This window comes from Mesorhizobium sp. M0778 (assembly GCF_040320105.1).
Taxonomy (GTDB): Bacteria; Pseudomonadota; Alphaproteobacteria; order Rhizobiales; family Rhizobiaceae; genus Mesorhizobium.
In genome coordinates this window covers 55,908-112,995 of the sequence record NZ_JAMYPA010000002.1, presented here as the reverse complement: position 1 = coordinate 112,995, position 57,088 = coordinate 55,908, and the positions used below count along the sequence as shown (strand labels likewise).

Annotated in this window: 50 protein-coding genes (2 of these 50 only partly in view); 32 read left to right on the top strand and 18 right to left on the bottom strand. The window is 62.8% G+C overall.

Annotated elements, in window-relative coordinates:
• The 5 genes from NKI22_RS04315 to NKI22_RS04295 form a co-directional block, all read left to right on the top strand.
• Window positions 1-1,462, top strand: the 3' portion of a protein-coding gene (locus NKI22_RS04315) for a trimethylamine methyltransferase family protein (protein WP_023719951.1). The gene continues 116 nt to the left of window position 1, outside the view; only the last 1,462 of its 1,578 coding nucleotides appear in the window; the start codon falls outside the window, past its left edge; the stop codon is at window positions 1,460-1,462.
• A 154-nt stretch (window positions 1,463-1,616) separates the two neighbouring features.
• Window positions 1,617-2,078, top strand: a complete 462-nt coding sequence (locus NKI22_RS04310) for an endonuclease domain-containing protein (RefSeq protein ID WP_051409687.1) — start codon at window positions 1,617-1,619, stop codon at window positions 2,076-2,078.
• Window positions 2,075-4,660 (top strand): GcvT family protein, encoded by a 2,586-nt coding sequence (locus tag NKI22_RS04305; RefSeq protein ID WP_352547270.1) that lies wholly within the window; start codon window positions 2,075-2,077, stop codon window positions 4,658-4,660. Before NKI22_RS04310 ends, NKI22_RS04305 begins: the two co-directional genes overlap by 4 nt.
• Window positions 4,661-4,746: 86 nt before the next feature.
• Window positions 4,747-6,318, top strand: coding sequence for a glycosyltransferase family 39 protein (locus tag NKI22_RS04300; RefSeq protein ID WP_352495951.1), 1,572 nt, complete (start codon window positions 4,747-4,749; stop codon window positions 6,316-6,318).
• A 25-nt stretch (window positions 6,319-6,343) separates the two neighbouring features.
• Complete coding sequence (locus tag NKI22_RS04295; protein WP_352937460.1) at window positions 6,344-7,657, top strand: M24 family metallopeptidase; 1,314 nt, start codon at window positions 6,344-6,346, stop codon at window positions 7,655-7,657.
• A 109-nt stretch (window positions 7,658-7,766) separates the two neighbouring features.
• Here NKI22_RS04295 and NKI22_RS04290 read toward each other — a convergent pair whose 3' ends face one another.
• Window positions 7,767-8,567: a phosphate/phosphite/phosphonate ABC transporter substrate-binding protein gene (locus NKI22_RS04290; RefSeq protein WP_352590163.1), complete on the bottom strand. Its 801-nt coding sequence runs from the start codon at window positions 8,565-8,567 to the stop codon at window positions 7,767-7,769.
• Between the two features lie 83 nt (window positions 8,568-8,650).
• Window positions 8,651-9,661, bottom strand: a complete 1,011-nt coding sequence (locus NKI22_RS04285; protein ID WP_352484528.1) for a fatty acid desaturase — start codon at window positions 9,659-9,661, stop codon at window positions 8,651-8,653.
• Between the two features lie 228 nt (window positions 9,662-9,889).
• On the opposite strand from NKI22_RS04285, the gene NKI22_RS04280 reads away from it, so the two are divergent.
• Window positions 9,890-10,732 carry a helix-turn-helix domain-containing protein gene (locus NKI22_RS04280; RefSeq protein ID WP_023719945.1) on the top strand — a complete coding sequence of 281 codons (843 nt, stop codon included), beginning with the start codon at window positions 9,890-9,892 and terminating at the stop codon, window positions 10,730-10,732.
• 88 nt (window positions 10,733-10,820) lie between these two features.
• Window positions 10,821-11,837 carry a betaine--homocysteine S-methyltransferase gene (gene bmt / locus NKI22_RS04275; RefSeq protein ID WP_023719944.1) on the top strand — a complete coding sequence of 339 codons (1,017 nt, stop codon included), beginning with the start codon at window positions 10,821-10,823 and terminating at the stop codon, window positions 11,835-11,837.
• A gap of 147 nt (window positions 11,838-11,984) precedes the next feature.
• Here the strand turns inward: bmt and NKI22_RS04270 are convergent, their stop codons facing one another.
• Window positions 11,985-14,105: a vWA domain-containing protein gene (locus NKI22_RS04270; RefSeq protein WP_352495950.1), complete on the bottom strand. Its 2,121-nt coding sequence runs from the start codon at window positions 14,103-14,105 to the stop codon at window positions 11,985-11,987.
• A gap of 2 nt (window positions 14,106-14,107) precedes the next feature.
• Window positions 14,108-14,668, bottom strand: a complete 561-nt coding sequence (locus tag NKI22_RS04265; RefSeq protein WP_023719942.1) for an RNA polymerase sigma factor — start codon at window positions 14,666-14,668, stop codon at window positions 14,108-14,110.
• 304 nt (window positions 14,669-14,972) lie between these two features.
• Between NKI22_RS04265 and NKI22_RS04260 the strand changes: the two genes are divergently transcribed.
• Entirely contained in the window at window positions 14,973-15,254 is a 282-nt protein-coding gene (locus NKI22_RS04260) for a hypothetical protein (RefSeq protein WP_031194271.1), read from the top strand.
• Between the two features lie 45 nt (window positions 15,255-15,299).
• On the opposite strand, the gene NKI22_RS04255 is transcribed toward NKI22_RS04260, so the two are convergent.
• On the bottom strand, window positions 15,300-15,986 hold the full coding sequence (locus NKI22_RS04255; RefSeq protein WP_031194270.1) for a hypothetical protein: 687 nt from the start codon (window positions 15,984-15,986) through the stop codon (window positions 15,300-15,302).
• A gap of 89 nt (window positions 15,987-16,075) precedes the next feature.
• Window positions 16,076-17,650, bottom strand: coding sequence for a trimethylamine methyltransferase family protein (locus tag NKI22_RS04250; protein ID WP_023719938.1), 1,575 nt, complete (start codon window positions 17,648-17,650; stop codon window positions 16,076-16,078).
• Window positions 17,651-17,958: 308 nt separating this feature from the next.
• Here NKI22_RS04250 and NKI22_RS04245 point away from each other — a divergent pair, with 308 nt between their 5' ends.
• The gene (locus NKI22_RS04245) at window positions 17,959-18,657 is read left to right on the top strand and encodes a cobalamin B12-binding domain-containing protein (RefSeq protein ID WP_023676506.1); all 699 of its coding nucleotides are present in this window, start codon (window positions 17,959-17,961) and stop codon (window positions 18,655-18,657) included.
• An 81-nt stretch (window positions 18,658-18,738) separates the two neighbouring features.
• Here NKI22_RS04245 and NKI22_RS04240 read toward each other — a convergent pair whose 3' ends face one another.
• Window positions 18,739-18,879: an entericidin A/B family lipoprotein gene (locus NKI22_RS04240; protein ID WP_023676507.1), complete on the bottom strand. Its 141-nt coding sequence runs from the start codon at window positions 18,877-18,879 to the stop codon at window positions 18,739-18,741.
• A 64-nt stretch (window positions 18,880-18,943) separates the two neighbouring features.
• Here NKI22_RS04240 and NKI22_RS04235 point away from each other — a divergent pair, with 64 nt between their 5' ends.
• Window positions 18,944-19,573: a DUF1638 domain-containing protein gene (locus NKI22_RS04235; RefSeq protein WP_023719937.1), complete on the top strand. Its 630-nt coding sequence runs from the start codon at window positions 18,944-18,946 to the stop codon at window positions 19,571-19,573.
• 4 nt (window positions 19,574-19,577) lie between these two features.
• Here NKI22_RS04235 and NKI22_RS04230 read toward each other — a convergent pair whose 3' ends face one another.
• Window positions 19,578-20,492 (bottom strand): NAD-dependent epimerase/dehydratase family protein, encoded by a 915-nt coding sequence (locus NKI22_RS04230; protein ID WP_352814621.1) that lies wholly within the window; start codon window positions 20,490-20,492, stop codon window positions 19,578-19,580.
• A gap of 122 nt (window positions 20,493-20,614) precedes the next feature.
• Between NKI22_RS04230 and NKI22_RS04225 the strand changes: the two genes are divergently transcribed.
• From NKI22_RS04225 to NKI22_RS04180, 10 genes are all read left to right on the top strand, one after another.
• On the top strand, window positions 20,615-21,190 hold the full coding sequence (locus NKI22_RS04225) for a DUF4893 domain-containing protein (protein ID WP_352484526.1): 576 nt from the start codon (window positions 20,615-20,617) through the stop codon (window positions 21,188-21,190).
• 82 nt (window positions 21,191-21,272) lie between these two features.
• Window positions 21,273-22,055 (top strand): formyl transferase, encoded by a 783-nt coding sequence (locus NKI22_RS04220; RefSeq protein WP_352814623.1) that lies wholly within the window; start codon window positions 21,273-21,275, stop codon window positions 22,053-22,055.
• Window positions 22,056-22,102: 47 nt separating this feature from the next.
• Window positions 22,103-23,014 (top strand): fatty acid desaturase family protein, encoded by a 912-nt coding sequence (locus NKI22_RS04215; RefSeq protein WP_352814624.1) that lies wholly within the window; start codon window positions 22,103-22,105, stop codon window positions 23,012-23,014.
• A gap of 236 nt (window positions 23,015-23,250) precedes the next feature.
• Window positions 23,251-23,553, top strand: a complete 303-nt coding sequence (locus NKI22_RS04210; protein ID WP_023719932.1) for a virulence factor — start codon at window positions 23,251-23,253, stop codon at window positions 23,551-23,553.
• Window positions 23,546-24,169: a methylenetetrahydrofolate reductase C-terminal domain-containing protein gene (locus tag NKI22_RS04205; protein ID WP_352484523.1), complete on the top strand. Its 624-nt coding sequence runs from the start codon at window positions 23,546-23,548 to the stop codon at window positions 24,167-24,169. The genes NKI22_RS04210 and NKI22_RS04205 overlap by 8 nt, the downstream gene beginning before the upstream one ends.
• Window positions 24,166-25,257 carry a methylenetetrahydrofolate reductase gene (locus NKI22_RS04200; protein WP_023719930.1) on the top strand — a complete coding sequence of 364 codons (1,092 nt, stop codon included), beginning with the start codon at window positions 24,166-24,168 and terminating at the stop codon, window positions 25,255-25,257. Before NKI22_RS04205 ends, NKI22_RS04200 begins: the two co-directional genes overlap by 4 nt.
• Window positions 25,258-25,337: 80 nt before the next feature.
• Complete coding sequence (locus tag NKI22_RS04195; protein WP_023719929.1) at window positions 25,338-26,312, top strand: methyltetrahydrofolate cobalamin methyltransferase; 975 nt, start codon at window positions 25,338-25,340, stop codon at window positions 26,310-26,312.
• Between the two features lie 113 nt (window positions 26,313-26,425).
• Window positions 26,426-28,495 carry an ASKHA domain-containing protein gene (locus NKI22_RS04190; RefSeq protein WP_023719928.1) on the top strand — a complete coding sequence of 690 codons (2,070 nt, stop codon included), beginning with the start codon at window positions 26,426-26,428 and terminating at the stop codon, window positions 28,493-28,495.
• Window positions 28,496-28,683: 188 nt separating this feature from the next.
• Window positions 28,684-28,866 carry a hypothetical protein gene (locus tag NKI22_RS04185; RefSeq protein WP_023719927.1) on the top strand — a complete coding sequence of 61 codons (183 nt, stop codon included), beginning with the start codon at window positions 28,684-28,686 and terminating at the stop codon, window positions 28,864-28,866.
• Between the two features lie 269 nt (window positions 28,867-29,135).
• Complete coding sequence (locus NKI22_RS04180) at window positions 29,136-30,119, top strand: alpha/beta hydrolase (protein ID WP_352958242.1); 984 nt, start codon at window positions 29,136-29,138, stop codon at window positions 30,117-30,119.
• A gap of 6 nt (window positions 30,120-30,125) precedes the next feature.
• On the opposite strand, the gene NKI22_RS04175 is transcribed toward NKI22_RS04180, so the two are convergent.
• A complete protein-coding gene (locus NKI22_RS04175) occupies window positions 30,126-31,025 on the bottom strand; it encodes a LysR substrate-binding domain-containing protein (RefSeq protein WP_023676521.1) in 900 nt (299 codons plus the stop codon).
• A 230-nt stretch (window positions 31,026-31,255) separates the two neighbouring features.
• Here NKI22_RS04175 and NKI22_RS04170 point away from each other — a divergent pair, with 230 nt between their 5' ends.
• The 3 genes from NKI22_RS04170 (at window position 31,256) to NKI22_RS04160 (ending at window position 33,197) form a co-directional block, all read left to right on the top strand.
• Complete coding sequence (locus NKI22_RS04170) at window positions 31,256-31,441, top strand: hypothetical protein (protein WP_023719925.1); 186 nt, start codon at window positions 31,256-31,258, stop codon at window positions 31,439-31,441.
• A gap of 322 nt (window positions 31,442-31,763) precedes the next feature.
• The gene (locus NKI22_RS04165; RefSeq protein WP_198030510.1) at window positions 31,764-31,910 is read left to right on the top strand and encodes a hypothetical protein; all 147 of its coding nucleotides are present in this window, start codon (window positions 31,764-31,766) and stop codon (window positions 31,908-31,910) included.
• A 348-nt stretch (window positions 31,911-32,258) separates the two neighbouring features.
• Window positions 32,259-33,197 carry a GlxA family transcriptional regulator gene (locus NKI22_RS04160; protein ID WP_302895626.1) on the top strand — a complete coding sequence of 313 codons (939 nt, stop codon included), beginning with the start codon at window positions 32,259-32,261 and terminating at the stop codon, window positions 33,195-33,197.
• 32 nt (window positions 33,198-33,229) lie between these two features.
• Here the strand turns inward: NKI22_RS04160 and NKI22_RS04155 are convergent, their stop codons facing one another.
• From NKI22_RS04155 to NKI22_RS04125, 7 genes are all read right to left on the bottom strand, one after another.
• The gene (locus NKI22_RS04155) at window positions 33,230-34,015 is read right to left on the bottom strand and encodes an ABC transporter ATP-binding protein (protein WP_352791112.1); all 786 of its coding nucleotides are present in this window, start codon (window positions 34,013-34,015) and stop codon (window positions 33,230-33,232) included.
• The gene (locus NKI22_RS04150; protein ID WP_352484520.1) at window positions 34,012-34,788 is read right to left on the bottom strand and encodes an ABC transporter permease; all 777 of its coding nucleotides are present in this window, start codon (window positions 34,786-34,788) and stop codon (window positions 34,012-34,014) included. Before NKI22_RS04150 ends, NKI22_RS04155 begins: the two co-directional genes overlap by 4 nt.
• A gap of 72 nt (window positions 34,789-34,860) precedes the next feature.
• The gene (locus NKI22_RS04145; RefSeq protein WP_352495944.1) at window positions 34,861-35,811 is read right to left on the bottom strand and encodes an ABC transporter substrate-binding protein; all 951 of its coding nucleotides are present in this window, start codon (window positions 35,809-35,811) and stop codon (window positions 34,861-34,863) included.
• Window positions 35,812-35,922: 111 nt separating this feature from the next.
• Entirely contained in the window at window positions 35,923-36,774 is an 852-nt protein-coding gene (locus NKI22_RS04140) for a DUF1194 domain-containing protein (RefSeq protein ID WP_352495943.1), read from the bottom strand.
• A gap of 96 nt (window positions 36,775-36,870) precedes the next feature.
• Window positions 36,871-39,432, bottom strand: a complete 2,562-nt coding sequence (locus NKI22_RS04135) for a GcvT family protein (protein WP_352958240.1) — start codon at window positions 39,430-39,432, stop codon at window positions 36,871-36,873.
• Between the two features lie 268 nt (window positions 39,433-39,700).
• Entirely contained in the window at window positions 39,701-39,964 is a 264-nt protein-coding gene (locus NKI22_RS04130; RefSeq protein WP_023676533.1) for a hypothetical protein, read from the bottom strand.
• A gap of 156 nt (window positions 39,965-40,120) precedes the next feature.
• Window positions 40,121-42,610, bottom strand: coding sequence for a mechanosensitive ion channel family protein (locus NKI22_RS04125; protein WP_352484517.1), 2,490 nt, complete (start codon window positions 42,608-42,610; stop codon window positions 40,121-40,123).
• Between the two features lie 216 nt (window positions 42,611-42,826).
• On the opposite strand from NKI22_RS04125, the gene NKI22_RS04120 reads away from it, so the two are divergent.
• The 4 genes from NKI22_RS04120 (at window position 42,827) to NKI22_RS04105 (ending at window position 48,047) form a co-directional block, all read left to right on the top strand.
• Window positions 42,827-44,086 (top strand): sarcosine oxidase subunit beta, encoded by a 1,260-nt coding sequence (locus NKI22_RS04120; protein WP_023719918.1) that lies wholly within the window; start codon window positions 42,827-42,829, stop codon window positions 44,084-44,086.
• 91 nt (window positions 44,087-44,177) lie between these two features.
• Complete coding sequence (locus NKI22_RS04115) at window positions 44,178-44,474, top strand: sarcosine oxidase subunit delta (protein ID WP_023719917.1); 297 nt, start codon at window positions 44,178-44,180, stop codon at window positions 44,472-44,474.
• A complete protein-coding gene (locus NKI22_RS04110; protein ID WP_352814626.1) occupies window positions 44,471-47,467 on the top strand; it encodes a sarcosine oxidase subunit alpha in 2,997 nt (998 codons plus the stop codon). The genes NKI22_RS04115 and NKI22_RS04110 overlap by 4 nt, the downstream gene beginning before the upstream one ends.
• Window positions 47,460-48,047: a sarcosine oxidase subunit gamma gene (locus NKI22_RS04105; protein WP_352484514.1), complete on the top strand. Its 588-nt coding sequence runs from the start codon at window positions 47,460-47,462 to the stop codon at window positions 48,045-48,047. The genes NKI22_RS04110 and NKI22_RS04105 overlap by 8 nt, the downstream gene beginning before the upstream one ends.
• Window positions 48,048-48,067: 20 nt before the next feature.
• Here NKI22_RS04105 and NKI22_RS04100 read toward each other — a convergent pair whose 3' ends face one another.
• Complete coding sequence (locus NKI22_RS04100; RefSeq protein ID WP_352484513.1) at window positions 48,068-48,766, bottom strand: nitroreductase; 699 nt, start codon at window positions 48,764-48,766, stop codon at window positions 48,068-48,070.
• Between the two features lie 273 nt (window positions 48,767-49,039).
• Here NKI22_RS04100 and NKI22_RS04095 point away from each other — a divergent pair, with 273 nt between their 5' ends.
• Genes NKI22_RS04095 through NKI22_RS04075 form a run of 5 tightly spaced genes read left to right on the top strand, consistent with a single transcriptional unit; the run spans window position 49,040 to window position 56,648 of the window.
• A complete protein-coding gene (locus tag NKI22_RS04095) occupies window positions 49,040-49,633 on the top strand; it encodes a helix-turn-helix domain-containing protein (protein WP_352484512.1) in 594 nt (197 codons plus the stop codon).
• A 13-nt stretch (window positions 49,634-49,646) separates the two neighbouring features.
• On the top strand, window positions 49,647-52,100 hold the full coding sequence (locus NKI22_RS04090) for a GcvT family protein (RefSeq protein WP_352814627.1): 2,454 nt from the start codon (window positions 49,647-49,649) through the stop codon (window positions 52,098-52,100).
• Window positions 52,097-52,996, top strand: a complete 900-nt coding sequence (locus NKI22_RS04085) for a homocysteine S-methyltransferase family protein (RefSeq protein WP_352814628.1) — start codon at window positions 52,097-52,099, stop codon at window positions 52,994-52,996. Before NKI22_RS04090 ends, NKI22_RS04085 begins: the two co-directional genes overlap by 4 nt.
• Window positions 52,996-54,177 carry a pyridoxal phosphate-dependent aminotransferase gene (locus NKI22_RS04080; RefSeq protein ID WP_352814629.1) on the top strand — a complete coding sequence of 394 codons (1,182 nt, stop codon included), beginning with the start codon at window positions 52,996-52,998 and terminating at the stop codon, window positions 54,175-54,177. Before NKI22_RS04085 ends, NKI22_RS04080 begins: the two co-directional genes overlap by 1 nt.
• On the top strand, window positions 54,174-56,648 hold the full coding sequence (locus NKI22_RS04075) for a GcvT family protein (protein ID WP_352814630.1): 2,475 nt from the start codon (window positions 54,174-54,176) through the stop codon (window positions 56,646-56,648). The genes NKI22_RS04080 and NKI22_RS04075 overlap by 4 nt, the downstream gene beginning before the upstream one ends.
• 1 nt (window position 56,649) lies before the next feature.
• Here NKI22_RS04075 and NKI22_RS04070 read toward each other — a convergent pair whose 3' ends face one another.
• On the bottom strand, window positions 56,650-57,088 hold the 3' portion of the coding sequence (locus NKI22_RS04070) for an NAD(P)H-dependent oxidoreductase (RefSeq protein ID WP_023719909.1). The gene runs 143 nt beyond the window's last position; only the last 439 of its 582 coding nucleotides appear in the window; the start codon falls outside the window, past its right edge; the stop codon is at window positions 56,650-56,652.

The window sequence follows — 57,088 nt, the reverse complement described above, 5'->3', positions numbered from 1 at the left end:
CCAGTTGAAGAACCCGCTGACGCCGACCCGGCTGGTTTCCGACGACGAGCTGGAATCCATCCACCTCGCCTCTCTGCGGGTGCTGCGGGAAATCGGCGTCGACGTGCTGCATGACGAAGCCCGGCGCATCATGAAGGCGCATGGCGCCGATGTCCGCGAAGGCAGCGAGCGGGTGCGCTTCGACAGCGACATGATCCTGGAACTGGTTGCGCACTGCCCGCCGGAATTCACCATCCACGCCCGCAACCCGGCGCATAATGTGCGCTTCGGTGGCGATAATCTGATCATCTCGATGATGGCGTCGGCACCCAATTGCTCCGACGTCGACCGCGGCCGCCGGCCGGGCAACCAGCAGGACTACCGCAACTTTCTCAAGCTTGCGCAGATGCACAACATATTGAATTGCACGGGCGGTTATCCGGTCGAGCCGATCGACATCCATCCGTCCGTGCGACACCTCGAATGCATCCGTGACCTCGCCACGCTGACCGACAAAATGTTCCACATCTATTCGCTCGGCAAGGAGCGCAACGTCGACGGCATCGAGATCACCAGGATCGCACGTGGCATTAGCCACGAGCAACTGCTCGCAGAGCCGTCGGTATTCACCATCATCAACACCAATTCGCCGCTCAAGCTCGACGTGCCGATGATGGAAGGCATCATCCAGATGTCGAGCAAGGGTCAGGTGGTCGTCGTGACGCCGTTCACCCTGTCCGGCGCCATGGCACCGGTGACGATTGCCGGCGCGCTGGTGCAACAGAATGCCGAGGCGCTGTCCGGCATCGCCTTCGCGCAGATGGTGCGCAAGGGCGCTCCTGTCGGCTACGGCGGCTTCACCTCGAATGTCGACATGAAGTCCGGCGCGCCGGCCTTCGGGACGCCGGAATATATGAAGGCGCAGCTGGTCGGCGGGCAGCTCGCCCGCCGCTACAACATCCCCTACCGCACCTCCAACACCTGCGCCGCCAACACGATCGACGCGCAAGCTGCCTATGAAAGCGTGTTCTCGCTGTGGGGTGCCATCCAGGGCGGCGGCAATCTGATGATGCATGCCGCCGGCTGGCTCGAAGGCGGCCTGCGCTGCTCCTACGAAAAGACCATCCTCGATATAGACCTGTTGCAGATGGTCGCCGAGTTCCTGACGCCGCTCGATCTTTCCGACGAGGCGCTCGGTTTCGACGCCATCCAGTCGGTCGGCCCCGGCGGCCATTTCTTCGGCACCCAGCACACGCAGGACCGCTACAAGACCGCCTTCTATGCGCCTATCATTTCGGACTGGCGCAATTTCGAGAGTTGGGCGGAGGCCGGGTCGCCGACGGCGCTCGAAAAAGCCAATCGCGTCTGGAAGGAGCGGCTGGCCTCCTATGAAGAGCCTTATATGGACCCGGCGATCCGCGAGGAGCTCAATGCTTTCGTCGACAAGCGCCGGGCCGAAGGCGGCGCCCCGACCGATTTCTGATCATCTGATGAGTAGTCGACCCCCACTCCGTCCAGCTTGGCTCGACACCTCTCCCCCGATCGACGGGGTAGAGGAAGGGCGCGAAACGATTCCAGTTGGCGCCCTTCCTTTCCCCCCGGAGGGGGGAGAGGTGGCGCCCCGAAGCGGCGACGGAGTGGGGGAAGCCGTTCATGAAACGCGCAGCCGCCGCAAAACAGGCACAACCCAGCGAGCGCGTAGCCTGCGGCAAGCAGGCAATCAGGCCGAAGCACTGCTTTGGCCTGAACTAAAGGCGCGCAAGCTTGGCGGCTATCGCTTTACGCGTCAGTTCTCCATCGGCGCCTTTTTTGCAGACTTTGTCTGCCGCGAAAAATGGCTTGTTGTTGAAGTCGACGGACAACAGCACGCCGGCAGTTCATATGACCGCCGCCGCGATGATTTCATGCGCGCCCAAGACTACTCGATCCTGCGTCTTTGGAGCCATGACGTCCTGAAACATCGTACTTCCGTCTGTGAAACCATTCTTGCCGCGCTTGATGGCAGGCTGGCCGAAAACATCGCTGTATTCGATCTCCGCTTTGTTTTCGCGCCCCGCTCACTCGATTCAATCTCTTCAAAAACGGAACTATCTTCATGAAATCTCATGCAAAAGCGGTTGTTATCGGCGGCGGCGTCGTTGGCTGCTCGGTGCTCTATCATCTGGCCAAGGCCGGCTGGACCGACATCATGCTGATCGAGCGTTCGGAGCTCACCTCCGGCTCGTCCTGGCATGCGGCGGGCGGCTTTCATACGCTGAACGGCGATCCCAATGTCGCCAAGCTGCAGGCCTATACGGTGCAGCTTTACAAGGAGATCGAGGAGATTTCCGGCCAATCCTGCTCGCTGCACCTGACCGGCGGCGTCATGATGGCCGACACGCCCGAGCGCATGGACTTCCTTCGCCTCGCCCATGCCAAGGGCCGCTATCTCGGCATGGACACCGAACTGATCACGCCGTCCGAAGCCAAGGCGATGTTCCCGCTGATGGACGAGACGAATTTCGTCGGCGCTATGTGGGACCCAGTCGAGGGCCACCTCGACCCTTCCGGCACCACCCACGCCTATGCCAAAGCCGCCCGGAAGCTCGGCGCCGAGATCGTGCTGCGCAACCGCGTCGTCGAACTGACGCAGGAGGTCGACGGCACCTGGAACGTCGTCACCGAGCAAGGCACGATCAAAGCCGAGCATGTCGTCAACTGCGGCGGCCTGTGGGCGCGCGAGATCGGTCGCATGGTCGGCGTCGAGCTGCCGGTGCTGGCGATGGAGCACATGTATCTCCTGACCGAGCCGATGCCGGAAGTCGAGGAATTCAACAAGTCGACTGGGCGCGAGATGATCGGCGTGCTGGATTTCAAGGGCGAGATCTACACCCGCCAGGAACGCAACGGCATCCTGCTCGGCACCTATGAAAAAGCCTGCAAGCCGTGGTCGCCGGTCAACACGCCATGGGATTTCGGCCACGAGCTGCTGCAGCCCGACATCGACCGCATCGCGCCGTCGCTCGAGATCGGCTTCAAGCATTTTCCCGGCATCGAGAAAGCCGGCATCAAGCAGATCATCAACGGCCCCTTCACCTTCGCGCTCGACGGCAACCCGCTCGTTGGCCCTGTGCAGGGCCTGACCAATTTCTGGTGCGCCTGCGCCGTCATGGCCGGCTTCAGCCAAGGCGGCGGCGTCGGCTTGGCGCTGTCGAACTGGATGGTCCATGGCGACCCCGGCTTCGACGTCTGGGGCATGGACGTTGCGCGCTTCGGCGAATGGGCAACGCTGCGCTATACCAACGCAAAGGTGCGCGAAAATTATTCGCGCCGTTTCTCCATCCGCTTTCCCAACGAGGAATTGCCGGCGGCAAGACCGGCGCAGACGACCCCGCTTTACGACACCATGCTCGCCAACAACGCCGTCATGGGCGACAGCTGGGGTCTCGAAACCCCGCTCTGGTTCGCGCCGAAAGGCTCGGAGCCGAAGGACATCGTGTCCTTCCACCGCTCGAATGATTTCGGCGCGATCGGCGAGGAAGTGTGCGCCACCCGCGAGAGGGTCGGCGTCACCGAGATCGCCAACTTCGCCAAATACGAAGTCTCCGGACCTGGGGCCGAGGATTTCCTCAACCGGCTGATGACCAACCGCATGCCGAAGACCGGCCGCATCGTGCTGACGCCGATGCTGAACGAGTTCGGCAGACTGATCGGCGACTTCACCATCGCCAAGGCGGGCGAAGAACGCTTCATGATCTGGGGTTCTTCGGCCGCGCAAAAATATCACATGCGCTGGTTCGAGAAGCATCTGCCGAAGGACGGTCCAAGGGCGTCGGAGGTGCGCATCCACCGCTTCGACCAGACGCTGGTTGGCCTCTCCATCGCCGGGCCGAAATCGCGCGACCTGCTGCAGAAACTGGTCGACGTCGACATCTCGACCAAGGCCTTCCGCTTCATGGATTTCCGCGAGATGGCGGTCGGCGGCGCGCCCTGCATGGTCAACCGCATCACCTACACCGGCGATCTCGGCTATGAGATCTGGATGGCGCCGGCCTATCAGCGTCTGGTCTACAAGGCGATCAAGGAGGCCGGCGAAGAGTTCGGACTTGTTGATTTCGGCATGCGCGCCCTGCTCTCGATGCGGCTTGAAAAGAACTTTCCGACCTGGTTCCGCGAGCTACGTCCGATCTACGGACCGTTCGAAGGTTCGATGGACCGCTTTATCAAGCTGGAGAAGAACGATTTCATCGGCCGCGAGGCAGCGGCCAAGGAACAGGCGGCAGGGCCGAAGCTGCGCCGCGTTTCCTTTATCGTCGATGCTGCGGATGCCGACGTCATGGGCGACGAGCCGATCTGGGCCAAGGTCGGCGACAAGGATTTCGGCACGGTAGAAAAGCCGCATGGCTATGGCGCGCCGCGCTTCGACGCGGGCGGCAAGGAAGTGCGCGGCTCGAACGCCGCTGAAGGCGCGTCTGCCGTGCGCGGTATTGTCGACGGCAACTGGCGCGTGGTCGGCTGGGTCACCTCCGGCGGCTATGCGCATTATGTCGAGAAGTCGATGGCGCAAGGCTACGTACCGGCAGTGCTTGCCGAAAACGAGAGCGCCGGGCTGTTCGAGATCGAGATCCTTGGACACCGGCGGTCGGCGCGCATCAACGTCGAGCCGCCCTTCGACCCGAGTGGCGAAAAGATGCGAACGTAGGTGCAGCCAGCCGGTCGCATTGTGCGGAGCACGCTCTTCATGCTAGCCCAGCCGGCAACTGTGCCGGCAGGGGCGATGAGACTTCCTTGAAGTACGACATGAAATGGGCCGAGTGGCTGGCCGAGGGACGGATCGGCCCCTTCCCGGCGGCGATCGTCATGGTCGCGGCTTATTTTGCCTTGCAGACCATCATACTGTCCCTGTTGAGCTCTTGGGCGGGAACCGGCGTCGGCATCGACGATGCGGAGCAGCTGATCTATGTACCGTATCTCTGGGCTGGATATGGCGGCTCGCAACCACCTCTCTACACCTGGATCAATTGGCTGGCCGCGCATGTTTTCGGCACCAGTATCTTCACGCTGAAGCTCGTCAAATACTCAGTGCTGTTCCTCGCCGCCTGCAGCGTGTTCGCCGCCATGCGGCGGTTCGGCTACACCAAGGCGACAGCGGCGGCGGCCATGTTCGGCCTGTTTACGATCCCGCAGGTCGTCTGGGAATCGCAGCGCGCTTTGTCGCATTCCGTCGCCGTCGTCGGCTTCTGCTCGCTGCTCCTGCTCACCATGGCCTATCTTCTCGAGCGGCGTAGCATGATTGCCTATGCGGCGTTTGGCCTGGCCACGGCGGCGGCAATTCTTGCCAAGTATAACGATGTCTTCCTCGTGGTGGCCCTTGTTGCGGCAGCGCTGTCGCTGCGCGAATTGCGCAGCGCCATCCTTGACCCAAAGTTCGCAATCAGCATAGCGGTCGCGATATTGGTGCTGGCACCAACCACCTATTGGAGCCTCATGCATCCCGCCGATTTATTGTCGAGAGGCGAGAAGTTCGGAATAGACCCGCAACAAGGGCGCATCGCGGCGGCCTTTGTCGGCGCCGGCAAGTTTGTCATGGGGACCTTCAATTTCGCGGTCTTGCCGGTGCTCGTTTCCGCGCTGGCCTTCGGGGTGGCGAAGTTCCGTTTCTCCGAGCGGCACCCGAAACGTCCGGCCAGGGAAATTCTGTTGTGGCGTAGCTTGGCGCTCGGCTTGGCTATGCTGGCAATACTTGTGCTGGCCACCGGCGTGACGGTTGTCAAGGACCGCTGGCTGCTGCCGGTCCTGTTCATGTTGCCGCTGGCCATCGTCGCCACTATGGAACGGCTGGCGCCGCGCGGCAGGAATGCGCAGCTCCTGGTGATCGCGGCTGGAGCGATCATCGCCGTGTTGCTCGCGCCCGCCACTTGGTACGTCCAGATAAACGGGACCAGTGGCCTCTCCCGCATGATCCGCTTGGATTACCCGGCCCTCTATCGCCAACTGACCGCGGACGGACCGGTGAAAACTGCAATATCCGACGGTGCATGGGTCGGCAACCTGCGGCTGGTCGACGAAAAACTGGTCGCACTTGACCAGGAAGTGCCTAATTTCGAAACGCTGATGCGGGGGCCGGCCGTACTCGTCTGGCTTGATCACGACGATCCGCGGCCGGTCATTTTGGACCAGCTCAAAGCGGCCGGCTATGAGCCGGACGGCCAACCGCGGCAAATCATGGTTCCGCTGTTGCGTGGCACCGACAAGTCCGCCCGGCCCGGCGCATTCGTCCGACTGAAGAGAATGGAAGGAGCCATGGCGCCCAAGGAAGGCGCTGGCGAAGGAGTCGAGGGTGGACAGGAATCCGACTGACCGGCCCCGTCATCATCGCAAGATCATGCCGTTCGAGCTGGAGGACTCGATCGATGCGCTGCGCAAAAAATCGCGCCTGAAGGCCGCTGAACTCAACCAGCATCTGCTGGGCTATGGTGCGCTGGCGGAAGCCGAGTGGCAGGCGGCGGGTATTGACGCTCCTGACTTGCCCGCCATGCGCCGATACCGGCTCGAGCGCATCCGCGCCGAGCTGAAGCGCCGCGACTATGCGGGAGCCCTGCTCTACGATCCGGTCAACATCCGCTACGCGACCGATGCGACCAACATGCAGCTCTGGGTCGCGCACAATCCGACCAGGCATTGTTTCGTCGCCACCGATGGGCCGGTGGTACTGTTCGACTATTTTTCCTGTGAGCACCTTTCCGACCATTCCGGCGTCGTCGACGAGGTGCGGCCGGCGGTGTCGTGGGCGTATCTCTACAGCGGCGAGTTGACCGGGCAAAAAGTCCGCCGCTGGGCAGCCGGCATCGCCGAGCTGGTACTGGAACATGGCGGCGGCAATCGCCGTATCGCGGTCGATCACATCAATCCCGAGGGCATCGAGGAACTCGCCCGTCTCGGCATTTCGACCGGCAATGGCGAGGCGGTGATGGAAAATGCGCGGCTGATCAAATCGCCCGACGAGATCCTTGCCATGCGCCGGGCGATCGTCGCTTGCGAGGCGGCGATGGGCGAGATGGAGCAGGCGCTGAGACCTGGTATTTCCGAGAACGAATTGTGGGCCGAACTCCATCGCGGCAACATCGCGCGCGGCGGCGAATGGATCGAAACCCGGCTCCTGTCGTCGGGTCCGCGCACCAATCCGTGGTTCCAGGAGTGTTCGTCGCGGACGATCGAGGCCGGCGATCTCGTCGCCTTCGACACCGACCTGATCGGTCCTTACGGCTTCTGCGCCGACCTGTCGCGCACCTGGCTTTGCGGTGACGCGCCGCCGTCGCAGGAACAGCGTGACCTGTTTCAGATCGCTGCCGACCAGATCGCCCACAACACCGAACTGATGCGGCCGGGCATATCCTTCCGCGATCTCGTCGAGGGCTCGTCGGTGCCGCCGGGAGACTGCTTCCCGGCGCGCTACGGGGTGCTCTATCACGGCGTCGGCCTGGCCGACGAATACCCGACATTGCCGCATGCCGGCGACTGGACCGACGACACGCCGGACGGCGTGCTTGTGTCAGGCATGGTGCTGTGCGTCGAGAGCTACATCGGCAGGCTTGGCGCCTACGAAGGCGTCAAGATCGAGGAACAGATCCTGATCACCGACACCGGCAACGAGAAGCTTTCGACCTATCCGCTCGACAATCGGCTGCTTGGCGGCTGAGCGAACCTAATGCATGTCGCGCAAAAGTGTGCAGCGGTTTTGCGATAACGACATGCGTAAAACAAGAATTTAAAGCGCGTCGCATGAGGCCGACCGGACGCGACGCGCTTTATGTGAGCGCCTCGATCGCCTCGCGCATCATGGCGACGATCGTTTCCGGCGTCCTGCTGGCCGTGATGAACGGCAATCCTTTGCGCCGCCTTGTCCAGCCGACGACCGTCATCTTCTGCGCTGCAGGCTCGAAACGCTGCGCCAGCGCCCAGCTCTCGCAGTCGATCGCCGCGACGTCGGCCCTGCCCTCGGCAACAGCAACAATCGAAGCGCGGTGCCCCCAGCTTTCGCTCAGCGCGGAAAAGATATCCAAACTCTCGCCCAGTGCTTGCAGGTCGCGTGTCGGCGCGATGATGCCCGACATGGAATCGAGGCTGTTGAAGGTGAAACGTTTGCCGCGAAGCTGATCGAGCGGAATGACGGCGCCGCCGTCGGCCGGCGACCTTGCCGGCGGTGCCTCGCCCGCCCTCATGACGATGGCGCTCGAATAGAGTTCGCCCTGTCCGCCCTCAAAGGCGTCGTAGCGCGGCTGGCCGACGAGGTGGACACGCTGCGACAGGCCGAGTTCCATCGGTCCCCAGCAGGTTTGCGCAAAGAGCAGCGCCGGGTGCAGCCAGAGCCGGTGAAAATCCAGTTCGTCCGGCGGCAATGTCGCCGGATCGGGCGCGATGAGTTTTCCCTTATCGTCGCGAATACCGCCAGGCACCGGGGGCAAATCGCCATTGCGGCGGATAATCGTCTCCGGCGCATCGATGCCTTTTTGTCTGAAAGCATCGCGCAGCCGCGCCCATTCTGCGTCGACCTCGTCCCGCGCTTCCGGCCAGTCGTACATCGGCAAAGCCGCAATGAATTCGCTCATGCCGGGATTTGACCGTTATGCAGGGAAATTGACAAGGTCAGGAAAGCGTTGCCCGCGCGGCAGCGCCTGCAATGCCGCGAGGATCATTCCTTCGGCGGCTCGGCGGGTACCGGTGCGCTGCCAAGCCCATTGAGGCTGCGTGCCCTGACGCGCGGCTTGAATGCGCGTCCTGGTTCCGGCATGCGCCGCAGCACGGGATGGACGATCGGTTCCTTCGCCTTGAAGGCATAGGCCTTGAGCAGCGCGAAATAGTTCGGATAGGCGTAGCCATTGTTCATCCGCAGCCACTCGTCGCGGCGGTCGCGAAACAGCTTCGGCAGCCTGTACCAGGCCACCGTCGGGCTCTTGTGATGGACGAAATGCAGATTGTTGTTGAGGAACAGGAAGGACAGCGGCGAGCGCTCGACGATGATCGTGCGGCCTTCCGGATGTTCAGACCATTGATGCTCGGCGTAGGTGCGGATCGAAATCAGCGATTGTCCCAGCCACACCGGCACCAGTATGTAGAGCCACAACGGCATGCCGAAGCCGAACTGCACGACAGGCAACACCACGGCGAGGCCGATCGCATGCAGCAGCCATGCCTTGCGGATGGAATTGTCGCCCGCGGCAACCTGCCTGGCGTCGTCGATGAAGAAGCCGATGCAGGAGAGCCACGGACCGAGCACCAAACGCCCGAGCATCGTGTTGTTGACCTTCAGCAGGAACTTCATAGCCGACGGCAGCTCTTCGTGCTGCCAGAGCGCCTTGTAATAGCTTTCGGGATCGTCGAGCGGATCGGTCAGGCGCTCGTCTGCATGGTGGCGCAGATGAATGGTCTTGAACCGGCGAAACGGCCAGACAAGGCCAATCGGCAGGAACACAACGGCTTCGTTGAGCCGCGCGTTCCGGGTTGGGTGGCCGTGCAGGGCCTCGTGCATCAGCGAGGATTGCAGCGCCGCAATCAGGGCCAGAAGGGCGAGCGCCAACAGCGGGTAGGATGGCCAGAGCAGAAAGCCGGTAGCGAGCCAGCCGCCGTAGCAGAAAAGTGCGAGAAACACCGTCGGCCATTCGATGGTCGCCGCGCCATGTCGCCTGTTGCCCATGCTCGTCATGCTATCGACCACTGCCTTCCAGTCGCCGGAACCCGTTTGATTCCTGACAGCATTGTGTCAGGAGCGTTGCATTGCTGCAACGCGATAAAGCGCACAAACTGTTGCGATTGCGCATTTTCAGCTGCATATGTTATGCATTGTAAACAACGCACCGGATTCATTTACGCCTGAAGCTCCGCGTTCGCGGCTTCAGCGCAAATTTTTCCTCCTATCGGGTGGGGTGGCGATTTGGACAAGCGCGACCTGTCGACGATCTTTCGCGAGCGCCTGAAAATGCTCTTGACAAGGTCCGATCTGAACCAGTCGGCCTTCGCCGCCGCGGTTGGCATCGACCGTTCGGCGCTGTCGCAGCTGCTCTCCGGCGCCTCGACCCGCCTTCCCCGCGCCGAAACGCTGCTCAACATCGCCGCCGAATTCAAAGTCTCGCTCGACTGGCTGCTCGGCCTCAGCCAGGACGAGGGCGTCACCGGTGAAATCCGCGAGAGCCTTGAGATCGAGGAGGCGCCGGACGGCTTCGACCGCACGCTGCTGGCTCGCTGGCATGCCGAGGCGGCGGGAACGAAAATCCGCTACGTCCCGGCCGGCATTCCCGATCTTCTGCGCACCGAGGCGCTTGTCGACTATGAAGCCGTCATCGCCAACAAGAGCCGCGAGGCACAGGCCGGCGAAACGCAGTACCGCATCGACTACAACCGACGGCCCGAAACCGACATGGAAGTCTGTATGCCGCGTCACACGCTGGAGATCTTCGCGCGCGGGCTGGGCGTGTGGGACCGCTTTCCGGAGGCCGACCGCCACCAGCAGCTCCTGCACATGGCGACGCTACTCGACGACCTCTATCCCACCTTCCGCCTGTTTCTCTATGACGGGCGGATGCGCTATTCGATCCCGTACACCATCTTCGGGCCCTATCGCGCAGCCATTTACGTCGGCGACATGTATCTGGTGCTGAACGCCACGCAGCCGATCCGCATCCTGACCAGCCATTTCGACAATCTGATCCGTGCCGCGGACGTCAACGCGCATGAAGCGGCCAGCTTCACACGAAAGCTGGCGGAGATGCGATTTTGACCGGTTGCTCTCCGTGTCGACATTGACGGCACATAAAGAATTCTTTATATCCTTATCTCAGTTATTCTTCCGGGAAGGCGTATTTCACATGACCAATCCGATCGACGCTCTGCTTGCCGAAAAGGGCGTCCTGCTCGCCGATGGCGCCACCGGCACCAATCTGTTCGCGATGGGCCTTGAGGCCGGAGAGGCTCCTGAGCTCTTGAACGAGACCGCGCCCGACACCATCACCAGCCTGCACCAGAACTTTGTCGATGCCGGCGCCGACATCATCCTGACCAACTCTTTTGGCGGGACCCGCCATCGGCTCAAGCTGCACCATGCGCAGGACCGCGTCCACGCACTGAACAAGCGCGCCGCCGAGATCGCAAGCGCCGTCGCCGGCAAGGCCGGCCGCAAGGTGATCGTGGCCGGCTCAGTCGGCCCGACCGGCGAATTGCTGGTGCCGCTCGGCGCCATGACCTATGACGAGGCGGTCGAGGCCTTTGCCGAGCAGATCGAGGGCCTGAAGGCCGGCGGCGCCGAAGTCGCCTGGATCGAAACCATGTCGGCGCCGGACGAGATCCGTGCCGCCGCCGAAGCCGCCATCCGCGTCGGCTTGCCCTATACCTATACCGGCTCCTTCGACACCGCCGGCCGCACCATGATGGGGCTGCTGCCGAAGGACATCCACGGTGTCGTCGACGGCCTGTCGCAGACGCCGCTCGGTGTCGGCGCAAATTGCGGTGTCGGCGCCTCCGATATTCTCGCTTCGCTGCTCGACATGACCGAGGCGAAGCCCGAGGCAACGGTGATCGTCAAGGGCAATTGCGGCATCCCCGAATTTCGCGGTGCCGAGATCTACTATTCGGGCACGCCCGAGCTGATGGCCGATTATGTGCGCCTGGCCGTCGATGCCGGCGCCAAGATCGTCGGCGGCTGCTGCGGTACCTCGTTCCAGCACCTTGCCGCCATGCGCAAGGCGCTCGATGCGCACACCAGGTCGGATCGCCCGACCGTCGAGCAGATCGTCGAACGCATCGGCCCGATGCGCAACAAGCAGGCGACGGTCAACGTCGCCGAGACCAGCGAAGCCCGCCGCGAACGGCGCCGCGGACGCGCCTGACGCTTTCGGCTGCGACGCGGTCCGCGAAGCGGTGCAGCCACGAAAAAAGGCCGGCAAGGTTTCCCTCGCCGGCCTGCCTCACCCGCCCGTAGGCCGGTTCCCCCTGTCAGAACGATCCCATCTGAAAGAAACCGGCCATCATTGCCACTACCGGTTACCGCCGAGCGCCGAGGCAAGGCGCACAAGCGAGAGGAACTCGGACCGGTACCCAAACGGGTCGGCTCCTCTGGCGGCGGTGGCAATCTCCATGATCTTGTCGTAGCCGAACTTCGCGGTCGCATCCTCGTCGCGCAGCTTCTGGCCGAAGGCAGCGACGGCAACGGAGAAACGCTGGTCGGTGCTGGCCTGGTCGAACGACGCCACCTCGTTGGCTGACGTCACCGGCGTGGTGATCAGCTTCGAAGTGTCCTCGTTCGGCAGCTTGTAGCGGATTTTGACGAAGGCATATTCGTCGGCATTGGCGACACCGCCATTGTTCACCGAGGCCTGGCCATAGCGCAGCTGATCGATCTGTTCGCCGCCGCTGCCCTTAGGCGTGATCTCGTAGATCGCGGTGACCGAATGGCCTGAGCCGATCTCGCCGGCGTCGACGCGGTCGTTGTTGAAATCCTCGCGGTTCAAGGCGCGGGTCTCGTAGCCGATCAGCCGGTATTCCGAGACCTTGTTCGGGTTGAACTCGACCTGGATCTTCACGTCCTTGGCAATGGTGAACAGTGTCGAGGAGGCATCCTCGACCAGCACCTTCTCGGCCTCCGCCAAAGTGTCGATATAGGCGGCGGTGCCGTTGCCGTTCTGGGCGATGGTCTGCATCATCTGGTCGTTCAGGTTGCCGCGGCCGAAGCCGAACACCGACAGGAACACACCTGTCTTGCGCTCCTTTTCGATCAGCCGCTTCAGGTCGTCGTCGTCGGTCTGGCCGACATTGAAATCACCATCGGTGGCGAGCATCACCCGGTTGATACCGTCCTTGACGAAGGATTTCTGCGCCAGCCTGTAGGCTTCCTTGATGCCCGCCTCGCCTGCCGTCGAGCCGCCGGATGTCAGGTTGTCGATGGCAGCGAGGATCTTGTCCTTTTCCGAAGCCTTGGTGGGCTCCAGCACGGTACCGGCATCGCCCGCATAGGTGACGATCGAGACGGTATCGTCGGGTCTCAGCTTGTTGACCAGCAGCCGAAAGGCCGACTGCAGGAGCGGCAGCTTGTCCTGCTCGTTCATCGAGCCCGACACATCGATCAGAAAGACCAGATTGGCCTTGGGCTGCTCGGCCGGCTTCACGTCGAAACCCTTGATGGCGACATGCATCAGCCTGGTGTGCTCGTTCCACGGAGTCGGCATGACGCTGACGGTCGAGTTGAACGGCGTCGAGGCGGAGTCCGGGCCTTTCCAGTCATAGGGGAAGTAGTTGACCATCTCCTCGACGCGCACCGTATCGGCCTGCGGGATAAAACCTTCCTTCAGCGAGCGCCGGACGAAGGAATAGGAAGCGGTGTCGACATCGATAGAGAACGTCGAGACCGGGTCTTCGAGTGCGGCATGCACCGGATTGGTCTTGAAATCCTCGACCCGGTCACGGTTTTCCTCTCGCGGCAGCATCTGGTCGGCCGGCGCAGCGGCAGGCTGCTGTGCCATCAGCTTGGACTCGGCAACCGTGCCAGGCATGCGTCCGACCCGCGCGCCACCATCGACTGCCGGAGCCACGGAGTTTGCACCGCCATCCAGCGCAAACTCGCCGCTCTGCGCCGGTTCGGGTGCATTGCGGGTGAGCACATCCTGCTGCGTCAACCCGCCGACCGCGGTCGATTCCGCTTTCGGCGGCGATGTCGGCGCCACAAGCGCCTCGCCGGCGTCGCGGCTTTCGCTGTCGGCGTCCGCCTTCTTCTGCTTATCTGCTTCGGCAACAACCGGCGGTTTGACGGTCGCCGGCTTGTCAGCCAGCGTTTCGGTGATCTTATCGTCGCCGCCGAATTCGGGCCCGCCGAATTTGGATTCCCCAAGCATATAGATGGTGGCGTATCCGGCGATCGGCAGGGCAACGAGCCCGGCAATGGCCGGCGTGGCGAAGAGTTTCTTTTGCATGATTTCGCTCCAGAGCCTTTGTGCTCGCTCTGTGAGACGAAGCCCGCCTGCCGATCCTTGGGCGGCCGGTAAAGTTTTTTCTTCCATGTCATAGGCGCGCAGCGCGGCCTGGAGGGCACGCGCCTTTGCATCCGCGTCAGGCGCCGGTGCTGCGATATCGCGCAGCCTGTTCAGTTGCTTGTCGTCGACCATGGTCACACTTCCCCGGCTGAACGCATCAGCGTCTTCAACCGTTTCTTCGCCTCATGGATGTGCCAGGAAACCGTCGTCTCCGAGATCGCCATCGCCTCGGCGGCGGCTGCGTGGCTCAGCCCTTCGCCATAGACCAGCAGCACCGCGTCGCGCTGCTTGTCCGGCAGCTTGCGCACCGCTGCCCAGAGCGCCTCGACCGGGTCTTCCGCCTCGGACGAGGTTTCCCCCGAAATCAGCGCATAGGCGCCATAGGCCTCGGTCTTGGCCGTATCGCGGGCGGTCTTGCGCATCATGTCGCGCGCCGCATTCAGCGTCATGGTGTAGAGCCACGTCGTGAAGGCGCCGCTGCCGTGATAGTCGCGGATCGCCCGGCCGAGCCGAACGCACACTTCCTGGGCGATATCCTCGGCGTCGGCCTTTTTCCCGCACCAGCGATAGGCGGCGCGATAGACGAAACCGTAGTGCCTTTCGAGCAACTTGCCGAAAGCACCCCTGTCTCCGCCCTTCGCCCGCCCGATCAGTTCGGCGTCGGAGGCTTCGCTTTCGTCCAGCATCATCGCCATCATTTGCCTGTTGGACGAAGGCTAATGGCGATTCCTTGGGTGATGGGAAGAATTTTTTGGCGGGCAGTCACGTCGTAATGGTTGGCGCGCCTTGGCCGAGCGTCTCCGCAAACAGCATCGTCAGCCGCTCCCAGTGGCGTTCGGCGCCGGCTGCATCGAAGGCACTATGTGGAGCCGCCACGTTCACAAATGCGTATCGGGGTTGCTTTACGCTGGCTTTGTGCACAATTTCGCCGACTGCCTGCCATGCTATGGCGGCCTGAAGTGAACGGCGCGCTTCAATTTGCCAAGGGACGGAGCTCATATGTGGCTGACGGCATTCCTTGCTTTTTTCGCGGGTGTTTTTGGCGCCAATGGCGTCCCACATTTCGTGAGTGGGATAACCAAGGGTTCCTACCCGTGCGTCTTCGGTAACTCCGCCGTGCCCAATCTGATAGCCGGCTGGGCGAGCTTCGTGGTGGCCCTCTTCGCGTACGGGGCCAACTTCGCACAGTATCCCATCGTCTCGTTGGTCTCTGGTGCCATCGGGGTGCTGCTGATGGGTCTCTTTCACGCGGCGGGGCTGGCTTTCGGCCAAAAATCCTGAGATCGGAACGGTCGACGTCTTTGCGTGCAGCGGGGTCTTGTCTGGCTAGCGCGCGAATGCTGCCATGTGAAAGGCCTGAACCTCGGCCGGATAGCGATAATCGATGCCGTAAGGACAGGCGTTGCGATCAAGGCAGCCGCCGGTCCGGCAAGGTCCGCCGTTTTGCCCACGCACATGCGCCAGACAGGTTTCATGCACAAAACCATCCGCAGAATAAGCCGCGACCGGACAGGATTTCAGGCAAGGTTTTTCCAAACATGTGTCGCAAAGGTGAATCACGTCGCGACGTTCGTGGAGCGCAATCTCGTTCTCGAACAACAGCGCGCCGCGATAGGCATGCCAGAGCCCGTATTGCGGATGCATGAGGATGCCGAGCGGCGACGGCTTCAGCCCCTCCGCCTGCATCGCCCATTGCTGGAACGGCAGATAAGGCCTGTCGGACGGTGACACCGCGCGTGCCCCGAATTTTTCGGCCACAGCGCCGATCACTCCGCGCGACCATCTGTCGAGCGAATCGTCGATCGGCTGTGACTGTTTCTCCAACCAGCGCAGGAAGTGCGGCCAAGGTGCGGCGCCTGCCTGCCCCACCAGCAGGACGGATCTGGCGGCGGCGCCGGAGAGACCGGAAGGTGTCCCCTCACCGCCCGCAAAATTGAAGCCGCCGCGCAGGATGAGGCCGTGGGCGGAAAGCGCGGCCGCGATGGTTTCGACCATGCCGCGCTCGAGAATCATCCCTTCTTGTCCGGGTCGGAGAAGGCGCTCCGCCAGACTTCCTTGTGGATGATGTTGGCGACTTTAGCCCCGCCTGATTCGGGCTCCTTTCAGGTGAAGGCGTCGGCCATCGACGCCTTCTTCCTGGCGATGAAGTCCTTCAGCCCGTCGTCGATGCCCTGGTCGAGATAAGGCGCCTCGTAGCTCTCCAGCCAGCGGCGGGCGAGCTCGTTGGCGCGCTGCGGCGCGGTTTTTTCGCCTTCGGCCAGCCACTGCTCGTAGGAATTGTTATCGGCGATGTTGGAGCGGTAGAACGCGGTCTGGAAATTGGCCTGGGTGTGATCGCAGCCGAGGTAATGGCTGCCCGGACCCACCTGGCGGATGGCATCCATCGCCTGACCGTTTTCCGACAGGTCGACACCCTCGGAGAACTTCTGCGTCATGCCGAGTTGGTCGATATCCATCATGAACTTTTCGTAGCAGGAGGCGAGCCCGCCCTCGAGCCAGCCGGCCGAATGCAGCACGAAATTGGTGCCGGCGAGGATCGTCGAATTCAGCGTGTTGGCGCTCTCATAGGCCGCCTGCGCATCGGGGATTTTCGAAGCACAAAGCGAGCCGCCGGTGCGGAACGGCAGCCCGAGCCTGCGAGCAAGCTGGGCGGCGCCATAGGAGACCAGCGACGGCTCCGGCGTGCCGAAGGTCGGCGCGCCCGACTGCATTGAGATCGACGAGGCGAAGGTGCCGAACAGTACCGGCGCACCCGGCCGGATCAGCTGTGTGAACGACGCCCCGGCCAGAACCTCGGCCAAAACCTGGGTCAGTGTGCCGGCGACCGTCACCGGGCTCATCGCCCCGGCAAGGATGAACGGCGTGACGATGCACGCCTGGTTATGGCGCGAGTAAACTTTCAGCGCTCCCAGCATGGTCTCGTCGAAGACCATCGGCGAGTTGGCGTTGATCAGGCTGGTCAACACCGTGTTGTTCTCGACGAAATCGTCACCAAACACGATCTTGGCCATCGCCACCGTATCTTCGGCGCGCTCGGGCGCGGTCACCGAGCCCATGAACGGCTTGTCCGAATATTTGATATGGCTGTAGACCATGTCGAGATGGCGCTTGTTGACCGGCACGTCGACCGGCTCGCAAACCGTGCCGCCCGAATGGTGGATCGATGGCGCCATATAGGCAAGTTTTACGAAATTCCGGAAATCCTCGATCGTCGCGTAGCGCCTGACGCCGTCGAGATCGCGCACGAAGGGCGGTCCATAGACCGGCGCGAACACGGTCGCGTTGCCGCCGATCTGCACCGAGCGCTCGCCGTTGCGGGCGTGCTGGGTATAGACGGACGGAGCGGTCTTCAACAGCGAGCGGCAGAGGCCCTTGGGGAAATGCACCCGCTCGCCCTTGACGTCGGCGCCCGCCTCTTTCCAAAGCTGCAGTGCCTCGGCGTCGTCGCGGAAGATGATGCCGATCTCTTCCAGCACCGTGTCGGTGTTCTTTTCGATCAGCGCCAGGCCTTCCTCGTCCAGCACTTCATAGACGTTGATCTTGCGCTTGATATAGGTGAGCTGTGTACCGGGGCCGCCGCCCGAACGTGCAGCCCGGCGCGCTGCGGCGCCACCGCTGGCAGCGCGCCCGCGCCGTGCGTTTGACGCTTCCTGATCGACCGGCGCGTTCTCACTCATAATCGTTCTTCCCTGGCTTTCGTTCTGGCCTGATTTGCTTTGGCCGGGCTCTTGTTCCGGCCTGAAATCCATTTGCAGCCGCATATTGCGGTCTCTGGCCGGATCGTAGCCATGCACCTTATTCGAAACGGCCCGCCAGCGCCAACGCCTGTCGCAAAATCGACAAGAATTCCAAGAGATTTACGGTCGCTTTCGTTTTGCGGGAAGTCGCAAATCAGCTATGGACAACCGGCCCGCGCGGGTTAGGTAATGGCGCGATATTTTTAAGCTGCCGCGATAGTTGTAGCCGGCAAGGAGCCTGAGAAAAAATGGCCGACGACGAGATCATCCTTTCGGAACTCTCCGACGACGAGTTGGTGCAGCAGATGCACGACGACCTTTATGATGGGTTGAAGGAAGAAATCGAGGAAGGCACCAACATCCTTCTCGAGCGCGGCTGGGCGCCTTACAAGGTGCTGACCGAGGCTCTGGTCGAAGGCATGCGCATCGTCGGCGAGGATTTTCGCGACGGCATTCTGTTCGTTCCGGAAGTGCTGCTGTCGGCCAACGCGATGAAGGCCGGCATGTTCATCCTGCGTCCGTTGCTTGTCGCCACCGGCGCGCCGAAGCAGGGCAAGATGGTGATCGGCACCGTTAAGGGCGACATCCACGACATCGGCAAGAACCTCGTCGGCATGATGATGGAAGGCGCCGGCTTCGATGTCATCGACCTCGGCATCAACAATGCGGTCGAAAAATATCTCGATGCCATCGAAAAGCATCAGCCCGACATCATCGGCATGTCGGCCCTGCTGACGACGACCATGCCTTACATGAAGGTCGTCATCGATACGATGAAGGAAAAAGGCATTCGCGATGATTATGTCGTGCTGGTCGGCGGCGCGCCGCTCAACGAGGAATTCGGCAAAGCCGTCGGCGCCGACGCCTATTGCCGCGACGCCGCGGTGGCGGTCGAGACCGCCAAGGACTTCATGAAGCGCAAGCACAACGTCCGCGCTTCGGCCTGAGTCAATAAATTCGGCACCGACGAGAAAAGCCGCGCCTTGCAGTGCGGCTTTTTTATTCCCAAATGTTTGAAATCGTGCAGATCAGGGTTTCTTGACGGTATCGTCAACCGCCTTCGCAGTGGATTTGATATCCTTACCGACGCCGCGCACCGTGTTGGCGCAGGCCGAAACAGCCAGGGCGCAGGCGAGAATAGCGATTGGCGCAACGCGGAACAATTTCATGATTGGTGTCTCCCTCAGAATATAAATTCGCTGGACAGCAACGAAGATGGATTAGACTGGTTCCATGACTACCGCGCGAAAACAACAATCCGATCAAGGCGACAGGCTGCTCGTCATCGCCTGCGGGATGATTGCGCGCGAAGTTCTGGCGGTCAAGGAGCAGCTCGGGCTCGACCATCTCGACCTGACCTGCCTCCCGGCGGAGTTCCATTTCTATCCGGACCGCATTGCGCCGGCCATGGACAAGGCAATCGCCAAGGCCAGGGCTGACGGCTACAAACACATCTTCGTCGGCTATGCCGATTGCGGCACGGGTGGCCTGCTCGACCGGATCTGCGAGAAGCATGGCGTCGAGCGCATGGCCGGGCCGCATTGCTTTGCCTTCTACCAAGGCATGGATGCCTATGCGAAGGTTGCCGATGACGACATGATGTCGTTCTACATGACCGATTTCCTCTGCCGGCAATTCGATGCCTTCTTCATGAAGCCGCTCGGCCTCGACAAGCACCCGGAGCTGATCAAGGACTATTTCGGCAATTACGAGAAGCTGATCTACATCGCCCAGACCGACGACCCGGAACTCGACAAGGTCGCCGAAAAGGCGGCGAAAATGCTCGGCCTCGCCTATGAGCGCCGCTCGACCGGCTACGGCGACCTGACGAAGGAACTGGCTGGGGCCTCAGCCCTGGCCTGACACTTTAGGCACCGTTTTCTTCAGCTTCGAGCCCAGCGAGCACATCGGCAAAGCTCGTCTTGCAGACGAAATCCAGCCGGTCCCTCGCCCGCGACGCTTCGTAGACCCGGTCGATCGACGAAAACATCGTCCAGCCTTTCTTCAAGTAGAGTGCCGGATAATCCGGAAAATAGCGCGCGACGATCGACGGTGCGTCGGCGATCAATGCCGCGCAATCGTCGGGCTGGAAAGGTGTCGGTGCCGAGATGATGAAGGTGTCGAAGCCCAATTGCGGCGCTTTCTCCAAGGCAGCGATGTGGGCGTCGGCAGCATCCTCCACCGTCAGCCGGCGAAACAACAGCTCATTGGCCTTGGTGTTGGCGTCCGACTGTTCGATCACATGCGCCATATCGTCTGCTTCGGGAAAGAAACGGGCGGTGCGCAGTACGATCACCGGCAGGCCGAACTGGATATGGTAGAGCCGACAAAGATGTTCCGCCGCAAGCTTTGTCACGCCGTAGATGTTGCGCGGTTCAGGCGACATGTCTTCCGTTAGCCAAGCCGCCCTGCCGGGCAAGCCGGCGCGGATGGCCTGGGTAATCATCAGCGATGTCGTCGACGTGAAGATGAAGCGCTGAACGCCGAAAGTTGCCGCCGCATCGAGCAGGTTGAGCGTGCCGCGCACATTCGTCTCGACGAAATCCTCGTTGCGATGATGTTCGATGTCAGGCTTGTGCAGCGCGCCACTATGGATGATGGCCTCGATGCGGTTCTCCTCGACCGCCCTCATGACCAGGTCGCGATCGGCGACTGAGCCGACGATTCGCGTTTCCGAGGATGGGACGGGATCGAGGCCAGTGACGTCATGGCCGAGAGTCCGCAGGCGTGGCGCCAAGGCCCTGCCCAGCCAACCCGACGATCCCGTCAGCAAGATCCGCATTCTTTCCACCTCGTTTCTGCTGTCGATGCTCAAGCAAGGATGACAGAGCGCGGCGAAACATTAAGGTATGCGCCAGACAAGAAAACAGGCTGCTCCAGTCATCAAAAGGGAAAACGCCACCAATGATCGCTCGCCTTATGTTTGCCGTAGCAGCTGTCCTCTGCTTGACGTTGCCCGCGTTCGCCGATGGCGAAGTGCAGAAGCTGATCACCGCTGCCGACAAGGCGCGCCTCGACAAATATGGCGAGACGCGCAAGGCAGCGCTTGACGAGGCGAAGGCCGGCGATCCCGCCGAGGTCAAGCAGCTCGACGCCTTGCTGGCAAAGCCGCTGGTTTCCTTCTCCGACGAGGACCTGACCGGCAATTGGCAATGCCGCACCATCAAGGCCGGCGGATTGAGCCCGCTCGTCATTTATGGCTGGTTCAAATGCAAGGTGAGCGACGACGGTTCCGGCTGGAGACTGGAAAAGATCACCGGTTCGCAGCGCACCAAGGGCCGCTTCTTCGACGATGGCGAGAAACGCGCGATCTATCTAGGTTCCTTCTACGTCAACGACGATCCGGCAAAGCCCTACGGCAGCGGCCCGGAAAGCGATCAGGTCGGCTATGCCTTCCGCCACAGCGCCAGCGAATGGCGCATCGAGTTCCCGGCGCCCCACTACGAATCGAAGCTCGACATCCTCGAATTCAAGCGCTGAGCCCGCCCCCGATCACCAAGGGTTAACCCGGTCAACCTAGCATTCGCGCACAAAGAACAGCTCTTTGCGGGGGTCGCGAAGCATGGCACGGTCGAAAACAAACCAACGGCCGATCGTCGTCGTCACCGAAGGCGGCCCGCATATCTGGGCGATCGTCAACGCCATCGCCGACCACCTCGCGCCTGTCAGCGTCATCCTCGAAACCCCTGAATCCAAAAAACAATTGCTTCTCGGGCGGGCGCGGCGGCAAGGCTGGACCTCGGCCATCGGTCAACTCGGCACGATGATGCTGACCCGGCTCGGCAAGCGCTTCTTCGCCGGCCACGCAGCACGGCTCGCCGCCGAGCAAAAGCTGCAAACCGAACCGAAGCCTGGGCAAAAGATCGTCCAGGTCTCGTCGGCCAACGCGCCGGAGTGCCTGCAGGCGATCGAGAAAATCCAGCCGGGTGTCGTGCTGCTCGCCGGCTGCCGCTTGCTGTCGCGGCAGACGCTGGCGAAAATCCCTTGCCCGGTCCTCAACTACCATGCCGGCATCGCCCCGAAATATCGTGGCATGAACGGCGGCTATTGGGCGCTGGCTTCAGGCGATGCGGAAAACTTCGGCACCACCGTGCATCTGGTCGACGCCGGCGTCGACACTGGCGGGGTGCTGCGGCAGGCACGCGGCAAACCCCAACCTGGCGACACTATTTCAAGCTACGCGTTGCGGCAGGCGGCATTCTCGCGCGACATCTGCGTCGAGGCGGTCAGGGATGCGCTGGTCGGCAAGCTCGGCACGGTCGATCCCGGTCTGCCTTCGAGACAATGGTATCATCCGACGGTCTGGTTCTATCTCTGGACCGGGATAAGAAACGGCGTCTGGTGACACGCGCGCCGATTTACCCGACAGCCACCCGCCGCTAACATTGCATCATGAGCGACATCGACCACCGCACCATCATTGCCGGCCTTTCGGTTGAGGAACGTCGCGACCTCACCGCCCGGGTCGACGGGCCAGGCATTGTCCGGCTGGCCGTCCATGGCGGGCTGGTTGTCGTGCTGGGCGCACTGATCGCCGCCCGCATCCCGTTCTGGCCGCTTCTCGTCTTGCCGCAGGGGATCCTGATCGTCTTCTTCTTCACGCTGTTGCACGAGACCATCCATGAAACGGCGTTCAGAACGGCGTGGCTCAATCGCGCTGTTGCCGCCGTGGCCGGCTTCTTGATCCTGCTGCCGCCCGCATGGTTCCGCTATTTCCATTTCGCCCATCACCGCCACACCCACGACCCGGACAACGACCCCGAACTGATGGCCCCGAAGCCGGAGACCATCGGCCAATATCTGCGCTATCTGTCCGGCGGCCCCTATTGGATAGGCATGGCTCGTGTGTTCGCAACCAATGCGGCGGGCCGCAACCGCGACGGCTTTGTGCCGGAAAAGGGCCGCGGCAAGGTGGTTATTGAAGCGCGGCTGTTCCTGATCGGCTATGCGGTGTTGCTGGCCGGATCGCTCGCCGCACAGTCGGCGCTGCTGTTGTGGGTCTGGATCGTGCCGGTGCTGGTCGGACAGCCGTTTTTGCGGGCCTACCTGCTGGCCGAGCACGCATTGTGCCCGCATGTCGCCAACATGCTCGAGAACACCCGTACCACCTTCACCACAAGGCTGGTGCGCTTCGTGGCTTGGAACATGCCGTACCATTCCGAGCACCATTCCTATCCGGCCGTTCCCTTCCATCGCCTGCCGCGCTTCCATGAGATCATCGCGGAGCATTTACGCACGACCGAACGAGGTTACGTGCGCTTCCACAGGAAACTGGTCGGCAGCTTCGATGGCCGCGCCGGCTGACCAGTGCTGGAAGAGACTCCGCTTTCAGCCGCAGCCGTCGATTGCGTCGCTTTTGAAGGCCCCCGCGTCGTCCCATAACAAGCAGCCCAACAGCGCTTCCGGCAATGCTCGAAACCACTGCATCGGCCCAAAGGATCGGAATCGATCTTCGGAGGGCACGATGCAACGGAGTTAGGTGGTAGAGCATCGTTTGTGCGTTCGATTGGACGCGCGGCGCTCTCCAGGAGCAGGAATTCATGGCCGATCTGATCGTCGTCTACTGGCGCGACATCCCCGCCCAGGTCATCATCAAGAAGGGCCGGCAGAACGCCAAGCGCGAACTGCCGCTGCGCTTCACCGAGGCGATCGACATGTGCGCCATGCGCACCGGCGCCGGCGGCACCGACGACTATCTTGCCGAATGGCGCAAGGCAGAGCCCGTCCCAGTCAGTGACGATCTTGAAGTCGAGGCCGAGAAGGCTCTTCAGGAGCTCGATGCGAAATACGACCGTGAGCGGCTGGTCGCTCTGGTCAAGGCGGGCGGCAAAGAAAATGTCTGATCCCCAATCAATGCCGGCGACGACGGCTCAAGCCGGCGTGACCCAGGCGACAATCGTCAAGAAGGCGGCGCCGAAATCCGACTACAAGCCGGCTGACGTGTCGCCGCAGCGGCGCGTGCAGCGCTCGTTTGCGGTGCGGCTTTGGTCGGTGCGGCATTCGCGGCTGCTCGAATGGTTCTACGCCAAATTCGCCGACATGTTCCTGACTCTCCACCCGCTATGGAAGGGCATCGGCTACAGCCGTGTCGAAGGGCCGGTGAAATTCGTCGAGAAGCGCGTCAAGGGCTTCATGTTCGACTGCCGCATGTGCGGTCAGTGCATTCTTTCCTCGACCGGCATGTCGTGCCCGATGAACTGCCCTAAGCAATTGCGCAACGGCCCTTGCGGCGGTGTGCGCGCCAACGGCAATTGCGAGGTCGAGCCTGATATGCCTTGCGTCTGGGTCAAGGCCTGGGAAGGCTCGCAGAACATGGTGCATGGCGACAAGATTTTGGACGTGCAGAAGCCGGTGGATCAGTCCTTGCGCGAAACCTCCGCCTGGCTGCGGGTGACCGCGCAGGCCGCGGCCGCCCGCAATGGGGTCCAGAATACTACCAACACCGGGGCGTCGGCATGATCGGCCGCCAGCCAGACGAGAATCCCGCCGGCATCCATTTGCCGCTCGATCCCCTACCCGGCCACACCTCGCGCGGCCGGCTTGAGCGGGTCCTGCGACGCGGCGAGTTCGCAGTGACGACCGAGCTCAATCCGCCCGACAGCGCCGATCCGGAAGACGTCTACAACCGCGCCAGGATTTTCGACGGCTGGGTCGACGCCATCAATGCCGTCGACGCTTCCGGGGCCAACTGCCACATGTCGTCGGTCGGTATTTGCGCGCTGCTGACCCGCATGGGTTATGCCCCGATCATGCAAATCGCCTGCCGCGACCGGAACCGCATCGCCATCCAGGGCGACGTGCTGGGGGGTGCCGCGATGGGTGTTGCCAACATGCTGTGCCTGACTGGCGACGGCGTGCAGGCCGGCGACCAGCCCGGCGCCAAGCCGGTGTTCGATCTCGACTGCATGTCGCTGCTCGAAACCTGCCGCATCATGCGCGATAACGGCAAATTCCTGTCCGGCCGCAAACTCACCACGCCGCCGCAGCTTTTCCTTGGCGCGGCCATCAACCCGTTCGCGCCGCCGATCGATTTCCGGCCGTATCGGCTGGGCAAGAAGATCGCCGCCGGCGCGCAGTTCGTGCAGAGCCAGTACTGCTTCGACGTACCGATGTTCCGCACCTACATGCAGAAGGTCCGCGACCTCGGCTATACCGAGAAATGCTTCATCCTGTGCGGAGTCGGGCCGCTGGCCTCGGCCAAGACGGCCAGATGGGTCCGCTCCAACGTGCCGGGCATTCACATTCCCGATCAGATCGTCAAGCGCCTGGAAGGCGCTCAGGATCAGAAGAAGGAAGGCAAGCAGCTCTGCATCGACATCATCAATGAGGTGAAGGAAATTCCAGGTGTGTCCGGCGTCCATGTGATGGCCTATCGCCAGGAAGAGTATGTCGCCGAGATCGTCGACGAGTCCGGCGTGCTGAAGGGCCGTCGGCCGTGGAAGCGCGAAATCCGCCGCGACGACCAGCTCGTTGCCGACCGGCTCGACCACATACTGCATGACGACCTCACCGAAACCCAGGTCGACATGGTCAAGACCGCGCATTGACAGCGCGAATCGTCAGCATTCGCTTGATCAGAAACAGATAACGATATAAAGAACTCTTTATATCACGATGGAGAGATTTCATGACCCGGACCATCGTCGCCTCGGCGACACGAGAAATCATCATCGGCTTCGATCAGCCCTTCTGCGTGATCGGCGAGCGCATCAACCCGACCGGCCGCAAAAAGCTGGCCGCCGAAATGATCGCGGGCAATTTTGAGACCGTCATCAGGGATGCGCTGGAACAGGCCGCCTGCGGCGCAACCATGCTCGACGTCAATGCCGGCGTCACCTCGGTCAACCCGAACGAGACCGAACCCGGCCTGCTGGTGCAGACCCTGGAGATCGTGCAGGGCCTGGTCGACCTGCCGCTGTCGATCGACTCCTCGGTGACCGCGGCGATCGAAGCGGCGCTGAAAGTCGCCAAGGGCCGACCGCTGGTCAACTCCGTCACTGGCGAGGAGGAAAAGCTCGAGGCCATCCTGCCTCTGGTCAAGAAATACAACGTTCCGGTCGTCGCCATTTCCAACGACGAGACCGGTATTTCGATGGACCCCGACGTGCGCTTTGCCGTCGCCAAGAAGATCGTTCAGCGCTGCGCAGACTTCGGTATTCCGGCGCATGACGTGGTCGTCGACCCGCTGGTCATGCCGATCGGCGCGTTGGGCGATGCCGGCCGCCAGGTGTTTGCACTGCTACGCCGCCTGCGCGAGGAGCTCAAGGTCAACACCACCTGCGGCCTCTCTAACATCTCGTTCGGCCTGCCGCACCGTCATGGCATCAACGCCGCCTTCATTCCGATGGTGATCGGCGCCGGCATGACCTCGGCGATCATGAACCCGGTGCGGCCGCAGGAAATGGAAGCGGTGCGTGGCGCCAATGTGCTGAACGGCACCGATGAGAACTGCACCAACTGGATCAGGACCTACAAGGATTACAAGCCTGCCGAAGGCGGCCAGGCCGTTGCCGCCCGGACGCAGGTCAACGCGCCGGGCGATGGCAATGGCAATGGCGGACGCAGGCGCGGCGGCCGCGAAGCGCGGATGGCCCGGGGTTGAGCCATGGCTTGGCCGACACGATATGGGGCTTAGGACTGGGGAGGAACCGAAACACTGCGGCATCGCTGCCGCGGCCAAGACCTGAGCAGCGTAGAAAGTAAAGTCTGGAACGTATGAACTCTCCCGTCAACATCACCGATCCGCTCGTGCTGTTCATGCCGTCTGGCAAGCGGGGGCGGTTTCCGGTCGGCACGCCGGTGCTGGATGCCGCGCGCCAGCTCGGTGTCTATGTCGAGAGCGTGTGCGGCGGGCGTGCCACTTGTGGGCGTTGCCAGATTGAGGTGCAGGAAGGCAATTTCGCCAAGCACAAGATCGTTTCCTCCAACGACCACATCTCGCCCAAGGGCGCAAAGGAAGAGCGCTACGAGCGCGTTCGTGGGCTGCCCGAACGCCGCCGCCTGTCCTGCTCGGCGCAGATTCTCGGCGATCTCGTCGTCGACGTGCCGCAGGACACCGTCATCAACGCGCAAACCATCCGCAAAGACGCCGACACCAGGGTCATCGCCCGCGATGCGGCAATCCGCATGTGCTATGTCGAGATCGAAGAACCCGACATGCACAAGCCGCTCGGCGACCTCGACCGCCTGAAAATCGCGCTGATGAAGGACTGGGGCCTCAAGAGCCTCGATTTCGATTTCCATCTGTTGCCGCAGGTGCAAGGCATTTTGCGCAAAGGCAACTGGGCAGCGACCGCCGCCATCCACAAGGACACCGACAGCGAGACCGCACGGGTCATCGCCTTGTGGCCAGGCCTCAAGAACGAGGCGTACGGGCTTGCCTGCGATATCGGCTCGACCACGATCGCCATGCATCTGGTGTCGTTGCTATCGGGCCGCGTCGCCGCCTCGTCGGGTACATCCAATCCGCAGATCCGCTTCGGCGAGGATCTGATGAGCCGCGTCTCTTACGTGATGATGAACCCGGACGGCCGCGAAGGCATGACAGTCGCCGTGCGCGAGGCCATTTCGGGCCTCGTCGACAAGGTCTGCGCCGAAGGCAGCGTCCAGCGCAACGACATACTGGATTCCATTTTCGTCGGTAATCCGATCATGCACCATCTGTTCCTCGGCATCGATCCGACCGAGCTCGGCGGCGCTCCCTTCGCGCTAGCGATCTCCGGCGCCGTCCACATCAAGGCATCGGATATCGGCCTGAAGCTCAACCAGGGCGCCAGGCTTTATATGCTGCCTTGCATTGCCGGCCATGTCGGCGCCGATGCGGCGGCGGTGACGCTGTCGGAGGGGCCGCACCGCCAGGACGAAATGATGCTGATCGTCGATGTCGGCACTAATGCCGAGATCGTGCTCGGCAATCGCCAGCGGGTCGTGGCGGCATCCTCGCCGACCGGCCCGGCCTTTGAGGGCGCGGAAATCTCCGGCGGCCAGCGCGCCGCACCGGGTGCCATCGAGCGCGTCCGTATCGATCCCGAAACGCTGGAGCCCAAATATCGCGTCATCGGCTCGGAACTCTGGTCCGACGAGCCGGGCTTCCTCGACAGCGTGCAGGCGACCGGCGTCACCGGCATCTGCGGCTCCGGCATCATCGAGGTAGTCGCCGAGATGTATCTCGCCGGCGTCATCTCCGAGGACGGTGTCGTCGACGGATCGCTGAGCGCCCGCTCGCCGCGCGTCGTCGCCAACGGCCGCACCTTCTCCTATGTGCTGAAGGAAGGCGGGCCCAAGATCACCATCACCCAGACCGACGTGCGCGCTATCCAGCTTGCCAAGGCCGCCCTTTATGCCGGCACCAAGCTTTTGATGGAAAAGCAGCACACTGATCATGTCGACCGCATCCACTTCGCCGGTGCATTCGGCTCGTTCATCGACCCGAAATACGCAATGGTGCTGGGCCTGATCCCGGATTGCGACCTCGACAAGGTCTCGGCCGTTGGCAATGCGGCCGGCGCCGGTGCCCGCATGGCGCTGTTGAACCGCGGCTATCGCCGCGAGATCGAGGAAACCGTCAGCAGGATCGAGAAGATTGAGACGGCCCTGGAGCCGAAATTCCAGGAGCATTTCGTCTACGCCATGGCGCTGCCGAACAAGATCGACCCGTTCCCCAAGCTTTCGGCGGCGGTCAAACTGCCGCCGCGCAAGACGGTGAGCGAAGACGGCATTGCCGGCGACGCCGCCCCGCGGCGGCGTTCGCGCGAAGGCCACGCCGCGCGGCGCGGGCGGGGATGACTCGCCCCCGCTAGGCCTGTCATACCTTCCATTTTCATTTGTATGCAAATGTTTCCAGATCGCGCCGATCTGGAAACGAAATCGCGTTTTCGTGAAATCCGCCAGATACATAGGCGGTGCATTTAACCGGCATCGAACGGCAGGCAGAACCAGTTTCCGGCCACCGCAACGCTCCAAAGGAGATCAAGATGTCGATGTTCGAAAGCCTCGGCCGCTATGGTGCGGCCTTCAAGAAAGCACGCGAAGCGCGCAAGTCACTGCGCATCCTGAACAGCCTGCCGCCTGAGATCCAGAAGGACATTGGCTGGCCGGTGTCGCCGCGATCGAGCAAAAAGCAGCTTTCGGTCGGCTGGGGCATGCAGCGCGGATGAAATTCACCGACAAATGCAAGCTGCTCGGTATTCGCCGGGGCCGCAATGCGGCTTCGGCTGCACCCAGCAATTGGCTGCGCGCCGCATTACTGCCCCGGCGTTGAGCTGCGCCGCTGGGCCAGGGACTCCATAGGCCGGACACTTTGTCGCCGGCCGGGATCAAACCACCGTGTTGAGATCGCATAAATCTTGACTTTTTTGGTGGCGACACAATCTTCGAAATAGTCGGGGGTTCTCTTAGTCGGCTCAGCCGAAGTCCGTGTATCTGTATGCCCAGCCTCAAAAGCCACGTCGTGTCGTTCGTCCTCAGGTACAGCCGCAAGAAGGCGTTTTCCAGCCCGGAGAACCTGCAGCGCTGGATCGCCTATGCGCGCAAGACTGAAAACCATCAGCCGCCTGCGTCGCTGCAGTCGCGCCTGGAGATCACAACCCGCACGATCAGCGGCTTCCCCGTCCACGAGATCGCGCCCAAGGCTGGCGAGCGGAGGCGGATTCTCTACCTGCACGGCGGCGCTTACGTCTTTGAAATCACACCCTATCATTGGCGGCTGATCGCGGACATGGCCGACCGTCTCGGGTTCGGCATCACTGTGCCGATCTATCCCATTGCTCCCGAACACGATTTCCACGCCATGTTCGGCATGGTCGGCGCCGTCTACCGCCAGATGTTCGGCGAAACCGGGGCGAATGACATCATCTTCATGGGCGATTCCGCCGGCGGAAACATGGCCGTCGTGCTGACCATGATGGCTGCGCAAGACGGCCTGCCCTTGCCATCACGCCACGTGCTGATTTCGCCCGGCCTCGACGTGTCGCTCGCCAACCCAGAAATGTATGAGGCTGAACGCAACGATCCGTGGCTGGGCATTGCTGGCGGCCGCGAGGCGATCCGGCTTTACAGCGCCGGTATAGATCCCACCGACTGGCGCATCAGCCCGGTTTACGGCGACCTGTCGGTGCTGCCCAAAACGTTGCTGCTGACCGGTTCACGCGATCTGCTCACCCCCGACAATCTGATCTTCGCTGAAAAGGCACGCGCGGCCGGCGTCGAAATTGAGGTCGTCCACGAGCAAGGCATGTTCCATGTCTGGCCGTTGATCGACATGCCGGAGGCGCGACGCGCGCGGGACAGTATAGTGGCCTTCTTGACCAACGAAACTGACAGTTATCATGCCACGGCAGGCGTGTTGTCGCTGCAGAGGACAGACCGCGACGGAACCCCTCGCGATCTGGTTGCGCCGCTCAGGTCGTAGTTTGGGTCAGAACTTCCCAGTTTCCCTGAACATCTCAAACGTCGCGCGGATATGGTCGGCGACTGCCTTCACCGGCGCGCTGGCGTCTGGCGTCACCACCATGGCGAGATTGTAGGTGCCGATGTCAGGCATACCGTCCTTCGGGCACAACTCGACCATGTCACTGCCGAGGAACGATTTCGGCAGCGGCGCGACTGCAAGATCCGCCATGATCGCGGCGCGCTGGCCGGCCGTGTGTGCGCTCATATAGGCGATGCGGTAGTTGCGGCCCTCGCGGCCAAGCGCCTCCAATGCCCCTGCCCGCCAGGCACAGCCCTCTTCCCACAATGAGACCGGCAGCGGCTCGCGCAGATGCGCGCAACCGCCCTTGGCACCGGCCCAGACGATCGGCTCTGTGAGCAGCACTTCGGCGCCGATCGCGCTGGTCTTGTAGGAGTTGGTGAGCAGCGTGATGTCGAGCGCCCGGTCGTCCATGCGCCGGCGCAAATTGACGCTCTGGTCGATGGTGACGTCGACTGCGATCGATGGATGCGATTGTGCGAACCGCTTCAGCACATGCGGCAGCACACGTTCGCCGTAATCGTCCGGCGAGCCGAGCCGCACCACCCCGACAATGTCTGGAATGATGAACTTCGACACCACCTCGCGATTGATCGACAGCAGCCGGCGCGCATAGCCGAGCAGCATCTCGCCATCGGTGGTCAGCGTCACCGAACGGGCGTCGCGCGCGAACACCGAGCGGCCGAGAATGTCCTCCAGCTTCTTGATCTGCATGGAGACGGCCGACGGCGTGCGGAAGACCGCATTGGCCGCAGTGGTGAAACTGCCGGTCTCGGCGATTGCGACGAAAGTGCGCAGAACATCGAGATCGAGCAGCGGCAGTGGATGATTGAGTGGGGCGTTCATGGGAAGCGACCTTCAATTTTTCTGATGCAAACCATCATTCCATTTCGTTTGATTGAACATCAGTTTGGGAGGATAGTCAACTCCATCGAAGGCAAGACACGTAGAAGTGGTCCCGAAACAACCATGACACGGACCTGCAATCGACACGAAATGAAGCTGAAACAAACCCGGTGTACCGCCTGACGCTGCAAGCGCCGGGACAATCCCGGCCCAACGCGAAGGAGAATGAGATGTCTATCCTGTCATCCATCGGTCGGATCGCGACCGAGTTCAGCGAGGCCCGTGCCCGCTACCAGACGGAACGCGCCATCCGCGCGCTGCCGATTGAACTGCAGAAGGATATCGGCTGGCCCGAAGCTGCCGATGCCAAGACTGGCACTCGCCATGGTGTGGGATCTTGGGCCGGAGCAAAGTAACCGTGTGTATCAACAGCTGAAGGCCTGCCGCGCAGATCAGCCCGGCAGGCCTTTTTGTTTGTATTCAAATGATTTCCCCGAGCCATGTCGCCGCCGCATGACGCATATGAGCAAGTCGCATAGCAGCCCGCGCCGGCAATCAACACGTTGTAAATAATCGTAAATCCTGGGCAGAATGCCCAAATTTGTCGCATTCCGTGTCGCTTTTCATATCAAGTGCTTCGCTTTTGCGATTTAGTTTCCCCTCACCTAAGCCTATATCATCATCAACAAACGAGCTGCCCCACTCCATCAAGCGAAGGCGACCCGTCTGAGCAACCGAATGGAGATGATCATGAAGCTTTTTGCCCGCCTCTTTGCCCGCCGCGAAATGAACCTGACGACCGCGCTCGAGCGCCAGCGCCTGGCTAACACCATGCCTGGCCAGACCGGTGCCATGGCCGCCGCGCGCCTCGGCTTTGTCGCCTGAAACAGCAAATCTTGGCAGAAGCAGCCTAGCGCTGCTTCGAAGTCGATCCAGCGCCGCTTCGGCTTTGCCGAGGCGGCGTTTTCGTGTGCGCAGACTGTTCGGCTCGTTTGGACAATCCGGCGGCACGTTGTGCCCTTCGCCGCATAGCGATTGCCCATTTGCGACCCATGTCGCAAATAAAGTCTTTCCGTTGCCATCTAGCCAATTGACAGGAAACGTTTTTCCTGATGTCGCTATGCTGATCGCGACATCCTGTTCGCGCCATTGCAGCGTGAGGATCTACCCGTGAACGTCGTAAAGCACCCGATCCGGCGATCGTTTGTATTCTTCCTGATCCCCGATTTCACCATGATCGCCTTCGCGACGGCGCTTGATCCGTTGCGTTCGGCCAACCGCATGCTCGGCTATGAAGCCTATCGCTGGCGGCTCGCCAGCATCGACGGCAAGCCGGTGCGCGCCTCGAATGGCGTCGAATGCGCCGTCAACACCTCGCTGGAGGAAGAGCGCAAGAAAATGTCCGGACCGGACCGGCCGAACATGGCCATCGTCTGCAGCGGCATCAATGTCGAGCGCTACCAGAACAAATCGGCCTTTGCCTGGCTGCGCGAGGAGTACAATCGCGGCGTTGCCGTCGGTGGCCTGTGCACCGGCGCGCATATCCTGGCCGCCGCCGGCCTGCTGTCCAACAAGCGCTGCGCCATCCATTGGGAGAACCTGCCGGGCTTTTCCGAGGCGTTCCCCAAGGCCAATGTCTTCGCCGACCTCTTCGAGATCGACCAGAACATCTACACCTGCGCCGGCGGCACCGCCGCGCTCGACATGATGCTGAAGCTGATCGGCGACGATTTCGACGAGAGCCTCGTCAACCGCGTCTGCGAGCAGGTGCTGACCGATCGCGTGCGCAGCCCGACCGACCGCCAGCGCCTGCCGCTACGCGCCCGTCTCGGCGTGCAGAATTCCAAGGTTCTGACCATTATCGAGCTGATGGAGGCCAATCTCTCCGAGCCGCTCTCGCTGATCGAGATCGCTGACCATGTCGACCTGTCGCGCCGGCAGATCGAGCGCCTGTTCCGCACCGAGATGGGGCGCTCCCCTGCCCGTTACTATCTGGAAATCCGCCTCGACCGCGCCCGGCACCTGCTGATCCAGTCGTCGTTGCCGGTGGTCGAAGTGGCAGTCGCCTGCGGCTTTGTTTCCGCCTCGCATTTCTCCAAATGCTATCGCGAACTCTATGCCCGCTCGCCGCAACAAGAACGCGTCGACCGCAAGCAGCTTCTGGCGGCTTGATCCGAGCCATCAGCTGAAGAAAGTCCACTGAGTTAATGCGCTTCGGCCGTGCGCATTGCCTCGACGCGGATGTCTTCCGTCAGCCGCGCCTTCAGTGCCGAAAACTCCGGGCTGGTCTTCAGCGTATAGTGGCGCGGATGCGGCAGGTCGACGGCAACGTCCGACTTGATGCGGCCGGGCCGCGCCGTCATCACCACCACGCGCGACGCCATGAAGATCGCCTCCTCGATGTCGTGGGTGACGAACAGCACCGTCTTTTGCCGGCGCTCCCAGATGCCGAGAAGCAGTTCCTGCATCAGCCCGCGGGTCTGGTTGTCGAGTGCGCCGAACGGCTCGTCGAGCAGCAGGATCTCCGGATCGTTGGCCAGTGCCCGGGCAATCGCCGTGCGTTGCTGCATGCCGCCGGAAAGCTGCTTCGGCCAATGGTTCTCAAAACCTTTCAGACCGACCAGATCGACATAGGACGCGACGATGTCGCTGCGCTCGCGCTCGGCCATTCCACGTTCGCGCAGGCCGAAGGCGATGTTCTCGGCGACCGTCAGCCACGGGAACAGCGTATAGGACTGGAAAACCATGCCACGGTCTGGACCCGGCCGGTCCACCGCCTTGCCGTCGAGCAACACGCGGCCCTCACTCGGCGCTTCGAGGCCGGCGACGATCCTGAGCAGCGTCGATTTTCCACAGCCGGACGGCCCGAGGATGGTGATGAAGTCGTTGGCGGCGACCGCCAGATCGATCGGCATCAGCGCCTGGACCGGTTGCCCGCCGCCGACACCGGCAAACGTGCGCGAGACGCCTTCAATAAGAAGCTTGCTCACGCCAGGCTCCATGGAAACAGCCAACGGTTGAGCGCCTTGAAGGCGAAATCGGACAACAGCCCAATCAGGCCGATGACGATGATGCCGAAGATGATCTGCCCCGTCGCCAGCCGCGATTGGCTGTTGATGATCATGTAACCGATGCCCGACGACGAGCCGATCAGCTCGGCGACGATGACATAGGTCCAGGCCCAGCCGAGCACCAGGCGCAGGGTCTCGGCAATCTCCGGCGCATTGGCCGGCATGATCACGCGCCGCACGATGCCGTTGTCGGACGAGCCAAGCGTGTAGGCCGCCTCGACCAGGTCGCGCCGTGTGCCGCCGACCTTGACCGCGATGATCAGGATGATCTGGAATACCGAGCCGACGAAGATCACTAGTAGTTTTTCGAGCTCGCCGACACCCGCCCATAGGATGAGCAGCGGGATGAAGGCCGATGCCGGCAGATAGCGGGCGAAGGAGACGAACGGCTCCAGGAACGCTTCCACCGGCTTCCAGGCCCCCATCACGATGCCGAGCGGCACGGCCACGATGGCCGCCATCAGAAACCCGCCGAAGACGCGCCAGATGGTGATGAGGATGTCGAGCCAGAAGCGGTCCTCGACCAGCAGCCGCCAGCCGTCTCTCAGCATCGAAAGCGGATCGGCAAGGAAGATGCGATTGACGTGGCCGCCAAGCGTGATCCATGCCCAGAACGCCACGAACAGCACGAAGAACGAGATGCCGAGCACGGTTCGAATGCCCGGCGAGACCGGATGCAAGGGGCGCGGCATCGTCAACCGTCCTTTGATCTGAATGAAAAGGCGGCGGCGCAGGGCGCCGCCGCCGGGCGACAATTCTACCGGTCAGTCCGCGACGGCGCTGGTGTCGGCCAATGTCGAGACGTCGGGCGCTTCTTTGATCAGTCCCATCTGCAGCAGAAGCTCGCCGGCAGTCTTGGAAAAGTCCTGGAATTCCTTGGTGAAGAACTGCTTGTTTTCGGCCTTGTCCGCCCATTTCAGATATTTGGCCGACTCTTCGAACTCCTTGGCCGACTGCTTCACGTCGGCGCCCATGGTCTCATAGGATTTCGCCGGATCGCTCTTGATCAGGGCGAGTGCCTCGAAATAGCTGTCGGCAAGCGCCTTGGCCGCATCCGGATTGGCCTTGAGGAACTCCGGCGTGCAGCCGACCGTGTCGAGCACCATCGGATAGTCGAGAGTGGTCACAAGGATATGGCCCTGGTCGGATTTTTCGCGCACCGCCGAGATGAACGGCTCGTAGGTGACTGCCGCATCGTTCTGTCCGGCAAGAAACGCCTGCGCCGCCGCATCCGGCTCCAGATTGACGACCGTCACGTCCTTGGTCGACATGCCGTTCTTGTTGAGCACCCAGGCCAGCATGAAATAGGGCGACGTGCCCGGCGCCGATGACGCAACCGACTTACCCTTGAGGTCGGCAACGGTCTTGATGTCGTTGCGGGCGACGATGCCGTCGGCGCCGTAGGACTTGTCGAGCTGGAATATCTGCTTAGTCGTCACACCGTTGGCGTTCCAGACCAGCCAGGTCTCGACCGTGGTGGCGGCGCATTGCAGGTCGCCGCTGGCGATGGCGAGCGGCCGGCTGGCTTGCGGCACCTTCTTCAAGGTGACGTCGAGGCCATGCTTTTCGAAGATGCCGGCCTGCTTGGCGAGCGTCAGCGGCGCAAAGCCCGTCCATCCGCTGATGCCGATGCTGACCGATGTGGCGGCTATCGCCGGCGCGCACAACCCAGCGGCAAGCGCCAAGCCTGTGGCAAGAATTCCGATCCTGTTCATGTCGGTTCCCCTTTTTTGTTCGGATGGGAATTGTGTCACAGACGCCCGCAGGCTTGTCAATGAAGCCGATGCTGCACTGCGGTATGTGGCCGCCGGCAGCAAACTTCGCCATTAGCGGCTGTTGTACATCCAGCTGCGGTCGCGCCACATTTTTTCGCCGACCAGGCAGTCGGTGACGGGGATGTCCTGTGCCAGCACCAATGGCGGATGCGCCGCCTCTTCCGTCGCTCGCTGCGGCGAGGCCGGACCGGCAAGCTCCAGCACCAGCTTGCGGCGGATGGCCTCCGGAAACTGCGTCCAGTCATTGACCGGGATCATGAAGGAACCTGGCCCACCGATGACGCAATCGCTGTAGTAACGGTCGAGATTGTTGACATCGTAAGCGCTGCTGAACCCGCCGCCCTTGGTCATCAGCGGCAGGCCGTTGACAGTGATGCCCTGCTTGATCACGGCGTCGCGGGTGATGTCGACAGGTGCGCCCTGGTTGTTGGGGCCGTCGCCCGAAATGTCGATCACCCGCTTGACGCCCTGGAAGCCGCTTTCGGCGAACAGATCGCTGGCGAATTCCAGCGCGCCGGAGATGGAGGTGCGCCTGGCACTGGCCGGCGGATGAGCGGAAAGCTGCGCTGCCAGCCGCTCGGCGTCGGCACGGTTGGCGATTACCGTCCACGGCACAACGACCTGCTGCCAGGTCGCGCCTGCCCATTCGACGTAGGTGACGGCAATCTTGCCGTGAGCGCCGTCGCCGATTGCCTGCAGCACGTCGTCGTGCGTCAGCGCCGCCGCATAGCCGTGGCGCTGGATTTCGAGCTCGTCGGGCGACATGGACAAGGACACGTCGACTGCCAGCACCAGTTCGACGTCAACCGGCTCGGCGGCGCGGGAGATTGCCGCCGGCCATAGCACCGACGCCAGCGCGGCGGCACCCGAGACGAGATGTCTTGCACAGGCAAAAGCAGACATGCCGCACGGTAAGCTAAAATCGACGACCGACAAAGAGGAAAGCCCGGCCGAGAGCGCGGCTGTTCCAGTCACGTTTTTGCGAGCACGTCTCTAAGTTCAGCTGCGCGGATTGAGGTTCTCCGGGTCGTAGAGCGGCCTGTAGCCGACGGCGGCCACTTCGACCGGGTATTTCTCGCCGAAATATTCGACGCTCAACTTGCGGCTCTCCTGGCAATAAGCCCAGGGCAGGTAGGCGAGCGCGATATTCTTGCCGAGGGTCGGACCATAGGCCACCGAGGTCGTGAACGACCGACGGCCGAGCTCGTCGACCAGCGTCTCACCGGTTTGCGGGTCCATCACCGGCATCGTGCCGACCGGATAGCGGGGAACGCCGTTGGAATCGGTATTGTCCGTCATCACAAGGGTGCAAAGCATGGCCGGCTGATGCGCCCGGGCGCGATATTCCAGATGCTTTGCCTTGCCGCAGAAATCGGCCTCCTTGACCTTCGGCCGGGCAAGATCAGCCTCCAGCAGATTGTACTCGGTCAAGAGATCCGCGTTCTGCAGGCGCAGGCTCTTCTCCATGCGGCGGCTGTTGGCATAGGTCTCGACGCCAAAGGCCATTACGCCGGTCGACCGCAGGGCGTCCCAGACGGCTAGGCCGTCCTCGTAGCGCATATGCAGTTCCCAGCCTTGCTCGCCGACATAGGAGATGCGGAAGGCGGTCACGTCCTTGCCGGCGATCCTGACAGGCTTGATGGCGGCAAAGGGAAAATTCTCCGGCGTCAGTCCGTCGGGATTTTCCACGACCTTGCTCAATGCCGCCCGCGCATTCGGACCCCAGATGCCGACGGTCACGTACTTCTCGGTCACGTCGGTGACGGTAACGTCGAAGCCTTTGTCTTCTGCCGTCCGGCGCATGTACTGGAAGTCGCGCGGTCCGGCATCGGCGCCGTCGATCACGCGGCAGCGGTCGGCCATGCGGATGACGGTCAGGTCGGCGCGCACCATGCCTTCCTCATCGAGGAAATGGGTATAGATGCCCTTGCCGATATTGCCGTCGCCGCCGATCTTTGCCGCGCACAGCCATTCCATCAGCGCGACGTGATCGGGGCCTTCGACGTCGTACATGGCGAAATGCGACAGGTTGACGATGCCGCAATCCTCGCTCATGGCGAGATGCTCGGCATTCGAGACGCGCCAGAAATGGCGGTTGTCCCACTCGTTTTGACGCATCGGCACCCGGTTGCCGTATTTCTCGAGCAAATGCTCGTTGGCGGCGTAGCCATGGGCGCGTTCCCAGCCGCCGAGCTCCATGAAATAGCCGCCGAGTTCCTTCTCGCGCTCCCAGAAGGGCGAGCGGCGGACATTGCGGGCCTTGGAGAAGGGTTCGCGCGGATGCACCGCCGGGTTGTAGACCTTCATCGCCGTTTCGGTGCAGCGGTCCCAGATGAACTGCTCTTTCGTCTGGTGCGGATAGAAGCGCGAATAGTCGATGGCGTGGCGGTCGATCGCCGTGCGGCCGTCCGTCATCCAGTCGGCGATGAGCTTGCCCATGCCCGGGCCATCCTTGACCCAGATGGCAACGGCATACCAGAGGCCCCTGACCTTCTGGCTTTCGCCCATCGACGGGCCGCCGTCCGCCGTCACCTGCAGCAGGCCGTTGAAGGAATGGCTCTCATTGTAGCCCAACTCGCCCAGGATCGGCGTCAGTTCCATGGCGCGCTCGAGCGGCGCCATGATCTGCTCCATGTCGAGATCGCGCTGCGACGGCGAAAGCCGTGCCTCGTTTTTCTCGAGAATGTCGCGCGGATGGCAAAGGCGCGGATTGGTCTCTTCGTAGTAGCCCCACTCGATCTGCCCGCCTTCGGCCGTCTTGGGATCGCCGGTATCGCGCATGTAAGCCGAGTTGCCCTGGTCGCGCAGCAGCGGCCAGCCGATCTCCTTGCCGGTGCCGGCGAACTCGGTGTACGGCCCGAAGAAGGTAAGCGGATGGTCGATCGGCATCACGGGCAGGTCCTCGCCCGCCATTTCCGCAATAAGCCGTCCCCAGATTCCGGTGCAGACCACGACATAGTCGGCTTCGATAGTGCCGCGGTCGGTCACCACGGCCTTGATGCGGCCGTTCTCGATGACGAGCGACTTGGCGGAGGTATTGGCAAACGCCCTGACTTTGCCGGAGGCTTCCGCCTGGTCGACCAGCTTGCCGGCGACCGTCTGCGAGCGCGGGATGACGAGGCCGGCGTCGGGATCCCACAGGCCGCCCTGTACCATCTGTTCTTCGATCAGCGGGAATTTTTCCTTGATCTCGGCGGGATCGATCAGGCGGGCGCGTGTGCCGAAGGCCTTCGCCGAGGCGATCTTGCGCTTGATCTCCGCCATGCGGGCGTCGTCGCCGACGCGGGCGACCTCGAGGCCGCCGATGCGCGCGTAATGGCCCATCTTTTCGTAGAAATCGATGGAATAGAGCGTCGTCCAGCACGACAGGAAATCGTGGCTGGTCGTGTAGCAGAAGTCGGAGGCATGCGCCGTCGAGCCGATATCCGTCGGGATGCCTGATTTGTCGATGCCGACAATATCGTCCCATCCGCGCTCGATCAGGTGATGGGCGACCGATGCGCCGACGATGCCGCCAAGCCCGACGATGACGACCTTCGCCTTTTCCGGAAACCCTGCCATTGCCCGCGACTCCAAGATGCTATTGCGCCAGACTATAGGGCGGCGCCGCGCCGCGCTTGCAGCCTGTTTGCGACATCGCCAAAAAAGCCCGCGCCACCAGCCCGTCGAATGCAGTTAGACCTACGCCTTCGCCCTGCTCAGTACGAAGGCGCTGCTAGAGCCCGTCCTGCGCAGCTTCGAAGAAAAGTGCATACCTTCATCGCCGATTACCGGAAGCAAATAAAAGGCCGGGCGTTTGCCCGGCCTTCAAAAAATCATGGCGTCGACTTTACTTGATGCGCGCGACGCCGCCCGAGATCTCAATGGTCTCCGAACCGGTCAGCGCCTCGAGGTCGCCATTCGGCAAGGTAACAAAACAGCCGCTCGGGCAAAATTCCACGGTTTCGCCGGCGGCCAGCGCCAGCTCGGTCTTGCCGCCGCCTTCGGTCACGATCAGCGTGCGGGTCTCAGCGTCCTTGTTGACCGCGCTGGCGGCATGGGCCGAACCGCCCACGGCCAGAAAAGCGATGGCGGCGACGAGAGACTTCCACATTTTGCAGTATCGGTGTTGCCACCGCCTCTGTTGCATTTTGCAAGGCATTCTCGCCGTTTGCAGGTGAGCTTATATGCAATGCAAGCTGAACGGCAACTGAATGCCGCATTCATGCCGCAATTGGTTTCCGAAGGCTTGAAGGCAAGCTCCAAACAGCTAGTCAGGATCAGGCTTCCGCACCTTGCGTCCCGACTTGGCGAGACGTTTCGCCTCCGCCACTGCCAGTGCTTTTGCTTGCTCTCGCTCGGCGAATTCGACTTCGATCTTGTCGTCGTCGATCGGCCACGCCTCGTGCTTTTTGGTCTCGACGACGGCGCGCGGCGCCGACGGAATTTCGATATGCTGGTCGGCGAACACATCGAAGATTGCAAAGCGGATGTCGTTCTGGACGATATTGCCACTAAGAACGTCTGCCAGGAACACGCGAATCTCGAATTCGAGCGCGGCCGGGCCGAAATTGGAAAACAGCACAAAGGGTTCCGGGTTCTTCAGCACCAGCGGATGGCTGCGTGCGATCTCCAAAAGGACGCCATGCACGTGCTTGACGTCGCTACCATAGGCAACGCCGACCTTGATGTCGACGCGGCCGAGCTTGTTGCGGTGCGTCCAGTTGCCGACCGCATTGTTGATCAGGTTTGAATTGGGCAGGATCACCGATTGCCGTTGGAACGTCTCGATCTCGGTGGCGCGCACGCTGATCTTCTTGACAGTGCCGCTGATGTCGCCGGCGACGATCCAGTCGCCGACCTTGAACGGCCGCTCGGCCAACAGGATCAGGCCCGAGACGAAGTTCGAGACGACATTCTGCAGGCCGAAGCCGATGCCGAGGGACAGCGCACCGGCGACCAGCGCGAGGCTGGAGAGGTCGATGCCGGCGGCCGAGATGCCGACCAGTGCCGCGACGGCGACGCCGGCATAGCCGACCGCCAGCCGGATCGAATTGCGCACGCCGGTGTCGACGCGGCCGCGCGCCATCACCGAGCCGTCCAGCCATCCCTGGAACCAGCGCGTCAGGAAATAGCCGATGATGAAGACAACGACGCCTGAGAGGATGCCGGTGATCGAGATCGTCACCGAGCCGATGGTCAGCCCCGTTGCCAGCTTGTAGGCCCAAGCCTGGATGTCGCCGGGCTGGAAGCCCCACGTCAACAGGATCAGCGGCAGGAACACCAGCACGATCATCACGTTGATGGCGACGCTGACGACCAGGCCGAGCTGGTCGAGCGCGGTCGGCTCATAGCTTGAATTGGCGGATAGCCAACGGCCGATCGAGCTATTGGCGAAGCCGCCTTCCTCGCCGATCGCCCGCGCCGACAGGAAGCCGATATAGGCGGTGACCAGGATGGTGCCGGTGATCACGACCTGCACCGAGACGAACATGGCAAGGCCGATATAGCCGAACAGCGCCGACGCGATGGTGAACAGCCCCAGCGCCACGGCGGTGTAACGCAGCCACGCCGGCCACGGCCGCCAGATCCCGTCGGCGGCCTTGAACGGCTTCAGCAGGCCCATCAGGATCAGGATGACGCCGACGATGATGGTGGCGACAAAGCTTCTGGCGATGGTTAGCGACAGCGGCGAGCCCATCTTGTCGTTCACGACCGACAGGAAATAATTGATGCCGATGGCGACGGCCATGGCCGTCGTCAGCCGCACCAGCCAGCGCGCCGGGCCGGTTTCGACAGGGATCAGACGCCAGTTCGGCAGTCGCGGCTCAAGCGCCGCATTGGTCAGCCGGTTGACGCAGAACACACCCGCGACAACGGCAGCCAGCGCATTCAGGAAGATGCCGATATCGCCGCGCAAGACGTTGTAATAATTGAAAAAGAAAATGGTCGAGGCAAGGAAGACGCCGACTGCCAGCGTCGGCAGCAATGTCGACCAGAACGCCACCGACAGCCGGCTGAGATAGGAGGGATCCTCCACCGAGGGGTCCGCTTCGAACACACGGCCGAACAGGCGCCGCCCGCCGACGAAAAGCACGGCGGCCAAGGCAAGCGCCATCAAGGCCGCGGCAAGAACGGCCTGGAACTTGAACTTGAAGGCAAAGCTCAGCCAGGACGACACCGCCTTGTAGAAACTGGTAAATTCGTTGTTGGCATCGGAAATGACCTCCGGGCTCAATGCATCGGACAGCACGTAGCGCTTGGTGAGCTGGTTGCGGAAAAGCTCGCTGCGCATATTGCCGATCTTCTCGATCAGCCCGCTGATGCGGATCGACAGGTTTTGCGCCGTGGCGATGACGGCATTGATCTCGGCTTTTTCGGAGGCCAGCGCCTGGCGTTCGCCGGTCACGATATCGGGCTCGGCCGGCTGGCCCGCGGCCGGCGGCGGGCCTAGCTGCTCTAGCCGGCTGTTGATCTCGCTCAGCCGCGGCCGGAAAGCGAGCGCGCTGTTGAGCGAGGCACGCGACATTTCTTCCAGCTGCAGCCGAATATCGACAAGGCTGGCGTCATCGTCGCCGTCCTGCTGGAACTTCGTTTCGAGATTGTCGGTCTTCGTCGTCAGGTCCTGGAGGATTTTCTGCTGATCACTGACCAGTCCCGCGGGCGCCTGGCCAAGCCCTTGCGCCACCGCTCGCAACGAAAGCGGCGCCGAGGCGACAAGCATCAGGACCAGAACGAAGCGGAGCAGTCGGAAAAACATGATTGTCTGGCGACTCACGGGCGATAAGGCGTTCTAAAGGCCCGCTCTTGATAAAGACCGACATATCTGGGGGCAAGCCGTCCCTGACGGCCCGCTTTCGAAGTCGGCCATATCCAATCGAAGTCGGGGAGTCGAAAAGCGATGGCGCAATCTTGGCTTTGCGTTGGCCGCCTGCTCTATAGTCTGCCGCCAAGCCTGAAATGGATGACAATAAGAATGGCGGAATATTCGGCCTTTTCGCTTCTCAAGAACGCGCTGACCGGAAACAAGGACTGGAGGCCGGCCTGGCGCAAGCCCGACCCGAAGGCGTCCTACGATGTCATCGTCATCGGCGGCGGCGGCCATGGCCTGTCGACCGCTTACTATCTCGCCAAGGAGCACGGCATCACCAATGTCGCGGTGCTGGAGAAGGGCTGGCTCGGTTCCGGCAATGTCGGCCGCAACACGACGGCCGTCCGCTCCAACTACCTGCTGCCCGCCAACACGCGCTTCTACGAACATTCGATGAAGCTGTGGGAGAACCTGTCGCATGACCTCAACTATAACGTCATGTTCTCGCAGCGCGGCTGCCTGAACCTCGCCCACACACCTGCTCAGCTCGACGACTATGCCCGGCGCGGCAACGCCATGCGCCATCTCGGCGTCGACGCGGAACTGATGACCACGGCGGAGATCGCCCGCCTGGTGCCGGCGCTGGACGTCTCCGCCACGGCGCGTTTCCCGATCGTCGGCGGCCTGATGCAGCGACGCGCCGGCACCGCCCGCCACGATGCGGTCGCCTGGGGATATGCGCGTGGCGCAGATCGCCGCGGCGTCGACATCGTCGAAAACTGCGAGGTCACCGGCTTCCTGCGCGACGGCGACCGCATCACCGGCGTCACGACGACCCGCGGCGAAATCCGCGCTAAAAAGGTAGCGGTCGCGGTGGCCGGCAGCACCGGGCGGGTCATGCGGCTTGCCGGCATCGAGACAATGCCGATCGAGAGCCACGTGCTGCAGGCCTTCGTTACGGAATCGCTGAAACCGTTTATCGATACGGTCCTGACCTTCGGCATGGGCCATTTCTATATGTCGCAATCGGACAAGGGCGGCCTTGTCTATGGCGGCGACCTCGACGGCTACAACAGCTACGCCCAGCGCGGCAGCCTGCCGATCGTCGATGAGGTGATGAGCGAGATGCTGGCGCTGTTCCCGGGGCTCGCCCGCGTCCGCATGCTGCGCTCATGGGGCGGCGTCTGCGACATGTCGATGGACGGCTCGCCAATCATCACCACCGGTCCGCTGCCGGGCATGTATCTCAACTGCGGCTGGTGCTATGGCGGCTTCAAGGCGACGCCGGCTTCCGGCTGGTGCTTTGCCTGGACCATTGCCAAGGACGAGCCGCACGATCTCAACGCGGCCTTCACGCTCGACCGCTTTTACCGTGGCATGGTGATCGACGACAAGGGCCAGGGCGCCACGCCCCGGCTGCATTAGGCCATGATCCCGAACCGCAGGTCCGCGTCAGCGAAAAGTGGAAACCGGTTTTCGGACAAGATCATGGTCAAACGAGAAGTTTAAGAGATCCATGCTCATCACCTGCCCCTATTGCGGCCCGCGCGACGTTATCGAATTCACCTATCAGGGCGACGGCAATCGCCAGCGCCCACAGCCCGCGTCGCAAAACCTCGACGCCTGGAACGCTTATGTCTACGACCGGCTGAACCCCGCCGGCGACCACAATGAGATCTGGCAGCATTCCGGCGGCTGCCGCGCCCATCTCAGGGTGGTGCGCAACACGCTGACGCACGAGATCTCCAGCACTGCCTTCGCGCGCGGCGACCACAACTCGGTTGCGCGGCACAGGGCCGAGGACAAGTCATGAGCCCGCGCCGTACCGAGACCGGCGGCCGCATCGACCGGCTGCGGACCATCCGCTTCACCTTCGACGGCGCGCCTTATACCGGCCATGCCGGCGACACGCTGGCTTCGGCGCTGCTGGCCAACGGCGTCACCCTGTTTGGGCGTTCGTTCAAATATCACCGCCCGCGCGGCGTGCTGACTGCCGGCGTCGAGGAGCCAAACGCGCTCGTGACTGTGTTGAGGGGCGAGGTTCGCGAGCCGAACATTCCCGCCACCATGGTCGAGATCTATGACGGGCTGGCCGCAATGAGCCAGAACCGCTTCCCCTCGCTTGCCTGGGACGTCAATGCCATCAACCAGCTCGGCGGCAAGCTTTTGTCGGCCGGCTTCTACTACAAGACCTTCATGGGACCCGTGGTCGGTCCGCTGAAGGGCACGCGCTTCTGGATGTTCTGCGAGCATTTCATCCGCCGTGCCGCCGGCCTGGGCAAGGCAGGCACGGCTCCCGATACGGCGCGCTACGAACGCATGAACGCGTTTTGCGACGTGCTGGTAGTCGGTTCCGGCCCGGCCGGGCTGATGGCCGCCAGGGCGGCCGCCGATCAGGGTGCACGCGTCATCCTGGCCGAGCTCGAGCCGCATTTCGGCGGCTCGGCCAATTGGTCGGGCGAGACGATCGATGGCATGCCGGCCGCCGATTGGGCGGCGCGCGCCGCCGGCCAGCTTGAAGGCCATGACAATGTTCGCCTGCTGCCGCGCACCACCGTCTGGGGCTATTACGACGGCAACACGCTTGCCGCGATCGAACGCGTCACCGACCATAAGGAAACGCCGGACAAAGGCGAGCCGCGCCATCGCTACTGGACCATCCGCGCCAAATCGGTGGTGCTGGCCACCGGCTCCCTGGAGCGTCCCTTGGTCTTTCCTGGCAATGATCGGCCAGGCGTGATGCTGGCGCATGCGGCCGAGCGCTATGCCAATGAATATGGCGTGCTGCCGGGTCACAGGGTCGCGCTGTTCACCAACAATGACAGCGCCTATCGCGCAGCACTGGCGTTGAAGAAGGCCGGTGCCGCGGTCGTCGCCATCGTCGACGCGCGCCCGGAGCTTTCGAGCGAAATGCGCAAGCTGGCCGGCGAGACCGAAGCCGAGATCTTTTCTGGCCACGCGGTGATAGCCACCGAGGGCGGCAAGGCGCTTTCCGGCTTCAAGGTGCAGCGCTTCGACATGGCCAGTGGTGCGCTTTCCGGCGATGCGCGCAGCATCCACGCCGATTGCCTGCTGATGTCGGGCGGCTGGTCGCCGACCATCCATCTGGCCAGCCAGGCCGGAGCCAAAGCGGAATGGAACGAAGCGTTACAAGCGTTCCTGCCGCCGAAACCGACAACACGGCAATGGATCGGCGCCGGCGCCTTCACCGGCAGTTTCTCCACCGCCGAGGCGATCGCCGAAGGTCGCGCCGCCGGCCTTTCCGCTGCGGGCGCAACAGCCACGCCGGCGGCCTTGCCTGCCGTCGGGGCAGCACCTGGCGATCCCGATCCGGCACCGGTGTTCGAGATCAAGGCCGCAGGAAAAAGCTTCGTCGACTTCCAGCATGACGTGACGGCCGACGACGTGCGGCTGGCGCATCGCGAAGGCTTCGTCTCGGTCGAGCATCTGAAGCGCTACACCACGCTCGGCATGGCGACCGACCAGGGCAAGAGTTCCAACATACCAGGCCTCGCCATCATGGCCGAGGCGCTGGGCAAGCCGATCCCGCAGGTCGGCACGACGCGCTTTCGTCCGCCTTTTTCGGCGGTGTCGATCGGCTCGCTTGCCGCCGAACGCTTCGGCGATCTGAAGCCCGAGCGGCTGACGCCGATGCATGACTGGCACGTCGCCAACGGCGCCACCATGTATTCGGCCGGCCTCTGGTACCGGCCGATGATCTACGGCCATCCCGGTGAAACGATCGAGCAGGCCTATGTGCGCGAGGCGAGAGCCACGCGCGAGAGCGCCGGCATTGTCGACGTCTCGACACTGGGCAAGATCGCGGTGCAAGGCCCGGACGCGGCGGAATTCCTCGACCGCGTCTACACCAACATGTTTTCGACGCTGGCCGTCGGCAAGGCGCGTTATGGGCTAATGCTGCGCGAGGACGGCCTCGCCTTCGACGACGGCACCACCTGGCGGCTTGGCGAGCAGGATTTCCTGATGACCACCACCACCGCCAATGCCGGCAAGGTAATGCAGCATCTGGAGTATTTTCTCGACGTGATCTGGCCGGAGCTGAAGGTCCACGTCACCTCGGTCACCGACCAATGGGCCGGTGCCGCCATCGGCGGGCCGAACGCCAGGCAGATATTGGCTGCTTGCGTCAGCGGCACCGCTGTCGACAATGCCGCCCTGCCCTTCATGGGCATCGTCCACGGCGAAATCGCCGGCGTGCCGGTGATGATCTGCCGGCTGTCCTTCTCCGGCGAAATGGCCTTCGAGGTCTATTCCGGCACCGGTTACGGCACCCATGTCTGGGAGGCGCTGATCGAAGCCGGCAAGCCGTTCGGGCTGGTGACCTACGGACTGGAGGCGCTGGGCACCCTGCGCATCGAGAAGGGCCACGTCACCGGCGCCGAGATCGACGGTCGTACCACGGGGCGCGACCTGCATCTCGACTGGATACTGTCGAAGAAGAAGCCGTTTATCGGTTCGGCGATGATGGATCGCGAGGGGCTGATCGCGCCCGACCGCCTGGAACTCGTCGGTATTGTTTCGCTCGACAACCAGCCGCTAAACGGCGGCGCACACATCGTCGAGGAGCTTGACGAAGCCAATCCGCACGGCTCGCTCGGTCACATCACCGCTTGCTGCTATTCGCCGGCGCTCGGCAAATATATAGCGCTTGCCTTGGTCAAGGGCGGCAAGGCGCGGCGCGGCACGCGCGCTTATGTCTCCGACCCGTTGCGCAACCGGTTCGGGCCGGTCGAGATCGTCTCCAACCATTTCTTCGATCCGGACGGGAGCCGCATGCATGGTTGAGCGCCAATCACCGCTTGAGCCGGTGCTGCATCCAGGCTCGCATGGCAATTTCGAGCACGGTGTCGAAATCATCCTCTCCGAAACCAGGCCGGGTTCGATCCTGCAGCTCGCCGCCTGGCCCGGCCAGGAGAAGGCGTTGATGGCCGGCATCCATGCGGTCACCGGCCTGGCTCTGCCCGACGGCGCCGGCGGCGGCGTCACGGACGGCGTCAGATCGGTGTTCGGCTTTGCGCCGGGAAAGTTCACAATGGTCGATGAGGCCGAGGGATTGGCGTCGGCCTTTGCCGACGTCGTCACTCCGGCTATCGGTACGGTGACCGACCTTTCGCACGGCCGCACCGCGATCCGTATCGCCGGGCCGAAGGCCGAGTGGGTCCTGGCAAAATTCTTCGCCATCGACTTCGCGCTGCCGGCCTTCCCGATCGGCGCCGGCCGCTCGACCATGCATCACGACGTCTTCGCGCAGATCCAGCGCACCGGCGCCGATCAATTCGACATTTATGTGTTCCGCTCGTTCGCACGCTCGTTCTGGAAGGCGCTCTGCCACGCCAGCGAGGAAGTCGGTTACGAAGTGCAGTAGCTAGACGGCGCGTCGTCACCCTACTCCGCGAACGTAACCCACTCTTCCAGCGGCGCGCGGTCGGTGCGGAAGGCATTTTCGGGCTTGGACGTATCCTCATGGCCGAGCGCCATGCCGCAGACGACGATCTCCTCGTCGGGGATGTCGAGCACCGGCCTGATCTGCCGGTGATAGGGCGCGAAGGCGGCCTGCGGGCAGGTGTGTAGGCCCCTGCCCCGCGCCGCGACCATGATGTTCTGCAGGAACATGCCGTAATCGATCCACGACCCTTTGTTCAGCCGCCGGTCGACGGTGAAGATCATGCCGACCGGCGCATCGAAGAAGACGAAATTGCGGTCGTGCTGGGCGCGCATCCTGTCGACCTCGCGCCGGCCGATGCCGAGCACGCCGTAGAGGCCGAAGCCGTTGGCCCGCCGTCGCGTCAGATAGGGTTCGAAGAACTGGTCAGGATAGTAGCGGTACTCGTCCCACTCCGCCTTTTCGGCGCGGATGCCCGAACTGAGAATGGCGTCGGTGATGCGCTGCTTGACCTCGCCCTTGGTCACATAGACCTTCCAGGGTTGCATGTTGGTGCCTGAAGGCGCGCGCGCGGCAACGGCGAGAATATCGCGGATGGTGTCGTCATCGACCATGTCAGGCAAGAAGGCGCGTACGGACCGGCGCGAGGTGATCGCGTCATCGACGATCGCCGCCGCAATCCGGGAGTTGTTTTCCAGCATGGGCCGTCCCTTTGCGCATAATCCTGGAACCCGGCTTTTCCGGAAAGGATCATGCGCCGACTAGAAGTGATGGAGCATCCTTGCGAGTTTCTATCAACGCTCGACGCCCTATCCGCCTCGACCGGACGCCCCACTCGCCGCTCGTGTGCCGAGCCTTTGCCTGAACCGTCAAAATGGCGCAAGTAAATCTTGTGGGTTCATGAAAATCATCTTGATTTTTTCACAGACCTGCGGTCACATGAAATTTGCTGGGAATTTTTCATCGAGACAGGGATGGCTTTGCCCTCAACCGCCGCAACACCGGAACAAGATAACGGCGAACGGCTGCTGGCCGGCGACATTCGCGCGTTGCGCAAGGCGCGCGGCCTGACGCTTGCCGAAATCGGGCTGAAGCTCGGCCGTTCCGTCGGCTGGGTCAGTCAGGTCGAGCGCGGCCTGTCGATCCCGTCGCTCGGCGATCTCAGGGCCTTCGCCGAATTGTTCGGCGTGCCGGTCAGCCTGTTCTTCAGCCATGACGTGCCTGTCGAGACCGAACGCGGCGTGGTCGTGCGCGCCGGCAACCGGCGCACCCTTGGCACAAGCGATTCCGGCCTGGTGGAGGAGCTTCTGTCGCCGGATCTCGGCGGTAGCTTCGAGATGCTGCGTTCGGTCTTCGCCCCCGGTGCCGAGCTGAAGACCGAGGCCCGCCGGCCGACCGAGGAAGCCGGCTACGTCGCGTCCGGCAGCTTCGACATCGAAATTGCCGGCGTCTGGCACCGGCTTGGAGCAGGCGACTCCTTCCGCTTTGACGGCAAGCCGTTCCGCTGGCGCAATCCTGGAGCGGAACCGGCTGTGGTGATCTGGGTGGTTTCGCCGCCCGTCTATTGATCTGGAGAAGAACATGGCCAGTTTGCCGACCACGGCACGCGTGGTGATCATCGGAGGCGGTGCCGTCGGCGCCTCCTCGCTCTATCATCTCGCCAAGGCGGGCTGGACCGACTGCGTGCTTCTGGAGAAGAACGAGCTGACTTCCGGCTCGACCTGGCATGCCGCCGGCAACGTGCCGACGTTCTCCTCGTCATGGTCGCTGATGAACATGCAGCGCTATTCGACCGAGCTCTATCGCCGGTTGGCCGACGAGGTCGGCTATCCCATGAACTATCATGTCACCGGCTCGCTCAGGCTCGCCCATACGATCGAGCGTATGCAGGAATTCCAGCGCGCCAAGGGCATGGGCCGCTATCAGGGCATGGACATCAATGTCGTCGGCCCCGACGAGATCAAGCGCCGCTACCCCTTCATCGAAACGCATGAGCTGAAGGGCGCGCTCTACGATCCGAGCGACGGCGACATCGACCCGGCGCAATTGACCCAGGCGCTGGCCAAGGGCGCGCGCGACATGGGTGCGAAGATCATCCGCTTCTGCCCGGTCACCGGCGTGCGCCGCGAGAACGACGAGTGGGTGGTCGAGACGCCGCAAGGCGAGATTCGCTGCGAGATTGTCGTCAACGCCGCCGGCTACCGCGCCGCCGAAGTCGGCAGGATGTTCGGCCGCGAGGTGCCGATGATGGTGATGAGCCATCAATACATCCTGTTTGAGGAAATCCCCGAACTGGCGGCGTGGTCGAAGGAACAAGGCAAGAAGCTGCCGCTGCTGCGCGACGTCGATACGTCCTATTATCTGCGCCAGGAAAAGAACGGCATGAACCTCGGCCCCTATGAGCGCAATTGCCGCGCCCATTGGGTCGGCCACAACGACCCGATGCCGGACGACTTTTCGTTCCAGCTGTTTCCCGACGACCTCGACCGGCTGGAACATTACCTGGCCGATGCCGTCGCCCGCGTGCCGATCCTCGGCACCGCCGGGCTGTCCAAGGTCATCAACGGGCCGATCCCCTATGCGCCGGACGGCAACCCGCTGATCGGCCCGATGCCTGGCGTGCCCAACGCCTTCGAGGCCTGCGTCTTCACCTTCGGCATCGCCCAGGGCGGCGGCGCCGGCAAAGTGCTGGCCGAGTGGGTGACCGAGGGCCAGACCGAATGGGACATGTGGTCCTGCGATCCACGCCGTTTCACCGCCTTTGCGTCGGCGCCGGATTACTGCGTCGCCAAGGGCATGGAGATCTACGGCAACGAGTATGCCATCCAATTCCCGCGCCACGCCTGGCCGGCTGGGCGCGACCGCAAGCTGTCGCCGCTCCACGGCCGCATCAAGGCGCTCGGCGCCCAGTTCGACGCCTATAATGGCTGGGAACGCGCCACCTGGTATGCGAAGCCAGGCGACGACATCTCCGAACAATCCACGCTGACCTTCCGCCGTGACGGCCCCTGGCAGCATCGTGTGCGCGAGGAATGCCTCGCCGTCCGCGATGCCGCCGGCATTCTGGACCTGCCAGGATTTTCCCGGTTCAATCTAGACGGTCCGGGTGCCGCCGAATGGCTGAGCCTCCAGGTGACAGGCCTGGTGCCGAAACCCGGCCGCATCGGCCTCGTCTACTTTGCCGACGACAAGGGCCGCGTCGTCACCGAGATGTCGGTGGTGCGTCACGACGAAGATCACATGACGCTGATCACCGCCGCGGTGGCGCAGTGGCACGATTTCGAATGGCTGAAATCGCGCATGCCGAAGGACGCGACGTTCAAGTTGACTGACCGGACAGAAGAGCATTCGACCCAGATCCTCGCCGGACCCAACTCGCGAAACATCCTCGCCGAACTCTGCGCGGCCGACCTCACCCTGCCCTGGCTGACGCATCAGGAAACATCGATCGCCGGGCGCTGGGCCAAGCTGGTGCGCGTATCCTTCGCTGGCGAGCTCGGCTGGGAAATCCACAGCAAGGTCGACGATACCGCAGTCATCTTCGACGCTGTCTGGGCGGCCGGCCAGAGGCACGGCCTGAAACCATTCGGCATGTACGCGCTGGATTCGCTGCGGCTCGAAAAAGGCTACTGTACGTGGAAGGGCGATCTGTCGACCGACTACTCGATCCTGCAGGGCGGGCTGGAGCGCTTCGTCAGATGGGACAAGCCCGACTTCCGCGGTAAGGCGGCGTTGCAGAGCGAAAAGCAGCAAGGCGTCAAGAAACGCTTCGTCACGCTGGTCGTCGAAAATCCCGGCGACTGCGACACACCTTACATGTCGACGCTTTGGCATGACGGCCGGATCGTCGGCGAGACGACATCCGGCGGCTGGGGTCATCGCATCGACAAGTCGATCGCGCTCGGCATGCTGCGCGCCGACCTCACCGAGCCGGGAACCGCGGTCGAGGTCGAGATCTTCGGCGAACGTTTTCGGGCGATCGTGCAGAAGGATGAGCCGTTATGGGATCCGAAGAACGAGAGGCTCAAAGCATGAAGAAAGTCATCCTCACCGATGGCGGCATGGGCCAGGAGCTGGTCCGCCGCAGCAGCTCCGAGCCGACGCCGCTCTGGTCGGCCAGGGTGCTGATCGACGAACCGGATCTGGTGCGCGACCTGCATGCGGAATTCATCCGCGCCGGAGCCCGCGTCATCACCATCAACACTTATTCCGCAACGCCGGAGCGGCTGGCGCGCGAGGGCGCGGAAGAGCTGTTCAAGCCTTTGCAGAAGCGCGGCATCGAACTGGCAAGGCAAGCACGCGACCAGACCGGCGACGCGGCGATCGCCGGCTGCCTGTCGCCGCTGTTCGGCAGCTATGCGCCGGCCCTGACGATATCCTTCCAGGATACGCTCGACATCTATCGCCGTATAGTTGCCGAGCAGGCGGACGGCGTCGATCTGTTTCTGTGCGAAACCATGGCGTCGGCCGAAGAGGCGCGCGCCGCCGTCACCGCGGCGTCGGAAAGCGGCAAGCCCGTATGGGTGTCGTGGACGCTTGCCGACCACGGCACGCCGCGCCTGCGTAGCGGCGAAGCCATTACGACGGCGTCGAGCGCTCTTGACGGACTGCCCGTCGCGGCCCGGCTGATCAATTGCTGCCGGCCCGAAGCGATCGCTGCAGCGCTGCCCGGACTGATCGCTCTCGGCGGTGCGGTCGGCGCCTATGCCAATGGCTTCACCTCGGTCGAGGCGCTCAAGCATGGCGGCACCGTCGAAGTGCTGCACGCCCGCCACGACCTCGATCCGGACGCCTATGCCGGCCAGGCGATCGGCTGGGTCGAGGCCGGCGCCGGCATCGTCGGCGGCTGCTGCGAAGTCGGACCGGCCCACATCGCCGCCTTGCGCGACCGGCTCGAACAGGCCTGCTACGAAATTTCGGGAGTAGCATAATGCCCAGGCCATCATCGCGCATTTCCGGCATCGTGCCTTCGGGCAAGGATGGCTGGGAGGTTCATTCCGCTGCCTGGGCGCGCAAGCAGGCCGGCGAGGACATCATCATGCTGTCGGTCGGCGACCATGATTTCGACACGCCGAGCGAGACGATCGAAGCCTGCGTGACGGCGGTCCGCGCCAGCAATCACCACTACACCCCACTTGCCGGCGTTCCGCGGCTGCGCAAGGCGATGGCGGCGGCCTCGACGCTCTGCACCGGTGTTGCGACCAGCCCCGACCAGGTCATCGCCACGCCGGGCGGGCAGGCCGCGCTTTACGCAGCTATTCAAGCTGTTCTCGACCAGGGCGACCATGCCATCGTCGTCGCGCCCTATTACGCCACCTATCCCAATACCTTCAGCGCGGCGGGCGCCAAGTTCAGCGTCGTCGAGACACCCGCCGAGGATGGCTTTCAGCCGCGCGCCGCCGAGATCCGCGCCGCCCTACGGCCGAACACCCGCGCCATCCTGATCAACACGCCGAACAACCCCACGGGCGCCGTCTATTCGCGAGAGCGGCTGGAAGATCTGGCGCAGATCTGCCGCGAACATGACCTCTGGCTGCTGTCGGACGAGGTCTACTGGACGCTTGGCGGTGGCGAGCACATCTCGCCGCGTTCGCTGCCCGGCATGGCGGAACGCACGCTGGTCATAAATTCGATGTCTAAGAGCCACGGCATGACCGGCTGGCGCATGGGCTGGCTGACCGGGCACGAGGAGATGATCTCGCTGCTGACCGACCTCAATCTGGTGATGACCTACGGCCTGCCGGCCTTCATCAGCCTGGCTTGCGCCGAGGCGCTCGAAAATGGCTACGGCGTCAAGGAGATCGCCGAGCGCTATGCCGCAAGGCGCGCCGTCGTTCTCGATGCCATGCGCGGCATGAACGACGTCACCGCGCGCGGCTCCGAAGGCGGCATGTACGTCATGCTCGACATATCGGCGATCGAGCCGGACGACGAGAAATTCGCCTGGGCCTTCCTCGACCAGGAAAAGGTCGCCGTCATGCCCGGCTCGAGCTTCGGCGAGGCTGCAGCCGGCCACATCCGCTTCAGCCTCTGCCAGCCTGAGCCGGTGCTGATAGAGGCTGCCACACGCCTGCGCCGCTTCGCCTCCAGCTACCGCCGCGAGGCCGCATGAACGCGCCGCCCGCCAAAACCATTCCGACCAAGGCCATTCCTCCCAACGCAAGGGCGGTCATCATCGGTGGCGGCGTCTCCGGCTGCTCGGTCGCCTACCATCTGGCCAAGCTCGGCTGGACCGACACCGTTCTGCTCGAGCGCAAGCAGCTGACATCGGGCACGACATGGCACGCTGCCGGCCTGATCGGCCAGCTGCGCGGCTCGCAGAACATGACCCGGCTGGCGAAGTATTCGGCCGATCTCTACGTCAAGCTCGAGGCCGAGACCGATGTCGGCACCGGCATGCGCCAGGTTGGCTCGATCACGGTGGCGCTTACCGAGGAGCGCAAGCACGAGATCTATCGGCAGGCGTCTCTCGCCCGCGCCTTCGATGTCGACGTGCGCGAGATTTCGCCAGGTGAAGTCAAGGAGATGTACCCGCATCTCAATGTTTCGGATGTTGTCGGCGCCGTGCATCTGCCGCTCGACGGCCAGTGCGATCCGGCCAACATCGCCATGGCCTTGGCCAAGGGCGCACGTCAGCGCGGTGCGACCATCCTGGAGAACGTGAAGGTCACCAAGGTTCATACCAGGGCCGGCCGCGTCACCGGCGTCTCCTGGGCGCAAGGCGACGAGCAAGGCACGATCGAAGCCGATATCGTCGTCAACTGCGCCGGCATGTGGGCACGCGAACTTGGCGCCCAGAACGGCGTCACCATCCCGCTGCACGCCTGCGAGCATTTCTATCTCGTCACCGAGCCGATCCCGGGGCTCTCCCGCCTGCCGGTGCTGCGCGTGCCGGAGGAATGCGCCTACTACAAGGAAGATGCCGGCAAGATGATGCTCGGCGCTTTCGAGCCGGTGGCCAAGCCGTGGGGCATGAACGGCATAAGCGAGGAGTTCTGCTTCGACCAGTTGCCGCAGGACATGGACCATTTCGAGCCGATCCTCGAAATGGGCGTCAACCGCATGCCGATGCTGGCCACCGCCGGCATCCACACCTTCTTCAACGGCCCAGAGAGTTTTACCCCCGACGACCGTTATTATCTCGGCGAGGCGCCGGAGCTTTCCGGCTACTGGATGGCGACCGGCTACAATTCGATCGGCATCGTCTCCTCCGGCGGCGCCGGCATGGCGCTGGCGCAATGGATCAATGACGGCGAGGCGCCGTTCGATCTCTGGGAGGTCGACATCCGCCGCGCCCAGCCGTTCCAGAAGAACCGCCGCTATCTCAAGGAGCGCGTCTCCGAAACGCTCGGCCTGCTCTACGCCGATCATTTTCCTTACCGGCAGATGGCAACCTCGCGGAACGTGAGGCGTTCGCCGCTGCACGAGCACCTGAAGACGCGCGGCGCGGTGTTCGGCGAGGTCGCCGGCTGGGAGCGCGCCAACTGGTTCGCTAGGCCCGGCCAGGAGCGCGAATACCGCTATTCGTGGAAACGGCAGAACTGGTTCGACAACCAGCGCGAGGAGCATCTGGCGGTCCGGAACGGCGTCGGCCTGTTCGACATGACCTCGTTCGGCAAGATCCGCGTCGAAGGCCGCGACGCCTGCGCCTTCCTGCAAAGGCTCTGCGCCAACGACATGGACGTGGCGCCGGGCAAGATCGTCTACACCCAGATGCTCAACCAGCGCGGCGGTATCGAGAGCGATCTGACCGTCTCGCGATTGTCCGAAACAGCCTTCTTCCTCGTCGTGCCGGGCGCCACGCTGCAGCGCGATCTGGCCTGGCTGAAAAAACATCTTGCCGACGAGTTCGTCGTCATTACCGATGTGACCGCTGCCGAAGCGGTGCTTTGCCTGATGGGCCCGGATTCGAGGAAGCTGATCCAAAAGGTCAGCCCGAATGATTTCTCCAATGACAACAATCCGTTCGGAACGTTTCAGGAGATCGAGATCGGCATGGGCCTGGCCCGCGCCCACCGCGTCACCTATGTCGGCGAGCTCGGCTGGGAGCTTTATGTCTCGACCGATCAGGCCGCCCACGTCTTCGAGGCGATAGAAGAGGCCGGCGCCGATGTCGGTCTGAAGCTATGCGGCCTGCACACGCTGGACTCCTGCCGCATCGAAAAGGCGTTCCGGCATTTCGGCCACGACATCACCGACGAAGACAATGTGCTGGAGGCCGGCCTTGGCTTCGCCGTGAAGACGGCCAAGAGCTATTTCCTCGGCCGCGATGCGGTGCTGAAGAAGAAAGAAACCGGCCTGTCACGCCGGCTGGTGCAGTTCCGTCTGAAAGACACGCAACCCCTGCTCTTCCATAACGAGGCGATCCTGCGCGACGGCAAGATCGTCGGCCCGATCACCTCGGGCAATTACGGCCATCATCTCGGCGGCGCCATCGGGCTTGGTTACGTGCCTTGCAAGGGCGAGAGCGAGGCGGATGTGCTGTCGTCGTCCTACGAGATCGAGATCGCCGGCGAGCGCTTTGCCGCCGAGGCCTCGCTCAAGCCGATGTACGATCCGAAGGCCGAGCGAGTGCGGATGTAGCTCAGAACGCGTCCATCCTGGCCGCGACCTTCGCCACGAACCTCGTCCGCGTCTCGCCGGTCGACAGGTTCATCGAGTAATGCGCGAGGTAGGAAACCGAGCCGCCGGGCTTGATCGTCGCACGCAGCACCCGTTTGACCAGCTTGCGCGGTGGGTCGCCCATCAGCATGGCGCGGAACCGGCCGCCGCCATAGGTGGTGACCGCCGCCACCTTGCGAATGTTGTGCAGCGACGGCTGCACCTTGCCGTCGACCAGCTTGAACGACACGCCGGGCAGGAAGACCCGATCGAAAAAGCCTTTCAGAATGGCCGGATAGCCGAAGTTCCACACCGGAAATGACAGCACCAGCGCCTCGGCCCACAGCAAGCGCTCGACATAAGGCGACGCCGGATCGCCGTCGCTGCGTTCGTCGTGATAGGACAGCCGTTCGGCCCGCGTC

What these genes read in the sequence shown, in the direction of transcription:
- NKI22_RS04305 (WP_352547270.1), top strand. Translation starts at nt 2,075, where the DNA reads ATGAAATCTCATGCAAAAGCGGTTGTTATCGGCGGCGGCGTCGTTGGC.
- NKI22_RS04295 (WP_352937460.1), top strand. Translation starts at nt 6,344, where the DNA reads ATGCCGTTCGAGCTGGAGGACTCGATCGATGCGCTGCGCAAAAAATCG.
- NKI22_RS04290 (WP_352590163.1), bottom strand. Translation starts at nt 8,567, where the DNA reads ATGAGCGAATTCATTGCGGCTTTGCCGATGTACGACTGGCCGGAAGCG.
- NKI22_RS04285 (WP_352484528.1), bottom strand. Translation starts at nt 9,661, where the DNA reads ATGACGAGCATGGGCAACAGGCGACATGGCGCGGCGACCATCGAATGG.
- bmt (WP_023719944.1), top strand. Translation starts at nt 10,821, where the DNA reads ATGACCAATCCGATCGACGCTCTGCTTGCCGAAAAGGGCGTCCTGCTC.
- NKI22_RS04270 (WP_352495950.1), bottom strand. Translation starts at nt 14,105, where the DNA reads ATGGTCGACGACAAGCAACTGAACAGGCTGCGCGATATCGCAGCACCG.
- NKI22_RS04265 (WP_023719942.1), bottom strand. Translation starts at nt 14,668, where the DNA reads ATGGCGATGATGCTGGACGAAAGCGAAGCCTCCGACGCCGAACTGATC.
- NKI22_RS04260 (WP_031194271.1), top strand. Translation starts at nt 14,973, where the DNA reads ATGTGGCTGACGGCATTCCTTGCTTTTTTCGCGGGTGTTTTTGGCGCC.
- NKI22_RS04255 (WP_031194270.1), bottom strand. Translation starts at nt 15,986, where the DNA reads ATGATTCTCGAGCGCGGCATGGTCGAAACCATCGCGGCCGCGCTTTCC.
- NKI22_RS04250 (WP_023719938.1), bottom strand. Translation starts at nt 17,650, where the DNA reads ATGAGTGAGAACGCGCCGGTCGATCAGGAAGCGTCAAACGCACGGCGC.
- NKI22_RS04245 (WP_023676506.1), top strand. Translation starts at nt 17,959, where the DNA reads ATGGCCGACGACGAGATCATCCTTTCGGAACTCTCCGACGACGAGTTG.
- NKI22_RS04240 (WP_023676507.1), bottom strand. Translation starts at nt 18,879, where the DNA reads ATGAAATTGTTCCGCGTTGCGCCAATCGCTATTCTCGCCTGCGCCCTG.
- NKI22_RS04235 (WP_023719937.1), top strand. Translation starts at nt 18,944, where the DNA reads ATGACTACCGCGCGAAAACAACAATCCGATCAAGGCGACAGGCTGCTC.
- NKI22_RS04230 (WP_352814621.1), bottom strand. Translation starts at nt 20,492, where the DNA reads ATGCGGATCTTGCTGACGGGATCGTCGGGTTGGCTGGGCAGGGCCTTG.
- NKI22_RS04225 (WP_352484526.1), top strand. Translation starts at nt 20,615, where the DNA reads ATGATCGCTCGCCTTATGTTTGCCGTAGCAGCTGTCCTCTGCTTGACG.
- NKI22_RS04220 (WP_352814623.1), top strand. Translation starts at nt 21,273, where the DNA reads ATGGCACGGTCGAAAACAAACCAACGGCCGATCGTCGTCGTCACCGAA.
- NKI22_RS04215 (WP_352814624.1), top strand. Translation starts at nt 22,103, where the DNA reads ATGAGCGACATCGACCACCGCACCATCATTGCCGGCCTTTCGGTTGAG.
- NKI22_RS04210 (WP_023719932.1), top strand. Translation starts at nt 23,251, where the DNA reads ATGGCCGATCTGATCGTCGTCTACTGGCGCGACATCCCCGCCCAGGTC.
- NKI22_RS04205 (WP_352484523.1), top strand. Translation starts at nt 23,546, where the DNA reads ATGTCTGATCCCCAATCAATGCCGGCGACGACGGCTCAAGCCGGCGTG.
- NKI22_RS04200 (WP_023719930.1), top strand. Translation starts at nt 24,166, where the DNA reads ATGATCGGCCGCCAGCCAGACGAGAATCCCGCCGGCATCCATTTGCCG.
- NKI22_RS04195 (WP_023719929.1), top strand. Translation starts at nt 25,338, where the DNA reads ATGACCCGGACCATCGTCGCCTCGGCGACACGAGAAATCATCATCGGC.
- NKI22_RS04190 (WP_023719928.1), top strand. Translation starts at nt 26,426, where the DNA reads ATGAACTCTCCCGTCAACATCACCGATCCGCTCGTGCTGTTCATGCCG.
- NKI22_RS04185 (WP_023719927.1), top strand. Translation starts at nt 28,684, where the DNA reads ATGTCGATGTTCGAAAGCCTCGGCCGCTATGGTGCGGCCTTCAAGAAA.
- NKI22_RS04180 (WP_352958242.1), top strand. Translation starts at nt 29,136, where the DNA reads ATGCCCAGCCTCAAAAGCCACGTCGTGTCGTTCGTCCTCAGGTACAGC.
- NKI22_RS04175 (WP_023676521.1), bottom strand. Translation starts at nt 31,025, where the DNA reads ATGAACGCCCCACTCAATCATCCACTGCCGCTGCTCGATCTCGATGTT.
- NKI22_RS04170 (WP_023719925.1), top strand. Translation starts at nt 31,256, where the DNA reads ATGTCTATCCTGTCATCCATCGGTCGGATCGCGACCGAGTTCAGCGAG.
- NKI22_RS04165 (WP_198030510.1), top strand. Translation starts at nt 31,764, where the DNA reads ATGGAGATGATCATGAAGCTTTTTGCCCGCCTCTTTGCCCGCCGCGAA.
- NKI22_RS04160 (WP_302895626.1), top strand. Translation starts at nt 32,259, where the DNA reads ATGATCGCCTTCGCGACGGCGCTTGATCCGTTGCGTTCGGCCAACCGC.
- NKI22_RS04150 (WP_352484520.1), bottom strand. Translation starts at nt 34,788, where the DNA reads ATGCCGCGCCCCTTGCATCCGGTCTCGCCGGGCATTCGAACCGTGCTC.
- NKI22_RS04145 (WP_352495944.1), bottom strand. Translation starts at nt 35,811, where the DNA reads ATGAACAGGATCGGAATTCTTGCCACAGGCTTGGCGCTTGCCGCTGGG.
- NKI22_RS04140 (WP_352495943.1), bottom strand. Translation starts at nt 36,774, where the DNA reads ATGTCTGCTTTTGCCTGTGCAAGACATCTCGTCTCGGGTGCCGCCGCG.
- NKI22_RS04135 (WP_352958240.1), bottom strand. Translation starts at nt 39,432, where the DNA reads ATGGCAGGGTTTCCGGAAAAGGCGAAGGTCGTCATCGTCGGGCTTGGC.
- NKI22_RS04130 (WP_023676533.1), bottom strand. Translation starts at nt 39,964, where the DNA reads ATGTGGAAGTCTCTCGTCGCCGCCATCGCTTTTCTGGCCGTGGGCGGT.
- NKI22_RS04125 (WP_352484517.1), bottom strand. Translation starts at nt 42,610, where the DNA reads ATGTTTTTCCGACTGCTCCGCTTCGTTCTGGTCCTGATGCTTGTCGCC.
- NKI22_RS04120 (WP_023719918.1), top strand. Translation starts at nt 42,827, where the DNA reads ATGGCGGAATATTCGGCCTTTTCGCTTCTCAAGAACGCGCTGACCGGA.
- NKI22_RS04115 (WP_023719917.1), top strand. Translation starts at nt 44,178, where the DNA reads ATGCTCATCACCTGCCCCTATTGCGGCCCGCGCGACGTTATCGAATTC.
- NKI22_RS04110 (WP_352814626.1), top strand. Translation starts at nt 44,471, where the DNA reads ATGAGCCCGCGCCGTACCGAGACCGGCGGCCGCATCGACCGGCTGCGG.
- NKI22_RS04105 (WP_352484514.1), top strand. Translation starts at nt 47,460, where the DNA reads ATGGTTGAGCGCCAATCACCGCTTGAGCCGGTGCTGCATCCAGGCTCG.
- NKI22_RS04100 (WP_352484513.1), bottom strand. Translation starts at nt 48,766, where the DNA reads ATGCTGGAAAACAACTCCCGGATTGCGGCGGCGATCGTCGATGACGCG.
- NKI22_RS04095 (WP_352484512.1), top strand. Translation starts at nt 49,040, where the DNA reads ATGGCTTTGCCCTCAACCGCCGCAACACCGGAACAAGATAACGGCGAA.
- NKI22_RS04090 (WP_352814627.1), top strand. Translation starts at nt 49,647, where the DNA reads ATGGCCAGTTTGCCGACCACGGCACGCGTGGTGATCATCGGAGGCGGT.
- NKI22_RS04085 (WP_352814628.1), top strand. Translation starts at nt 52,097, where the DNA reads ATGAAGAAAGTCATCCTCACCGATGGCGGCATGGGCCAGGAGCTGGTC.
- NKI22_RS04080 (WP_352814629.1), top strand. Translation starts at nt 52,996, where the DNA reads ATGCCCAGGCCATCATCGCGCATTTCCGGCATCGTGCCTTCGGGCAAG.
- NKI22_RS04075 (WP_352814630.1), top strand. Translation starts at nt 54,174, where the DNA reads ATGAACGCGCCGCCCGCCAAAACCATTCCGACCAAGGCCATTCCTCCC.